Source organism: Streptomyces sp. NPDC052496 (assembly GCF_040679095.1).
Classification (GTDB): domain Bacteria; phylum Actinomycetota; class Actinomycetes; order Streptomycetales; family Streptomycetaceae; genus Streptomyces.
The window spans coordinates 240,061-297,731 of record NZ_JBFAUH010000001.1; the positions used below are offsets into that span (position 1 = coordinate 240,061).

Consider the following 57,671-nt stretch of genomic DNA (forward strand, 5'->3'; position numbering starts at 1 on the left):
ACACCTGGGACTGTGCCTGCTGGGCGGCGGCACCGCCGTCATCCCGGACCCGCCCCCGGCCTTCCCGGAGGTCTTCGCGCGGCACCGCGTCACCGCCTGCCTGCTGACCGTCCCCCGGCTGCACCACATCCTCGACACCCTGCGCGGCGACACCGGCACCACCATGGACCTCAGCAGCCTGCGGGCGCTCCTCGTGGCCGGATCTCCCCTGGCGCCCCACCGCCTCGCCGAAGCGGTGGAACGGCTCGGCCCGGTCGTGCACCAGGGATACGGGCAGACCGAGACCGGCATGCTGACCCTGCTCACCCCCGACGACCTGGCCCGGTGGCCGGACACGGCGTACGGCTCGGTGGGACGTCCCCTGGACGGGGTGGACATCAGCGTGCGGGATCCGGCCGACGGCCGGCCCCTCCCCGACGGGACCACCGGGGAGATCTGGGTCCGTACGCCCGGCGCGCTGGCCGGATACCGCCACGACGAGGCCGAGACCCGCGCCGTCCTGCGCGACGGCTGGGTCCGCACCCGCGACCTCGGCCGGCTCGGCGAGGACGGCTTCCTGCGGCTCACCGGGCGCATCCGCGACGTGATCATCGTCAACGCCGTCCTGCACTACGCCGGCGCGATCGAACAGGCCCTGGCCCGGCACCCGGACGTCGACCAGGCCTATGTCGTCGGCGCCCCCGACGAGCGGACCGGCGAGGCCGCCCACGCGTTCGTCGTACCGGCCGCGGGACGCCACCCGGACCGCGCGGCCCTGCGCGCCCACGTCGCCGCGGAACTGGGCCAGGCGAGCGTGCCCGCCACCCTCACCGCCATACGGGAGGTGCCGGTCGCGGCGAGCGGCAAACCGGACAAGAAGGCGCTGTTGGAGCGGGTGGGGACGGAACAGGCGGCGGAGTGAGGGCCCGCCGCCCGTACGGCGGCCCCTCAGCCCGCCTGGACCGTGGCCCGCAGCGTGCCGTCCGGACCGGCGACCAGCACCGGCGTCTCCGCGCCGCCCAGGTCCCGTACGGCCGCGCGGTCCTCGTCCGAGGCCGTCTCCGCCTCGGTCACCACGGCCGCCGCCTCCAGCGACTGCGCGCCGCTCGCGACGGCCATGGCGACCGCCGTACGCAACGCGCTGAGCCGCAACGACTCCAGGGCGACGGTTCCGGCGACGTAGGTGCGCCCGGTCTCGTCACGGACGGCGGCGCCTTCCGGCACCCCGTTGCGGGCCCGCGCGGAACGGGCCAGCGTAATGATCTTGCGGTCTTCCGGGTCCAGCGGTGCGGCTTCGCTCATACGGGCGAGCATATGCGGCCGACGGCCCGGCGGACGCGAGGGGGCGTACGGGTGACCGGTCTCGCAGCCGCGCGGGGGCGTACGGCGGTGACCGGCCCGGCCCGCACGACGGATCAGCCCACCACCGAGTACATCCCGCCCCGGCGGCCCTCCGGCGAGGTCAGCCACTCCAGCTTCGCCCCGGTGTCCGCCTCCGCCGTACGGCGCGGGTTGTGCAGCACGATCGTCAGGTCCGGGCGGGCCGGCACCCGCAGCTGGGTGGACTCGAACAGCAGCGTGCCCACGAGCGGGTGCTCCAGCTCCTTGTGCACCTGCCCGCCGTCCTGCACGTCACCGCGCGCCCACAGCTCCGCGAACTCCTCACTGGCCGCGGACACCTCCCGTACGACGTCCTGGTACCCCTCGTCGCCGGGCCGCTCCGACCACGCCGCCCGGTACTGCGCCACGACCGTCGGCGCGTTCCGCGCCCAGCTGGAGGCGCGGGCCCGGTAGACCGGATCGGTGAAGTACGAGAGCAGGCAGTTGGAACTGGCGCCCTCCTGGCCGTGGTTGAGGACGATCCGCGCCGCCTCGTTGAAGGCGACGGTGTTCCAGTACGGGTCCATGATGTGCGCCGGGAACGGCATCCACGCGTCGATCAGCCGCTGCAGCCCCTCGCACATGTCCGCCACACCGGGGTCCGGGTCCTGCCGCAGCGGCGGGTTGAGCCCGGCCAGCACGTACAGGTGCCGCCGCTCGGCGTCGCTCAGCCGCAGCACCCGCGCCACGGAGTCCAGCACCTGCGGCGAGACGGTGATGTCACGCCCCTGCTCCAGCCACTGGTACCAGGAGGCGCCGACCCCGGCGAGCACCGCGACCTCCTCCCGGCGCAGCCCCGGCGTACGGCGCCGGCCGCCGTCGGGCAGGCCCGCGTCGGCCGGGCTGACCCGGGCCCGGCGGCTCATCAGGAAGTCCCGCAGCTCCTGCCGGCGCCGCGGCTTGGCGCCGCCGGACTCCCCTGTCGTCGGTAGTGCTGCCGCCCGTGCGGATCCGCCCACGCCGTTCCCCCGTCGACCGTTGCTCTCCGGCCGCCGTCGCGGCCGCTGTGTCCGGACCGTGCCTGGTGGTCCGGACACCACGATAAGTTCCCGCTCCCCACGCCGTATTCCTGGGCCGCAGGCTCCTCGTATGCCAACCGAAACGTCCCCGCTTCCCAGCACGGCCCCCGCACCGCCGGCCGGCCCGTCCCCGGCCGTCCCCGCTCCCGCGTCCGGCTCCGCCGCCGTCCCCGCTCCCGCTCCCGCTCCCGCTCCCGAGCGGATGTCCGCTCGTGCCAAGCTGATCCTGCTCCTCCTGTGTGCCGCGCAGTTCATCGTCGCGCTCGACTTCTCGATCCTGAACGTGGCCCTGCCGGTGCTCGGCCGGGACCTGGGCATGGGCCAGGCCGACCTCCAGTGGGCGGTCACCGCGTTCGCGCTGCCGTCCGGTGGGTTCCTGCTGCTGTTCGGGCGGATCGCCGACCTGTACGGGCGGCGCCGGCTCTTCCTCACCGGGCTGGCCCTCTTCGCGGCGGCCTCGCTGCTGGCCGCGCTCGCCTGGAGTCCGGCGGTGTTCCTGGCCGGGCGGGCGCTGCAAGGGCTGGGCGCCGCGGTCATCGTGCCCACCGGCATGTCCCTGCTGACCACCACCTTCGCCGAAGGCCCGCAGCGCGAACGCGCCCTCGGGATCAGCGGGACGCTGCTCTCCATGGGCTTCACCATCGGCATGGTGCTCGGCGGCGTGCTGACCGACGCGCTGGGCTGGCGTTCGACGATGGGCGTGCTGGCGGTGGCCGGGGTGGCCGTACTGGCGGTGGCCCCCTCGCTGCTCACCGAGTCCACCCACCCCGACCGGCCCCGGATCGACGTACCGGGCGCGGTGACCGTCACCGGCGGTCTGCTCGCGCTGATCTACGCGCTCTCCACCGCCGCCGAGGCGGGCTTCGGCCGCCCCGACGTGCCGGTCGCGCTGGTCCTCGGCCTGCTCCTGCTCGTCGCGTTCGTCATCGTGGAGTCCCGGGCCGGGCAACCGCTGGTGTCGCTGCCGATGCTGCGCCGCCCGACGGTGGCGTGGGGCAACCTGGCGGGCCTGGTCACGTTCTCCATGATGAGCGCGGTGATCTTCCTGCTGACGCTCTACCTCCAGGAAGTGCTGCACCTCTCCGCCTTCGTCAGCGGCCTCGTCTTCGGCGTGCAGGGGGCCTTCGCGGTGCTCTCCGGCATGGTCGCCCCGAAGGTCATCGGGCGTATCGGCGCCCGCCGCAGCCTGCTCACCGGGCTGGCGGTGCAGGCCGTCTGCACCGCGGCGCTGCTGGGCGTCGGCACCTCGCCGTCCGGGGTCTGGCTCGCCACGGTCGCCATGACGCTCGCCTGCTTCGGGCACCTGTGGGCGGTCGTCTCGTACGGAGTGATCGTGACCTCCGGTGTGCCGGACACCGAACAGGGCCTGGCCACCGGCCTGGTGACCAGCTCCCAGCAGATCGGCATCACGATCGGCATCCCGCTGCTGAGCGCCCTGGCGTCGGCCCGGGCCGGGGCGCTGCGCGAGGGCGGCTCGGACTTCGCGGCGGCCACGCTCGGCGGTGTGCGGCTGGGGCTCGGCGCGGACGCGCTCGTCGTCGCGGTGGTCGCGGTACTGGCCGCCGTCGGCCTCTCCCGGGCCGCCCGCCGGTCCCGTACGGACTACGTGCCCTCGAAGTAGGCCGACGGCGTGGTCCCCAGCGCCCGGCGGAACATCGCCGTGAAGGCGCTGGGGGTCGCGTAGCCGAGGCCGGTGGCGACGGAGGTGACCGGTGTCCCCCTGGCCAGCAGGGTGACCGCGTGCACGAGCCTGGCCTGCTGCACCCAGCGGGCCAGGCTCATCCCCGTCGCGGCCCCGAACCTGCGGTGCAGACTGCGCGGGCTCAGGTGGGCGTGGGCGGCGGCGGACGCGGCGTCCCAGCGCGCGCCGGGGTCGGCCCGGACCGCCGCGCAGAGGTCCGCCAGCCGGGGGTCGGCCGGTGCGGGCAGGTGCAGTGCCGGTACGGGGCGCGGCGCGAGTTCGAGGAGCAGCAGCTCCATCACCCGGCCGTCCCGGCCCTGCGGGTCGTACGCGACCGGCAGCCGGGTGGCCTCGTCGATCAGCTCCCGCAGCAGCGGGGAGACCGAGACGACGGTGGGGCCGGCGGGCAGCCGCCAGGCGGACTGCGGCTCGATGTAGAGGGTGCGCATGGCGACCGCGCCCGCGCAGGTCATCGCGTGGGTGAGCCCGGCGGGCAGCCACACGCCACGGGTGGCCGGGACCGCCCACACACCGTGCCCGGTGGTGACCGTGATCGCGCCGGTGGTGCCGTAGATCAGCTGGGCGCGGGGGTGGTGGTGACCGGGGATGTGGTGGCCGTCGGGCAGGTCGCGGGCCATCGCGGCGACCGGCCGGGGCACGTTCTGGTAGTCCTCGCGGTTCTCGCTCTTGCCGTACACCGCGTTCGCCTCCGCCCTCGCCCGCACCTGGCACGTTCTCGACATATGTTGGCGCTACAGCGCAAGCCTGCCAGTACGGGGCCGCCCTAGCGTCGTCCCCTGTGACCGAACCAGCTTCCGCGCCCCCGCGCACCGGCCTGACCCGCCCGACCGCCCTGCTCCTCGCCGCGACCAGCGCCGTCACCGCCGCCAACGTCTACCTCAACCAACCGCTGCTGGGCGCCGCCGCCCACGCGCTCGGGGTGGCCCCGGACGTCCTCGGCGCGGTGCCCACCGCCACCCAGCTCGGCTACGCGGCGGGCATCCTGCTGCTCGTGCCGGCCGGCGACAGCCACGACCGGCGGCGGCTGATCCTGGGGCTCGGTACGGCATCCGCGCTCGCGCTCGCCGCCTGTGCCGTCGCGCCCAGCGTGACCTGGCTGGTGGTGGCCGGCTTCGCGGTCGGCCTGCTCTCCCCCGTACCGCAGCTCGTCACACCGCTCGCCGTGGCCCTGGCCGCGGGCGGCGGCGACACGGACCGGGGCCGGGTCGTCGGCACCGTACAGGCCGGTCTGCTGGTCGGGGTGCTGGCCTCGCGCGCGTACTCGGGAGCGCTGGCGGAGCAGGTCGGCTGGCGCGCGGTCTTCGGCTGTTCCTGCGTCCTGACGCTGCTGACCGTGCTCGTGCTGCGCCGCGCCCTCCCCCGCGTCCCGGCCGCCGTCGCCACCCCGTACCGCACCACGCTCGCCTCGCTGCCCCGGCTGTTCGCCGCGCATCCGCCGGTCCGCCGGATCACCGTGTCCGGCGCGCTGGTGGGCATCGCCTTCGGCGCGTTCTGGACGACCCTGACGTTCCTGCTGGAGCGGGACTACGGGTACGGGTCGACCGGGATCGGCCTGTTCGGGCTGGTGGCCGCGGCGAGCGCGCTGGCCTCGCCGTACGCGGGACGGCTGGCCGACCGGCTCGGCGGGCGCGGTGCCCTGGCGGCGCTCATCGGCCTGGTGATCGTGGGCTGGCTGCTCCTGCTGCCGGGCGGCAGCGCCCTGGCCTGGCTGCCGGCCGGGGTGGTCGTGCTGGACGTCGGGGTCTGGGGCAGCCAGGCCGCCTCACAGACCGCGCTGTTCAGCCTCGACCCCGCCGTGCACAGCCGCCTCAACACCCTCTACTTCACCCTGCGTTTCCTCGGCATCGCCGTCGGATCGCTGGCCGGCACGCTGGCCTGGTCGGGCGGCGGCTGGCCCGCCGTGGTGGCCACCGGGGCCGCCACGGCGGGGGCCGGGCTGCTCGTCGCGGTCAGTCCTGACCGGACGCCGCTGCGTCGTCGCCGTCCCTGACCGGCTCGCAGAGCACCGTGACGATCTTGTTGCGGCGGCCGGCCGGGGCCTCCGCGGTCAGCCGCAGCGCCTTCGGCGAGAGCGCGGACGCGTTCTCGCTCAGGTCGATCTCGGCCGTGGCGCCCGCGATCGGCACCCGGCCCAGGTGCTTGGCGAGCAGCCCGCCGACCGTCTCCACGTCCTCGTCGTCCAGCTCCGCGAAGCCGTACAGCTCACCGAGATCGCCGATGTCCAGCCGTGCGGTGACCCGGTAGCGCCCGTCGCCCAGGTCCTCCACGGGCGGCAGCTCCCGGTCGTACTCGTCGGTGATCTCGCCGACGATCTCCTCCAGGATGTCCTCGATCGTCACGATGCCGGCCGTGCCGCCGTACTCGTCGATGACGACCGCGACGTGGTTGCGGTCCTGCTGCATCTCGCGCAGCAGGTCACCGGCGTTCTTCGTGTCGGGCACGAAGACGGCGGGCCGCATCGCCGTGGAGACCAGCTCGGTCTCCGCGTCCCGGCTGATGTGCACCTTCCGGGCCAGGTCCTTGACGTACACGATGCCGACCACGTCGTCCTCGTTCTCCCCGGTCACCGGGATACGGGAGAAACCGGAGCGCAGCGCGAGGGTCAGCGCCTGGCGGATGGTCTTGAACCGCTCGACCGAGATCAGGTCCGTACGCGGCACCATCACCTCCCGTACGAGGGTGTCGCCGAGCTGGAAGACGGAGTGCACCATCCGGCGCTCCTCGTCCTCGATCAGCGACTCCTTCTCCGCGAGGTCCACCAGCGAACGCAGCTCGGCCTCGGAGGCGAAGGGGCCCTGCCGGAAGCCCTTACCAGGGGTGAGCGCGTTGCCGAGCAGGATCAGCAGCCGCGGGACCGGCCCCATGACCCGGGCCAGCGGCAGCAGGACGTACGCCGCGGCGGTGGCGGTGTTCAGCGGGTGCTGGCGGCCGATCGTCCGGGGCGAGACGCCGACGGCGACGTACGAGACCAGCACCATCACCGCGATGGCCACGGTCAGCGCCTGCCACGTCCTGTCGAAAGAGCGCAGGCAGGCGTACGTCACCAGTACCCCGGCCGCCATCTCGCAGCCGACGCGCACCAGCAGCGCCACGTTCAGGTAGCGCACGGGGTCCGCGGCGACGGCGGCCAGCTTGGCGCTGCCCCGCCGCCCGGACCGGACGGCTTCCTCGGCGCGGAAGCTGGTCGTACGGGCGAGCCCCGCCTCGGCACAGGCCGCGAGCCACGCGACGACGACGAGCAGGACCGCGACCGCGATCAGCTGGGTGGTCACCGGATCTCCCGCCGTCAGGTGACGGTGGGGGCCGGAGACGGACCCGTCAGCCCGCGCTCGGCACGCCAGCCGTCGATGATCGCCGCCTGGAGGCCGAACATCTCGGCCTTCTCCGAGGGCTCCTCGTGGTCGTACCCGAGGAGGTGGAGGACGCCGTGCACGGTCAGCAGCTGGAGCTCCTCGTCCATGCTGTGCCGCGTCGGCGCCTCCTCGCCCTGCTTCTTGGCGACCTCCGGGCACAGCACGATGTCCCCGAGGAGCCCCTGCGGGGGCTCCTCGTCGTCCTTGGCCGGCGGACGCAGCTCGTCCATCGGGAAGGACATGACATCGGTCGGCCCCGGCAGGTCCATCCACTGGAGGTGGAGCTGTTCCATGGCATCGGCGTCCACGACGATGACCGACAGCTCGGAGAGCGGGTGGATGCGCATCCGGGCCACGGCATAGCGGGCGACATCCAGGATCGCCTGCTCGTCGATGTCCGTTCCGGACTCGTTGTTGACGTCGATCGACATGAAGTGCTGCTTCTCGTTTCTCAGGTTCGCCGGCCGTTTTGGCTGTCGTACTTCTCGTACGCGTCGACAATACGGCCGACCAGCTTGTGCCGGACGACGTCCTGGCTGGTGAGACGCGAGAAATGCACGTCGTCCAACCCCTCCAGGATCTCCTGCACCTGCTTGAGCCCGCTCTTCGTGCCGCCCGGCAGGTCGATCTGCGTGATGTCACCCGTGATCACGATCTTCGAGTCGAAGCCGAGCCGGGTGAGGAACATCTTCATCTGCTCGGGGTTCGTGTTCTGGGCCTCGTCGAGGATGATGAAGGCGTCGTTGAGGGTGTTGTGCGTCAGCAGGTAGTCCTGTGTGACGTACAGCGAGTCCTCGGCCGCCACCTGGATGCACACCGCTTCCTCGCGGCCCGCCGGCTCGATGGAGTCGATGAACCGCATCGGGCGTCCGCCGCCCCCGGCCGCGTGGTACTTCTCGGCCTTGCGGGCGAGGCGGAAGGGCTCGATGCCTTCGGGGAGACGGATGTCGATGACGTGGGCGTCCCGGCGGTAGCCGACGTCGCGGCCGTTCGCCCGTCCCGGCTTCCGGCCCGCGGCCGCCCGGCGGCGGCTGTAGGCGACACCTCCCAGTGACTGGACCAGCGCGATGACGTCGTCCCGGAGCAGGATCGAGGTCGTCGTGTACTGGATACGGCAGGTCCGGTCGGCCTGCGTCACCGGACCGCCGTCGGAGTCGAGCAGTCCCTGGAGGACGGCGAGACGGACCTCCGCGGAGTTCTGGAGGTAGTCGTCCGGCACGAACTTCGAGTACGACCGGGTGCCGAGCAGGTCCAGGGCCCGGAGCGCTCCCGTGACCGGGTTCTCCAGCGTGACGACATCGCCCGGTGCCTTCACACGGTTCAGCACGTAATCGACGCTGCTCTTCCGCCGGAGGGTCACACCGGGAAGTGCCGCTTCGAGTGCAACGGCGAGTTCGGGGTCGTCGGTGGCGTACGAAGGCGTCGTGCTGCCCGTGAGGCAGCCGTCTCCGAGCAGCAGGCCCAGGGCGTACGGGTCCATGGGGACGGCACGCTCGGGGAAGCAGACCGGCGCCGTGAGCAGCGGCAGCTCGTAACGGCGAGCATGCGCCGCGCGGAGGTTGCCGATCATCTCCTTGGTTTCGAGGACCCGCCACGGCTTGTCACGGCGCTTGTCCGACGCGGTGCGGACCGTCCACAGGTGCTCGCCGCAGCACAGGGTCCAGGAACCGTCCTGCGCGGTGACGCGGTAGATGTCCTTCTCGCCCTGCGGATAGACGCCAAGGACCGGGGTGGGCTCGCCGTTCGACCCGATGACGAGATCGCCCACCTGGAGGTCGCCGATGGGACGCCAGCCGTCCGGGGTCAGGACGTTGGTGAAGGTCGGTTGCGCACGACCCCGCATGTAGGCCAGCGGCGCCACCTCGATCGTCCCCGCCGCCATCAGCCGCGGGATCGAGTCCGGGTCGAGCATGTCGTGGAGGGCGTCGTACAGCGGGCGCAGGTACGGGTCGATCTTCTCGTAGAGCGTGCCGGGCAGGAAGCCCAGGCGTTCGCCGGCCTCGACCGCGGGGCGGGTCAGGATGATGCGGTTGACCTGCTTGGACTGGAGGGCCTGCACCGCCTTGGCCATGGCGAGGTAGGTCTTGCCCGTACCGGCGGGGCCGATGCCGAAGACGACCGTGTGCTGGTCGATGGCGTCGACGTAGCGCTTCTGGTTCAGGGTCTTGGGGCGGATGGTGCGGCCGCGGTTGGACAGGATGTTCTGGGTGAGGACCTCGGCGGGGGTCTCGCTCGACGTCCCCTCGCCGTCCGCCGCGGTGCGCAGCATGGCGATGGAGCGCTCGACCGCGTCCTCCGTCATCGGCTGGCCGGTGCGCAGCACCAGCATCATCTCGTCGAAGAGGCGCTGGATGAGGGCGACTTCCGCGGCGTCGCCGACCGCCCGGATCTCGTTGCCCCGTACGTGGATGTCGGTGGCCGGGAAGGCGTTCTCGATGACCCGCAGCAGGGCGTCTCCGGACCCCAGGACCGTCACCATCGGGTGCTTGGCGGGGACGGTGAACTGGGCGTGCGCCTGCGGTCGTGTAGGTGTCTGAGTCATGGGCCGGCTCTCTGGCCTGCTCATCCCCCATTCGTTGCGCTGCGGGAGCGGTGCCCGGCAGCTCGGCTCCTTGGGATACCCAGGGTACGACGGTGCACTGACAAGCCCGAAGCCTTTTCCGGCGTTCCCCTGTTCCCGTGTTCCTCCGGTGACGGGACGCGCACGGCCGCGGGTCCGCGCGGGGCCGGACGGGTGCGCGTGGGGGGGCTTTCACTCGGGGGGTGTCACGCGGCAGCTGTCACGCGGGGCGGCGGAAACCGAGTGTGGGCAGGGCGCGGGCCAGGGGCCAGGCGCGGTCGGCGGCGGGCAGGAGCGCGTCCAGGAAGGCGTACCGGCGGCGCAGCGCGGCCGCGTCCCCGGCGCAGGCGGACGACCGTCCGTACGCCTCCGCCGCCGTGACCCGCCGCCACCAGGCCGCGATCTCCATCCAGCCCGGCGCGGACAGCGAGCCCCCGAATTCCTGGACGGACAGGGCGGCGGTCAGCCCGGCGAAGGCGAGCCGGTCGGCCAGTGGCCAGCCGGCCAGCGAGCCGGTGACGAAGCCCGCCACGAAGACGTCGCCGGCGCCGGTCGGGTCCATGGCCTCCACCGCGATGGCGGGCACCTCGGCGGTCTCGCCGGTCCGCCCGTCCACCGCGTACGCGCCCTCGGCCCCCAGGGTGACCACGGCGATCGGCACCCGGTCGGCCAGCTTGCGGGCGGCGGCGCGCGGGCAGTCCAGGCGGGTGTAGCGCATCGCCTCCTCCGCGTTGGGCAGGAAGGCCTCGCAGTGCTCCAGTTCGGCGAGGTCGGCCGGATCCCAGCGGCCGGAGTCGTCCCAGCCCACGTCGGCGAAGATCCGGCTGCCGCGGTGGGCGGCGCAGCCGAGCCAGCCCTCGGGGCGGCCCGGTTCCAGCGAGGCGACGCAGGCGCGTGACGGCGGCGGGCAGCCGGGCGCGTGCTTGCCGTCGAAGGCGGTGCGGGCGGGGCCGCTGGGCGCCTCGTGGCCGTGCGAGACCATCGTGCGTTCGCCTTCGTACGCCATGGAGACGGTGACCGGTGAGTGCCAGCCGGCGACGGTGCGGGACATCGACAGGTCGACGTGTTCGCCGCGCTCCAGCGCCTCCCAGCAGTACTCGCCGTACATGTCGTCACCGAAGGCCGCGGCGAGCGAGGTGCGCAGGCCGAGGCGGGCCAGCGCGGTCGCCATGTTGGCGACGCCGCCGGGGCTGGAGCCCATGCCACGCGCCCAGGACTCCGTACCGCGTACGGGGGCGGAGTCCAGGCCGGTGAAGATGATGTCCAGGAAGACCGTGCCGGTGAGGTAGACGTCGGTGGCGGGATCGTCCGCGGTCCGTACGGCGGCCAGCGGGTCGAGCGCGGGCGCGGGGCCCGGCGGGACGTGACCGACCGGACCGCTGCCGGTGTTCCGCTGGACCTCGTGTGCGCTCACCGTGCCTGCCCCTCTCGTCCGTGCGCGTGACGCCAGTCTGCCCGATGCTGCGGTACGTTCCGGCTCATGAGGCTCACGATTTTGGGCGGCGGGGGTTTCCGGGTACCGCTCGTGCACCGCGCGCTGCTGGACGATCCCGCGCAGGCCGTCACCGAAGTGACCCTGTACGACACCGATCCGCGGCGGGTGGCCGTGATCTCCGCCGTGCTGACCCGGCAGGCCGAGCGGCGGGCCGGTCCTGGCAAGCCGTCCCCCGTGCGCGTACGGATCGCCGATTCGCTCGACGACGCGCTGCGCGGCACCGACTTCGTCTTCTCCGCGATCCGGGTCGGCGGTACCGCGGGCCGGGTTTCGGACGAGCGGATTCCGCTGGCCGAGGGGGTGCTGGGCCAGGAGACGGTGGGCGCGGGCGGTGTGCTGTACGGGCTGCGCACGGTGCCGGTGGCGCTGCGGATCGCGGAGCGGGTGGCGGCGCTCGCGCCGGACGCCTGGGTCGTCAACTTCACCAATCCGGCCGGGATGGTGACCGAGGCGATGGCGCAGGTGCTGGGCGAGCGGGTGATCGGCATCTGTGACTCGCCGGTCGGGCTGGTGCGGCGCGCCGCGCGGGCCGCGGGCGCCGACCCGGACCGGGTGTCGTACGGCTATGTCGGCCTCAACCACCTCGGCTGGCTGCGCTCCTTGACCGCCGAGGACGGCACGGACCTGCTGCGGCCCCTGCTGGCCGACCCGGACGCGCTCACCTCCTTCGAGGAGGGCAGGCTCTTCGGCGCCGACTGGCTGCGCGCGCTGGGCTCGATCCCCAACGAGTACCTGCACTATTACTACTTCCGCCGCGAGACGCTCGCCTCCGTGCGGAACGCGTCCGAGACCCGCGGGGAGTTCCTGGAACAGCAGCAGGGCGGCTTCTTCGAGGCGGCGTCCGGCGTCTCTCCCGAGGAGGCGTACGCGCTGTGGGACCACACCCTGCGGGAGCGCGAGGAGACGTACATGGCCGACAGCCGGGAGGCGTCCGGCGGCTGGCAGCGCGACACCTGCGATCTGGAGGGCGGCGGTTACGACCAGGTGGCGCTGGCCGTCATGCGCGCCGTCGCGGGCGACGGGCACGCGCGCCTGATCCTGAACGTCCGCAACGGTACGGCCGTTCCGCAGCTCGCGCCCGAGGCGGTCATCGAAACGGTGTGCGAGGTGGACGCGCGGGGCGCGCGGCCGCTGCCGTGCGCGCCCCTGCGTGAGGACCAGCTCGGCCTGATGCTCCAGCTCAAGGCCGTCGAGCTGGCGACGATCGAGGCGGCGGAGTTCAAGGACCGGGACGCGGCGCTGCGCGCGATGGCGCTGCACCCGCTGGTGGACTCACCGGCGGTGGCCGCCCGCATCCTGGAGCGGGCGGCCACCCTCTGACGTCCCGGGGGCTCAGTGCCCCCGCTTCACCCATTCCTCCAGGTGCGGAGCCTCGGCGCCGATCGTGGTGCCGTCGCCGTGGCCGGTACGGACCTCGGTCGGCGGGGGCAGCGTCAGCAGCCGTTCCCGGATCGACGCGACGATGGTCGGGAAGTCGGAGAACGACCGGCCGGTGGCGCCGGGGCCGCCCTGGAAGAGGGTGTCGCCGGTGAAGACCGTGCCGTGCTCCCCCAGGTCCGGCGCGTACAGGCAGACCGCGCCCGGCGCGTGCCCCGGCGTGTGCAGCACGGTCAGGTCGACGCCGCCGATGGTGAGCACCTGACCGTCCGCCAGTGCCTCCTCCGGCGCCCGGTCGGGGTGGGTCTGCTTCCACAGCGGCAGGTCGTCCGGGTGCAGGTACACGGGGGCGCCGGTGCGGGCGGCGAGCGCCGGGGCGGCGTCGATGTGGTCGTTGTGCGCGTGGGTGCAGATGATCGCGCGCAGCGTACGGCCGTCGAGCGCCGCGAAGATCGCGTCGGCGTCGTGCGCGGCGTCGATGACGACGGCCTCGGTGGCGTCGCCGACGATCCACACGTTGTTGTCGACGTCCCAGGTACCGCCGTCGAGCGCGAAGGTGCCGGAGGTGACCAGGTGGTCGATGCGGGCCGTCATCAGAGCGTCACCACCGAACGCAGTACGTCGCCCTGATGCATCCGCTCGAACGCCTGCTCGACGCCGTCGATGCCGATGGTCTCCGTGACGAAGCCCGCCAGGTCGATCCGGCCCTGCTGGTGCAGGTCGATCAGCATCGGGAAGTCACGGGACGGCAGGCAGTCGCCGTACCAGGACGACTTCAGCGCGCCGCCGCGGCCGAACACGTCCAGCAGCGGCAGCTCCAGCTTCATCTCCGGCGTCGGGACGCCGACCAGGACCACCGTGCCGGCCAGGTCGCGGGCGTAGAACGCCTGCCGGTAGGTCTCCGGGCGGCCCACCGCGTCGATCACCACGTCGGCGCCGAAGCCGCCGGTCAGCTCGCGGATCGCCTCGACCGGGTCGGCGGCGCGCGAGTTCACCGTGTGGGTGGCGCCCATCGTCTTGGCCAGGGAGAGCTTGCGGTCCTCCACGTCCACCGCGATGATCCGCGCCGCGCCGGCCAGCCGGGCGCCGACGATCGCCGCGTCGCCCACGCCGCCGCAGCCGATCACCGCGACGGAGTCACCGCGGCCCACCGCGCCGGTGTTGACGGCGGCGCCGATGCCGGCCATCACACCGCAGCCCAGCAGCCCGGCCACGGCCGGCGACACCTCGGGGTCGACCTTGGTGCACTGCCCCGCGGCGACCAGCGTCTTGTCCGCGAACGCGCCGATGCCGAGGGCGGGCGTCAGCTCGGTGCCGTCCTTCAGTGTCATCTTCTGCCGCGCGTTGTGGGTGTCGAAGCAGTACTGCGGACGTCCGCGCTTGCAGGCCCGGCACGTGCCGCACACCGCGCGCCAGTTCAGGATCACGAAGTCCCCTGGCTCGATGTCGGTCACGCCCGCCCCGACGGCCTCCACGGTCCCCGACGCCTCGTGGCCCAGCAGGAACGGGAACTCGTCGTTGATCCCGCCCTGCTTGTAGTGCAGGTCCGTGTGGCACACTCCGCACGCCTGCACCTTCACCACGGCCTCCCCCGGCCCGGGATCCGGCACCAGGATCGTCTCCAGCCGCACCGGCTCGTTCTTCCCCGGCGCGATGACGCCACGCACTTCCTGTGCCATCGGGACAGCTCCCTCCAAAGATCACGTACGGGATCAATACGGTACGCGTCCCGGGCACCGGAAGCGCCGGTCCGTCGGCGGCCACAGGGCGCCGCTCACCACCGCGGCACCCGGGGCGTCACCCACTCCGGATCGGCGGCCCGCATCGCCGCCGCGTCGTCGCGGTCGCGGAACGTGCCGTCGTCGGCCAGCCAGCGCGCGTGCAGGGCCGCCAGCCGCTCCCGGTCGAGCGTGACGCCCAGGCCCGGGGCGTCGGGCACCGGCAGCGCGCCGTCCGTGAAGGCGAGGCGTTCGGTCAGGACGTCCTCCGTCTGCCAGGGGTAGTGGGTGTCGCAGGCGTACCGCAGGCCGGGGACGGTCGCGGCGACGTGGGTCATCGCGGCGAGACTGATGCCCAGGTGGGTGTTGGAGTGCATGGCCAGGCCGACGCCGAACGTCCGGCAGACCGCGGCGAGTTCACGGGTGCTGCGCAGGCCGCCCCAGTAGTGGTGGTCGGCGAGGACGACCTGGACGGCATCGCGGGTGAACGCCTCGCGGATCTCGTCGAAGGTGGTCACGCACATGTTCGTGGCGAGCGGGAGGTCCGTACCGGCGGCGACCTCGGCCATGTGGCCGGTGGTGCTGGTGGGGTCCTCCAGGTATTCGAGGACGTCCTGGAGCTCGCGAGCGGCCTTCAGGGAGGTCGGCACGCTCCACGCGCCGTTCGGGTCCAGGCGCAGCGGATGGCCGGGGAAGGCGGCGGCCAGTGCCCGTACGGCGGCGATCTCCCGCGCCGGCTCGAAGACGCCGCCCTTGAGCTTGAAGGAGCGGAAGCCGTACGTGTCGCGGAAGCGGCGGGCCTGGGCGACGATGCCGTCCGGGTCGAGGGCCGCGCCCCAGTCGTCGGGCTCGCCACGGCCGCCGGGGTGCGCGGCCCACCGGTAGAACAGGTACGCGCTGTAGTCGACCCGGTCGCGGACCTTGCCGCCGAGCAGGGCGTGGACCGGCAGGCCGGTGAGCTGCCCCCAGGCGTCCAGGCAGGCGACCTCGAAGCCGGAGAGGACGGACAGCCGCAGTTTGCCGGCGGTCTGCACGCCGCGCAGCCCGGCGGCGGTGACGTCCCCGGCTCCGGTGGCCGCCGGGGAGTCGCCGCACACCTCGGCCGCGATCCGCGGCAGCGCGTTCAGGTCCGTGACCGGGCGGCCGGCCAGGGCGTCGGCCAACGGGCGGGCGATGTCGAGGTACTTCGTGTCGCCGTACGTCTCGCCGAGGCCGGTCGCGCCGCCCGCCGTGGTGACCTCGACGATCAGGCGGGGGGTGTAGGGCTGGTGGACGCCCTGGGTGTTCAGCAGGGGCGGGTCGGCGACGAGGACGGGGGTGAGGCGGATGGCGGTGATGGTGGTGGGGGCCCGCTTCTGCGAGCCACACCCTGTCTGCGTACGGAGACACGGTCCGTCCATGGGAACGGAGCGTAGGGAGGCGGCGGAACGGGCGTCAATGGGCGGCCGTGGAAGACGTGAGCGGTGTGCGTGGGCCGGTCCGGGGCGTCTGCGTGCGGTACGAGTGCCCGAGTTCCGGCCCGAGCCCGAAGTAGTGGCGGAAGTTGTAGACGAGCGGGCTCCAGGCGGCCGGATCGATGTGGTCGGTGCCGGGGACGACGATGCGGGCATCGGCGTGCACCTTGCGCACGACGGTCTCGACGATGACGAACTCACCGGAGACGTCCGGCCGCATCCGCTTCGCGCGCGCCTCCAGCTGGAGCGGGCATTCGGCGACACGCGGCGGCCGTACCAGGTGGGACGGCACGGCGGTCAGCCCGGCCGCGCCGAACTTGTCCGGCTCGTAGCGGCAGCCCGCCGGCTTGCCCGGCGGCACCGGATCCCGGCCGGTCAGCGGCGCCAGCCGCTCCACCGCGGGCCACAGCCCGGGGCCCGGCAGGCTGAGCACCAGGCCGGGCCGGCTGCCGAGGTTGTGTGCGGTCTGCCCTTCGCGGCCCAGTCCGAGGACGACCGTCCGGCCGAGCGCCCAGGCGGAGGAGAGGGGGGCGAGGTTGGACGAGCCGTCCTCGTTCTCCGTCGACACGAGGAGGACCGGCGTCCCGAAGTACAGGACGCTCGGCGAGATCTCCAGGTGGGTGGCGGCCGGTCCGGCGGGCGCGGCGCCGGTGGTTGCTGTGTTCATGGCGGGGAGCCTAGGAGCCGGTCGTTTCGGTCCGGACCGAAGCGTCGGCCCGGTCCGGAGCGTCGGCCCGGTCCGGAGCGTCGGCCCGGTCCGGAACCCGGCCGCACCGGTCAGCCTTTACCAACCATTGAATCTTCGCGCGTAGATGACCGCATAAACGCTCTGTTAAACCTAGGTGGCCCCCACCGGTTCACCTAGGAGCAGCACATGCGCCACCCCCTCCTCTCCCGCCGCCGTGTCCGCCTCGGCGCCGCGGCCGCCACCGCGGTCGTCGCCGGCACCGCGGCGTTCGGCGTCGGCCAGGCCACCGCCGAGCACTCCGTACCGCGTACGGACAAGGAGATCCCGAACCTCACCCAGGTGCAGGACAAGATCAAGGCGTACTACGGCGACACGGTGACCGCGGACGGGCAGCACTACGCCTCGCCGCGCAGCAACTACGCCAAGCAGGTGCGCGGCATCACCGACTCGGCCCGGCGCTACCTGGCGAAGGAGGCGGGCAAGCACCACCACGGCAAGAAGCCCGCCATCGTCCTGGACATGGACGACACCACGCTGCTCACCTACAACTACGAACTCCAGGTCGGCTTCCACCACACCGAGGCGGCCCAGGACACGTACCTGGCGAGCACCGACATGGACCCGGTCTACGGCATGGACCGCCTGGTCAACTGGGCGCACGGCAAGGGGTACGAGGTCTTCTTCGTCACCGGCCGCAAGGAGGCGCAGCGCGAGTGGAGCGTGCGCAACCTGAAGAACGTGGGCTACGGCGTCCCGCTCGACCGCACGCACGTCTACCTCAAGGACAAGAACCCGCCGGCCTACCTGCCGTGCGGCGCCAACTGCTCGACGGTCGAGTTCAAGTCCGGCACCCGCAAGCACATCGAGGCGCAGGGCTACGACATCGTCGCCAACTTCGGCGACCAGTACAGCGACCTGAACGGCGGGTACGGCGACAAGACGTTCAAGCTGCCGAACCCGATGTACTTCCTGCCCTGACCGGCCGGAACGGGCGTGCGCGTCCTCAGGTGCGCTTGGGCACCGGGACGCGCATCAGGTCGCGGGCGATGGTCAGCTCACCCTCGAAGCCGGCCGCCCGCGCCTGCCGCTCGAACTCTGCGGGGTCCGAGTACCGCTGGGAGAAGTGGGTGAGGACCAGGTGGCGCACGCCCGCGTCGGCGGCGGCGCGCGCTGCCTGGCCCGCCGTCAGATGGCCGTGGTCCGCGGCCAGCCGCGCGTCCTCGTCCAGGAACGTCGACTCGATGACGAGCAGGTCACAGCCCTCCGCGAGCGCGTGCACCCCGTCGCACAGCCGGGTGTCCATGACGAACGCGAAGCGCTGGCCGCGCCGCACCTCGCTGACGTCGTCGAGGGTGACACCGTTCAGCTCCCCGTCGCGCTGGAGCCGGCCGACGTCCGGGCCCGCGATGCCGTGCGCGGCCAGCAGCTCCGGCAGCATCCGGCGCCCGTCCGGCTCGACCAGGCGGTAACCGTACGACTCGACCGGGTGCGAGAGCTTGCGCGCCTCCAGGACGTACGACGGGGTGCGGGCCAGCACCCCGTCGGCGGCCACCGGCTCCTCGGCCAGCCGCACCGTCTCGCGGTAGGCGGTGGCATACCGCAACCGGTCGAAGAAGCGCCTGCCACTGGCCGGATAGTGCGCGGTGACCGGATGCGGCACCTGGTCGAGGTTGATGCGCTGGATGACGCCGGCGAGCCCCAGCGAGTGGTCGCCGTGGAAGTGGGTGACACAGATCCGGTTCAGGTCGTGCGCGGCGACCCCGGCGCGCAGCATCTGCCGCTGCGTGCCCTCGCCGGGGTCGAACATGATGCCTTCACCGTCCCAGCGCAGCACGTAACCGTTGTGGTTGCGGTGCCGGGTGGGCACCTGGCTGGCGGTGCCGAGGACGACGAACTCGCGTACGGACATGGTGCGGATCTCCTGTCCCGGTCAAACCAGGCGCTGGAGGTCGCGGCCGCCCAGGACGTGCGCGTGGGCGTGGAAGACCGTCTGGCCCGCGCCCGGGCCGGTGTTGAAGATGATCCGGTAGCCGCTCTGGTCCACCTTCTCGTCGGCGGCCACGGCGGCGGCCTCGCCCAGCACCTCACCGGCGATCTTCGGCTCGGCGGCGGCCAGCTCCCCGGCGTTCGCGTAGTGCACCTTGGGAATGACCAGAACGTGCGTCGGCGCCTGCGGGCTGATGTCCCGGAAGGCGAGGGTCGTCTCGGTCTCCCGCACGATCGTCGCGGGCACCTCCCCTGCCACGATCTTGCAGAACAGGCAGTCGGCCTGCGGTTCTCCCGCCACCGGTGGGCTCCTCCCGGGTCGCCGGCCGGTACCCGGCGGCCCGTCCGTCCGGAGCCGGCCACCCGTATCGCGCCGTGTCACATCACCATCATGTCTACGGGACCGGATGTTACCGGGCCGCCCGCGCGGGGTGCTGCGGCGGCCGGGGCGGGAGTGGGTGCGGGGTCGTCAGTTGTGTGCTGCCCAGGTGTGCTGGTCGTCGTTCTGGTGGCCGTTCTGGTCGTCGTTCTGGTGACCGTCGCCCTGGCCGTCGTGGCCGTCCTGACCGCCCTGATCGCCCTGGCCGTCGTGGTCACCCTGACCGTCGTGGCCGTCGCCCTGACCGTCGCCCTGGCCGTCGTGATCGTGGGAGCCGTCCGAGCAGGTGTCACTCGGAGACGGGTCCGGGTCCGGATCCGGGTCCGGGTCCTGGGCGGTCGCCGTCACCGTGACCGTGACGGGCGGCGTGTCCGGCGGGTCGTCCGACGTGTCGCCGCTGCTGGGTGGCTGGACGGTACGGGTGACGGTCGGCCGTGCGGTGCCGGTCGGCCGGTCCGCGTCGCAGTTGCCGAGCACGCTCACCCGGAAGACGACCTGCCCGGCGACGCGCGCGGTCAGGCTGCCCCGTACGCAGCGCCCGTCGACCTCGGAGGAGACCCAGCCGGTGATGGTGATCTTGCTGCCGTGGACGGTCTGGCCCTGGCAGTCGACGGTGGCGACCGACTTCTGCCGCGCGGTGGCCGTCGGATTGACGGTGGCCCGCTGGTCGCCCCGGAGCGTCGCCGTACAGCTCAGCCAGCTGACGTTCACACCGATGCGCTCCAGCGCCCGCGTCCCCGCCTGGTCGGTGGTGACGGCCACCGACGAGGTGTTCAGCCCGCCGGCCGGCTCACAGGCGGACACCCCGATGATCGCGGCACCCACCGTCCCCACCACGGCCGGCAGTCTGCCGCGCCGGGCTCCGGCGAACCGGCTCCGGCCGGACCGCGCCGGCCGGCCCCGCCCGTGCCGTACGTCTCGTACGCGCCCTATGGCCCCCATGTCCGGCAGCGTGCCACCGCCACGGGCGGACCGACAGCCCCGGCTCGGCCACTGTGTGCGCCGCCCGTACGGGCCGTCGCACGGCGCCCGTCACTAAGCTGATCCAGCACAGACCGCCAGCACCCCACGACCAGGAGTCATCCACCATGGCAACCACCCGCACCGCGCAGACCCACTGGGAAGGCAACCTCATGGAGGGCAAGGGCAGCGTCGCCCTCGCGTCCTCCAACGTCGGTACGTTCGACGTGAACTGGCCGGCCCGCGCCGAGCAGCCGAACGGCGTCACCAGCCCCGAGGAGCTGATCGCGGCGGCCCACTCGTCCTGCTACTCGATGGCCTTCTCGCACGGCCTGGCGGGCAAGGGCTACACCGTCGCGGCGCTGGACACCAAGGCCGACGTGACCTTCCAGCCGGGCGAGGGCATCACCGGCATCGTGCTGACCGTCAAGGCCAGCGTGCCCGGCCTGTCCGAGGAGGACTTCCAGGCCGCGGCCGAGGACGCGAAGAAGAACTGCCCGGTGAGCCAGGCGCTGGCCGGCGTCAAGAACATCACCCTCAACGCCGAGCTGGTCTGATCCGGCCCGCCACGCGCAGGCGGCGGGGCCGCGGCGTCACGTACGCCGCGGCCCCGCCGTCGCTCCTGCTGCTGTCGATGTTGCTGTTGCTGCTGCTGCTCACTGTCGCTGTGTCAGCTCCAGCGCCCGGTTCGGCCCAGCAGCAGCGCCGTGGCCGCCGTACCCGCCGTCGACGTGCGCAGCACACTCCACCCGAGCCGGTACGCCTTGGCGCCCGCCTCCTCGAACGCCGCCAACTCCTCCGGCGCCACGCCCCCTTCGGGCCCCACCACGAGGACGATCCGCCCGCTCGACGGCAGTGCGACGGAGGCCAGCGGGGCGCTTCCCGCGTCGCGGTCCTCGTGCAGTACGGCGGCGAAGTCCGCCTCCGCGAGGAGCGCCGCGACCTGCTTCGTCGACATCAGGTCGGTGACCTCCGGAAAGCGCAGCCGGCGCGCCTGCTTGCCCGCCTCACGGGCGGTGTTGCGCCACTTGGCGAGGGACTTCGCGGCCCGCTCGCCCTTCCACTGCGTGATGCACCGGGACGCGGCCCACGGCACGATGGCGTCCACGCCGGTCTCCGTCATGGTCTCCACGGCCAGTTCGCCGCGGTCGCCCTTGGGAAGCGCCTGGACGACGGTGATGCGCGGCGCCGGTTCCGGCTCGGTCTGCGTACCGGTCACCTCGACGACGAGCCGGTCCTTGCCCTCGGCGGCCCGCACCACACCCACCGCGCCGCTGCCGCGCCCGTCCGTCAGCACCACGGGTTCGCCGGCGCGCAGCCGCCGTACGGAGACCGCGTGCCGGCCCTCGGGCCCGTCCAGCACGGTCTCCCCCGCGCCCGGGACACTCTCGACCAGAAACACCGGCGCCGTCACAGCGCACCTCCCAGCTCACCCGGGAGCTCCTGCCCGGTCGGAAAACCGCCCGGCAGGCCGGGCCCGTGTACGTCCCCCGGTGCCGTCCCGGCGCACGCCGCGTCCAGTTCGGCCATCAGCACCTCGACCAGCTGCGCGGCCGGGAGCTGCCTCGCCATGCGATGCCCCTGCCCCGCCCACAGGGCCATGCCCTGCGCGTCGCCGGTCCTGGCGGCGGCCTTGCGCAGGCCCGAGGTGAGGTGGTGCACGGCCGGGTAGGCGGCCGGGGCGTACGGGCCGTGCTCGCGCAGGAAACGGTTCACCAGGCCGCGGGCCGGACGCCCGGAGAAGGCCCGGGTCAGCTCGGTGCGCGTGAACAGCGGGTTGGTCATCGCCTGCTTGTGCAGCGGGTCGGCGCCCGATTCCGGGGTGACCAAGAACGCCGTACCGAGCTGCGCCATCGCCGCGCCCGCCGCCAGCACCGCGGCGATCTGCGAGCCGCGCATCAGGCCGCCCGCCGCGATGATCGGTATCTGCACGGCCTCGCGCACCTGCGCGATCAGCGAGAGCAGCCCGATCCCGGCGCCGGTGCCGTCGGCCTGCGGGTCGTCGCGGTGGGTGCCCTGGTGGCCGCCGGCCTCGATGCCCTGTACGCACACCGCGTCGGCGCCGGACCACTGCGCGGCCTGCGCCTCGGCCGCCGTGGTGGCGGTGACGATCGTGTACGTACCGACCTTGGCGAACCCGTCGAGCACGGCGCGGGACGGACACCCGAAGTGGAACGAGACGACCGGCACCGGGTCCTCGCGCAGGATGGCGAGCTTGGCCTCGTACCCGTCGTCGACGCCGCCGTACGGGTCGATGTCGTCCAGCGGGGTCTCGTACCAGGCCGACTCGCCCGCGAGCTGCTCGCGGTAGACCTCGACGGCCGCGTTGTCGGAGAGCGACGGCTGCGGCATGAAGAGATTGACGCCGAAGGGACGGTCGGTGAGCCCGCGCAGCTGCTTGATCTCCTGGTACATGCCGTCCGCGGTCTTGTACCCGGCGGCCAGGAAACCGAGCCCGCCGGCTCCGCAGACGGCAGCGGCCAGTTCCGGCCGGGCGACGCCGCCGGCCATGGGGGCCTGCGCGATCGGATAGCGGCAGAGATCGGTCAGCGCTGTGGGCATGACCACATCGTGTCACGCCGCACCCGGGGGCCCGAACCGGCCTCGGACCCACCAAGATCAACCACGTCCGGCGATCGGGGGCACTTCGGGCAGGCGCCCGGGTCACCAGGGGCAGACGAGGAACAGCGGCCGGGCAACCGCCCGACCGCCGTTCACCAGGTCCTCGTAAGAGTCAGCGCCCGTTGAACGCATCCTTCAACCGCGAGAACAGCCCCTGCTGCCCCAGCTGACCCCGCCCACCCGGGGGACAACCCCCGGACCCCCGGCAGGACCACACGCCTACCGGCCGTTGAACGCATCCTTCAACCGCGAGAACAGCCCCTGCTGCCCCGGCTGGAACTGCCCCTGCGGGCGTTCCTCGCCGCGCAGCTTCGCCAGGCGGCGCAGCAGCTCCTCCTGCTCCGCGTCCAGCTTCGAGGGCGTGATGACCTCGACGTGCACGATGAGGTCGCCGCGCCCGTTGCCGCGCAGGTGGGTGACGCCGCGGCCGTGCAGCGGGATCGACTGGCCGGACTGGGTGCCGGGCCGGATGTCGATCTCCTCCACGCCGTCCAGCGTCTCCAGCGGGCACTTGGTGCCCAGCGCCGCCGCCGTCATCGGGATCGTGACCGTGCAGTGCAGGTCGTCGCCGCGCCGCTGGAACGTCGGGTGCGACAGTTCGTGGATCTCGACGTACAGGTCGCCGGCCGGGCCGCCGCCGGGGCCGACCTCGCCCTCGCCCGCGAGCTGGATGCGCGTGCCGTTGTCCACACCGGCCGGGATCTTGACCGTGAGCGTACGGCGCGAGCGGATCCGGCCGTCACCGGCGCACTCCGGGCACGGGGTCGGCACGACCGTACCGAAACCCTGGCACTGCGGGCACGGCCGCGAGGTCATGACCTGGCCCAGGAAGGACCGGGTGACCTGCGAGACCTCACCGCGGCCGCGGCACATGTCACAGGTCTGCGCCGAGGTGCCCGGCGCCGCGCCCTCACCCGAACAGGTCGTGCAGACGACGGCGGTGTCCACCTGGATGTCCTTGGTGGTGCCGAAGGCCGCCTCGTCCAGCTCGACGTCCAGCCGGATCATCGCGTCCTGGCCGCGCCGCGTGCGGGACCGCGGTCCGCGCTGCGACGCCGTGCCGAAGAACGCGTCCATGATGTCGGAGAAGTTGCCGAAGCCCGCGCCGAAGCCGCCGGCCCCGCCGCCGCCACCCGCCTGCGAGAGGGGGTCGCCGCCGAGGTCGTAGACCTGCTTCTTCTGCGGGTCCGAGAGCACCTCGTAAGCGGCGTTGATCTCCTTGAACCGCTCCTGGGTCTTCGGATCCGGGTTCACATCCGGGTGCAGCTCGCGCGCCAGCCGCCGGAAAGCCTTCTTGATCTCGTCCTGCGAGGCGTCGCGCCGTACACCCAGGACCGCGTAATAGTCCGTGGCCACTTACGACTCCGCGAGGATCTGTCCGACGTAACGTGCCACTGCGCGTACCGCTCCCATCGTTCCGGGGTAGTCCATGCGGGTCGGTCCGACCACGCCGAGTTTGGCGACTGCCTCGTCGCCCGAACCGTAGCCGACCGCGACGACCGATGTGGACGTCAGGCCCTCATGGGCATTCTCATGCCCGATGCGTACGGTCATGCCGGAGTCCTTGGCCTCCCCGAGCAGTTTGAGGAGCACCACCTGCTCCTCCAGGGCCTCCAGCACCGGCCGGATGGTCAGTGGGAAATCGTGCCCGAAGCGCGTGAGATTGGCGGTACCGCCGATCATCAGCCGCTCCTCGGTCTCCTCCACCAGAGTCTCCAGCAACACCGACAGCACTGTCGAGACCGTGCCCCGGTCCTCCTGCTCGAAGGACTCCGGGAGATCCTGCACGAGCTGCGGCACGTCCGCGAACCGCCGCCCCACCACGCGGCTGTTCAGCCGCGCCCGCAGGTCCGCCAAGGAGGTCTCGCCGAACGGCGCCGGGCAGTCCACCATGCGCTGCTCGACCCGGCCGGTGTCGGTGATCAGGACCAGCATCAGCCGGGCCGGCGCCAGCGACAGCAGCTCCACGTGCCGCACCGTGGACCGGGTCAGCGACGGGTACTGCACGACGGCGACCTGCCGCGTCAGCTGCGCCAGCAGCCGTACCGTACGGCCCACGACGTCGTCCAGGTCGACGGCGCCGTCCAGGAAGTTCTGGATGGCGCGCCGCTCGGGGCTGGACAGCGGCTTGACGCCGGCCAGCTTGTCGACGAAGAGGCGGTAGCCCTTGTCCGTCGGGATGCGCCCGGCGCTCGTGTGCGGCTGGGCGATGAAGCCCTCGTCCTCCAGCGCTGCCATGTCGTTGCGGACCGTGGCGGGGGAGACACCGAGCTGGTGCCGCTGGGTCAGCGCCTTGGAGCCGACCGGCTCCTCGGTCCCGACATAGTCCTGGACGATGGCGCGCAGCACTTCGAGTCTGCGTTCACTGAGCATCGCGCACACCTCCAGTCCGGCCGTGTCACCGGCGCGCGGCCGGGTTCTTCCGGGTCGTCTTCCCTGGCACTCATCAGGTCCGAGTGCCAGACCCTGACCAAGTGTACGGCCGGGTCACCTGGGCAGGGCAAGGGCGGCGGTACCGGAGACGTGCGCCACGCTCCCGCGAAAGGCGTACCGCGGGCACGGCGGGCACCCGGAACGCGCCCGGCCCGGCGGGCAACGCTATCGCGACACGGCTAGCGTCTCGGTATGCGTACGACTTGGGAAGAGGCCGGGTGGGAAGAGCTCGGCGCGGGCGTCGGGCGCCGCCGGATGCCCGGCTGGGACGAGACGGCGGGCGCCGTCGTCGGCTCGGCCGGCGTGCTGGTCGTCGACACCGGCGCGACGATCCGGGACGGTGCCGAGCTGCGCCGGCAGCTGCGCGACATCACGGGACGCAACGTGACACACGTCGCGCTGACCCACCCCCACTTCGACCATGTGCTGGGCACCGCGGCCTTCGCCGGCGTCGAGGTGTTCGGCGCGGCCGGCCTGGACGAGTACCTGCCGCGCGCCCAGGACGACCTGCGGCGCGACGCGGTGGCGTACGGCGTGGACCCGGACGCCGCCGCGGAGGCCGCCGACCTCCTCGTCCGCCCGCACCACCTGGTCTCCGGCGAACGCACCGTCGACCTCGGCGACCGGCAGGTCCTGCTCGCCAACATCGGTCCCGGCCACACCGCGCACGACCTGGTGGTCCTGGCCCCCGGCGCGCACGGCTCCCCCGCGGTCGTCTTCTGCGGTGACCTGGTCGAGGAGTCCGGCGAGCCGCAGGCCGGTCCGGACGCGATCCCCGGGCAGTGGCCCGCCGCGCTGGACCGGCTGCTGGCCCTCGGCGGGGAGGACGCGGTGTACGTACCCGGGCACGGCGCTGTCGTGGATGCCCGATTCGTCCGTGAGCAACGCGACGCGCTGAGCCGTCGCTTCGGCGTGTCGCGGCACTGACCGGCCATCCCTTCCTATCGTCTGTCGGATGCGCAGCAGACAGTACGGCCCGGACCTCACCCCGCCGTGGAAGAAGCAGCAGCCGGCACCCGAGGTCGCGGCGGAGCCGGACCTGGTGGTCGAGGAGGCCGTGACCGGGTTCTGCGGCGCGGTCGTCCGCTGCGAGAAGACCGCCGAGGGCCCGACCGTCACCCTCGAAGACCGCTTCGGCAAGCACCGGGTCTTCCCGATGATTCCGCGCGGCTTCCTCCTGGACGGCAAGCCCGTCACCCTCGTACGGCCCGCCGCCCGCCCCGCCGCACGCGGCCCGGCCCGTACGGCGTCCGGCTCCCTGGCCGTCCCCGGCGCCCGCGCGCGGGTCGCCCGCGCCGGGCGCATCTACGTGGAGGGGCGCCACGACGCCGAGCTGGTCGAACGTGTCTGGGGCGACGACCTGCGCATCGAAGGCGTCGTCGTGGAATTCCTCGAAGGCATCGACGACCTCCCCGCCATCGTCCGCTCCTTCTCCCCCGGCCCCGACGCCCGCCTCGGCGTCCTGGTCGACCACCTCGTCCCCGGCTCGAAGGAGTCCCGCATCGCGGCCTCGGTCACGGACCCGGACGTCCTGATCGTCGGCCACCCGTACATCGACGTGTGGGAAGCCGTGAAACCGTCCTCGGTCGGCATCCCCGCCTGGCCGTCCGTCCCCCGCGGCCAGGACTGGAAGACGGGCGTGTGCCGGGCGCTGCGCTGGCCGGAGAACACGGGCGCCGCGTGGCAGCGGATCCTCGGCTCGGTCCACTCCTACAAGGACCTGGAACCGGCGCTGCTGGGGCGGGTGGAGGAGCTGATCGACTTCGTCACGGATGCCTGATCGGCTCGGTCACGGGCGGGAGTGGGGCCTGGGCCGCCGCCCGGTGTCGGGGAGGGGCTGGAATGCGGTGGTGCTCAACTGGACACCGAGGAGGTCCAGCGGCATGGGAGCGCCGAACTTGGTGGTGCGCTGCACCGCGTAATCGGCGTCGTCACCGGCGCCGGTGGGCTCCGTGAGCAGGACACACCGCGCCACGGTGGGATCGATGATCAGGTAGGCGGGGATCCCGCCAGCGGCGTAGATGTTGCGCTTGACGCGGTAGTCGCGGTCGATGCTGATCCGGGAGACGACCTCGACGAGCATCGCGACCGCCTCGGACGGCATGAGCCGCCCGGACGCGGGGCCGGCACCGCGCTCCAGGACCACCAGGTCCGGCTGAGGCTCGCTCACCTCTTCGGCCGTCCCGCCCGACAGCATGATCTCTCCCCGCAGAAGCTCCGCCTTGTATCCCTCGGGAACCTCAAGTCCCTCGAAGAAGGCGACAAGGGGGCGGGGGAGCGATGGCTGCGGCTCGCTCCCCACCCGCACGGACGGGACGCCCGGCGTCCGCTGCCGGCGCCGGCACGCGTACGGGATCTGATCCGCCACGGACGCGACGATGTCGTCATGGGCGCGGTCAGGCCCTGGCGAAATCAGGATCTCGCCCCAGAGGAGTTCCTTCCTGCACCCCTCCGGAACATCCAGCCGCCGGAAGACCCGACCACGTCGTTGGTCGCCCGACCGTCCACGCCGCCCATCGCGCGCCCCTCCGCATCCCCACGTACGTCGAGCGCAGCCTAGGGACGCACCAGAGGGCCGGCCGCAGCTACGCCCGCCCTTCACCCCACCGAGTGATCAGTCCACCAGATCCCGCACCACCGCGTCCGCCAGCAGCCGCCCCCGCAGGGTCAGGACGGCGCGGCCCTGCTCGTACGGGCCGGGTTGCAGGAGGCCGTCGGACAGGGCGCGGGCGGCGGCCTTCGCGCCGGCCGGGGCGAGGATGTCCAGGGGGCAGCCGGCGGCGAGGCGCAGTTCCAGGAGGATGCGTTCGACGCGGCGGTCCTCGTCGGAGAGGCGTTCGCGGCCCGCGCCCGGGGACCGGCCCTCGCCGAGGGCCTGCGCGTACGCGCCCGGGTGCTTCACGTTCCACCAGCGGACACCGCCGACGTGGCTGTGCGCGCCGGGGCCCGCGCCCCACCAGTCCGCGCCGGTCCAGTACAGCTCGTTGTGGCGGCAGCGGGCCGCGTCCGAGGTGGCCCAGTTGGAGACCTCGTACCACTGGAAGCCCGCCGCGGACATCGCCTCCTCCGTGATCAGGTAGCGGTCCGCGTGCACGTCGTCGTCGGTCATCGGCACCTCGCCGCGCCGGATCCGGCGGGCCAGCTGGGTGCCCTCCTCGACGATCAGCGCGTACGCGGAGACGTGGTCGGGCGCCGCGCCGAGCGCCGCGTCCAGCGTGGCGCGCCAGTCGTCGTCGGACTCGCCGGGCGTGCCGTAGATCAGATCGAGGTTGACGTGCTCGAAGCCCGCCGCGCGCGCTTCGGCGACGCACGCTTCGGAGCGGCCCGGCGTGTGCGTACGGTCCAGGATCTTCAGGACGTGCTGCCGGGCGCTCTGCATGCCGAAGGAGACCCGGTTGAACCCGGCCTCCCGGAGTGCGGCGAGGTAGCGCGGGTCGACGGACTCCGGGTTGGCCTCGGTGGTGACCTCCGCGCCCTCCGCCAGCCCGAACTCGTCCCGGATCGCGCCGAGCATCCGCCCGAGATCGGCGGCCGGGAGGAGCGTCGGCGTGCCGCCGCCGACGAAGACCGTATCGACCGGCCGGGGGTCGTCGCCGAGCACCTTGCGGGCGAGCCGGATCTCCTCGGCGACGGTGTCCGCGTAGTTCTCCCGCGAGGCGAGCGCGCCGCCGGAGCCGCGCAGCTCGGTGGCCGTGTACGTGTTGAAGTCGCAGTAGCCGCAGCGCGTCGCGCAGTACGGCACGTGCAGGTAGAACCCGAGCGGGCGGGCGCCCGCGCCGGCCAGGGCGTGACCGGGCAGCGCCCCGTCTTCGGGCATGGGCTCACCGTCGGGGAGTGCGGAAGGCATGTCTTCCATTGTCCGGCATCGGGCGGGGAGCCCGGGCGGGCCCCGTCCGCTACCGCTCCCCCGTCGCCTGGAGCACCAGCAGCGCCAGGTCGTCGTCCGGCGGCGTGTCCGCGAACTCGTGCACCGCGCGCCGGATGTGCTCGGCGACCGCGGTGGCTCCCAGGCCGGTGCAGGCGGCGAGGTGGTGGGCCAGGCCGTCATCGTCGTCGAACTGGTGGTGGCCCGAGCGCCGCTCCGTCACCCCGTCCGTGACGCACAGCAGTGTCTCGCCGGGGGCCAGCTCGAAGGACTCGGACTCGTACGACGTGTCCTCCACCACGCCCACCAGCATCTGCGGCACGGCGGCGATCCGTACCGCACCGTCCGTACCGAGGACCAGCGGCAGCGGGTGCCCGGCGCTGGCCAGGGTGCACCGGGCACCCGCCGTGCCGTCGGCGTGCGGCACGATCTCGCCGTACAGGAGGGAGAGGAAACGGGTCTGCTCGCCCTCGGCGCGCAGTTCGAGGGATGGGTCCAGACCGCTGCCGGCCGCCGCGACCGCCGCCGTCACGGCGGCCACCGAGTCGGCGGCCTCGCGCGCCATGGTCTTGTTGAGCCGGTCCAGCACCTCACCGACACCGAACCCGTCACGGGCCAGCAGCCGCAGTACGGGGCGGGCCAGGCCGGTGACCGCCGCGGCTTCCGGACCGCTGCCGCACACGTCCCCGAGGGCGAAGCACCAGCGCCCGTTCCCGGCGTCGAACAGGTCCCAGAAGTCGCCTCCGGCCCAGGCGCCCTCGCGCGGCTCGTACACCACGGAGGACTCCAGGCCCGGTACGGTGGGCCGCCCCCTGGGCAGCAGGCGGCGCTGCAGCACCTGGCTGATCCGCTCCTGGTTGCGGTACGCGCGGGCCGTGGCCAGGGCGCGGGCGACCCGGCGGGTCAGATCCTCTATGAGGCCCACCACCTCGTCGGGAAAGCGCATCAGCCCGGCCCGCCCGATCAGCAGCGTGCCGTGGTCGCGGCCGCCGGCCACCAGCCGGCAGGCCAGTGCCGCGCCGCCGGGCCCGTACCCGCTCGGCTCCTGCGGCCAGGGCCAGGGCACCGCCGACCCGGCTCCGTCCCGCTGCGGGCCGGGCACCGGGACCGCCGGCGGGTCCTTCTCCAGGGCCATGCGCAGGGCGTCGATCCGGCTCTCGTTGGAGTGCCAGACGCGGGCGAGCCGCGGAGCCTCGCCGCCGGCCCCCTCCCGGCCGTCGTCGTGCAGCCAGACCGCGCACCAGTCGGCGAGGCGCGGTACGACCAGCTGGGCGGCGAGCAGCGCCACCTGTTCCTCGTCGAGCTGTCCGGACAGCAGGTCGGACGCCTCCGCGAGGAAGGACAGGGCGCCGTGGTTGATCCAGTCCGCGTCGGTCCGCCGTGCCGGGGAGCGCCGGGCGGGCGCGGGGGCGAGCAGTTCGGCGGCGCGCAGGCCGCGCTGCAGCTCCAGGTCGTGGTGGGAGAACCGGGCCGGCGGCCCGTAGCCGCGGTGCTGTGCGCCGGCCAGGAGCCGGAACCACACGGTCTTCAGGTCGCGCCGGTACGTGATGCCCCAGGACTCGGCGACCGCGCCGACCAGTTGCAGGCCGTGGCCCCTGCTCTCGTTCGGGGTCGCCGACTGGCGGGCCCGTACGGCGCGTGCGGGGTGGTGGTCGGACACTTCGATGACGATGGCGGTGCGGGGGGTGTTCGTGGCGGGGGCTGCGTCGGCTCCGGCGTCGGGGGCGGCGTTGGCGACGAGGGCGGGGTCGGCGTTGGCGACGGGGGCGGGGTCGGCGTCGGCGGCGGGGGCCGCTTTCGTGTGCGCGGCCGCTTCCGTGCCGGTACCCGTACTCGTACCCGCGGCTGTGACCGTGGCGTCCGTCGCCCCGGGAGCCTCCGCCGTCTCCGTGGTTTCCGGCGCTTCCGTGGCCGCCGTCCCCTCCGTCTCCAGGCGGCACAGCAGTTCCACGGTCGTTCCCGCGTGTACCACGACGTTGGTGACCAGCTCGCTGACCAGCAGGACCGCCTCGTCGGCGAGGCGGTCGCCGATGGCGTCCGCGCCGGGCAGCGACCGGGTCAGCCAGTCGGCCAGGACCGCCCGTACGAACTGGCGCGCGGCCGCAGCGGCGCGTGGATTGCCGGGGAGGCTGGACCGGCGGACGCTGTCCTGCTCGCTGGGAATGGGGGCGGCGGGTGCCGGCCCGGCGGAGACGGGGACGGCAGGTGCGGGCCCGGCGGAGACGGAGGCGGCAGGTGCCGGCTCGGAGACGGTCGCAGCGGGTGCCGGCTCGGAGACGGTCGCAGCGGGTGCCGGCTCGGTAGCGCGACCGGGAACCTGTCTGGACGGCAGGTCGGCAGCTTCCACCGGTCCTACCGGTGCTACCGGTGCTACCGGTCCTACCGATCCTGCGCGTGTCACGGGTGCTGCCGGTTCCACGGCTGCTACGGGCGCGGAGACCGCGCCCTCGGCCCCACCCGCCCCAGTGGCCGATTTCTTCGCCTCCGCACCCTCCTCCCCCGCGGTCGCAGCCGTCACTCCGGCCGCGTCCGTGGCCGCCTCCGTACCGGAATCCACCGGCCTGCCCCCTTCGGAAAGTCCGCCGGAAGGCTCCTCGGGAGGCCCGTCGGGGCTGCCGCGGCCGGGGCGGGACGCCGCCCGGGCCACCGCGGCACCCCGGTCCGGGGTGTCCCTGTCTGACGAAGTTGTCGTCCTCATTGAGCAACTCCCGAGCAGTTCCGCAATAGCGCCGAATACGCCACTCCCAGAGTGACAGACTGAGCGCACCCATAAGCACCGAGTTACTGAAGTGGGGAGACATGGCGGTCGATTCGGCAGTGCCCCGAGTGTCCCTTGAGCCGGGCGGTGATGCCGTGCGCGCCGCCGATCTCAGACCGCTTCTGACCGCCTTGACGTCGATGGCGGCCGGAGACTTCCGTACGCGACTGCCGGTGGCGCAGGAAGGGCTGCTGGCCGAACTGTCCGCGGTCTTCAACCAGATAGCTTCCCGTAACCAGCACCTGGCCGACGAGCTGTTACGCCTGCGGTCGGAAGTCGTCCGCCAGGGCCGGCTGGACGAGCGGATGTCCGCCAGCCCGGGGCCCGGCACCTGGGCCACCTCCGTACAGGCCGCCAACGCCATCATCGACGCCCTGGTCATCCCCACCACCCAGGCCACCCAGGTGCTGGACGCCGTGGCGGGCGGGGATCTGACCCTCCGGGTGGACCTGCACGACGGCAACCGCCCGCTGCGTGGTGACCGCCGGCGCCTGGGCCGGGCGGTGAACCGCATGGTGGACCAGCTGTCGCTGTTCACCGGCGAGGTGACCCGGGTGGCCCGCGAATCCGGTACGGAAGGCCGGCTCGGCGGGCGCGCCAAGGTGGCGGGGCTGTCCGGGAGCTGGCGCGATGTGACCGAGGCGGTCAACACCATGGCGGCCCGGCTGACCGCCCAGGTCCGGGACATCGCGCTGGTGACGACGGCGGTGGCGCGCGGTGACCTGACCCGGCAGGTGACGGTCGAGGCGGCGGGCGAGCTGCTGGAGCTGAAGCTGACCGTCAACACGATGGTCGACCAGCTCTCCGCCTTCGCCGACGAGGTCACGCGGGTGGCCCGCGAGGTCGGCACCGAAGGGCAGCTGGGCGGCCGGGCCCAGGTGCGCGGTGTGTCGGGCGTCTGGAAGGACCTCACCGACAACGTCAACTTCATGGCGTCCAACCTGACCAGCCAGGTACGCAACATCGCCCAGGTCACGACGGCGGTGGCGAACGGCGACCTGAGCCAGAAGATCACGGTCGACGCGCGCGGCGAGATCCTCCAGCTGAAGCTGACCGTCAACACGATGGTCGACCAGCTCTCCGCCTTCGCCGACGAGGTCACCCGCGTCGCCCGCGAGGTCGGTACGGAGGGGCGGCTCGGCGGCCGGGCGCACGTACGCGGCGTGTCGGGCGTCTGGAAGGACCTCACCGACAACGTCAACTTCATGGCCGACAACCTCACCTCCCAGGTGCGCAACATCGCCCTGGTGGCGACGGCGGTCGCGGAGGGCGACCTGGGCCGGAAGATCACCGTCGAGGCGAAGGGCGAGATCCTGGAGGTGAAGTCGACGATCAACACGATGGTCGACCAGCTCTCCGCCTTCGCCGACGAGGTCACCCGCGTCGCCCGCGAGGTCGGCACCGAAGGCAATCTCGGCGGTCAGGCGCAGGTGCGCGGCGCCTCGGGCGTGTGGAAGGACCTCACCGACAACGTCAACTTCATGGCGTCCAATCTCACCTCCCAGGTACGCAACATCGCCCAGGTGACCACGGCGGTGGCGGACGGCGACCTGTCGAAGAAGATCACGGTCGACGCGCGCGGCGAAATCCTGGAGCTGAAGGACACCGTCAACTCGATGGTGGAGCAGCTGCGGGCGTTCGCCGACGAGGTCACGCGGGTGGCCCGCGAGGTCGGCACGGAAGGCAACCTCGGCGGCCGGGCGCAGGTCCGGGGCGCCTCCGGGGTGTGGAAGGACCTGACGGACAACGTCAACTTCATGGCGTCCAACCTGACCACGCAGGTGCGCAACATCGCGCTGGTGGCCACCGCGGTCGCGCAGGGCGACCTGTCGAAGAAGATCGACGTGGACGCGCGGGGCGAGATCCTGGAGCTGAAGACCACGCTCAACACGATGGTCGACACCCTGTCGTCGTTCGCGTCCGAGGTCACCCGTGTGGCCCGCGAGGTGGGCAGCGAGGGCCGGCTGGGCGGCCAGGCGCGGGTCGAGGGCGTGTACGGCACCTGGAAGCGGCTGACGACGAACGTCAACGAGCTGGCGTCGAACCTCACCACCCAGGTGCGGGCCATCGCCGAGGTGGCCTCCGCGGTGGCGGCCGGCGACATGACCCGTAACGTCACGGTTGAGACCCAGGGCGAGGTCGCCGAGCTGCGCGACAACATCAACCTGATGGTCTCCAACCTCCGCGAGACCACCCGCGCCAAGGACTGGCTGGAGTCGAACCTGGCCCGGCTGGCGGGTCTGATGCAGGGCCACCGGGACCTGATGGAGGTCGCCGATCTGATCCTGCGGGAGCTGACACCGCTGGTGAACGCCCAGTACGGGGCGTTCTTCCTGGCCGACAGCGACCGCGACGACATGCAGCTGGCCTTCATCGCCGGGTACGGCTCGTCCCTGGACACCACGATCGACACGCCCGGCTCCATGGACCACGGCCTGGTGCGCCAGGCCGCCCTGGAGAAGAAGCGCATCCTGGTGGAGGACGCGCCACCGGACTACATCAAGATCAATTCTGGGCTGGGCGAGGCCAACCCGGCGACCGTCGTCATCATCCCGGTGCTGTTCGAGGACCAGACGCTGGGCGTCATCGAGCTGGCGTCCTTCTCCCGCTTCTCCGACGTGCACCTGGCCTTCTTCGACCAGTTCGTGAACACCATCGGCGTGGCCATCAACACCATCGTCGCGAATTCCCGTACGGAGTCGCTGCTCGGCGAGTCGCAGCGGCTGGCCCGCCAGCTCCAGGAACGCACCGACGAGCTCCAGCGGCGCCAGGCGGAGCTGCAGCGTTCGAACGAGGAGCTGGAGGAGAAGGCCGCGCTGCTGGCCAGCTCGTCCCAGTACAAGTCCGAGTTCCTCGCGAACATGTCGCACGAGCTGCGCAATCCGCTGAACTCGCTGCTCATCCTCGCCCGGCTGCTCGCCGACAATCCGGACGGGCACCTGAACGAGCAGGAGGTGCAGTTCGCGATCACGATCCACCGGTCCGGGTCCGACCTGCTCCAGCTCATCAACGACATCCTCGACCTCTCCAAGATCGAAGCGGGCCGGATGGACGTACGGCCCAAGCGGCTGCCGCTGATCAAGCTGCTCAACTACGTCCACGACACGTTCCGGCCGATGACCCTGGACCGGGGACTGGCCTTCGAGGTGTCGGTGAGCGAGAACGTCCCCAAGGAGCTGTTCTCCGACGAGCAGCGCCTCCAGCAGGTGCTGCGCAACCTGCTGTCCAACGCGGTGAAGTTCACCGCCGCCGGCAAGATCGACCTGCGGGTGGACCGTACCGGCGACGGCTCGATCGCCTTCACCGTCACGGACACCGGCATCGGCATCGCGCCGGAGAAGCTGCCGGTGATCTTCGAGGCGTTCCAGCAGGCGGACGGCACCACCAACCGCAAGTACGGCGGTACGGGCCTGGGCCTGTCGATCAGCCGGGAGATCGCGGGGCTGCTCGGCGGCCGGATCACCGCGAGCAGCCGCCCCGGCGTCGGCAGCGTCTTCACCCTGCACGTCCCCATCGACTGCCCCGGGTACGCCCCCGAGCCGCTGGAGAGCGGCGAACAGCGCGCGGACGGCGCGCTGCAACTGGCGAAGACCCCGCGGCACCACCCGCGCTCGGGGCCGCCCGCCCCGCGCGACGAGGCGCCGTGGCCGACCACCACCCGGCTGGAGGACTGGGTGAGCGGGCCGTCGGGGCCGCTGCTGTCCGGCTGCCAGGTCCTGGTCGTCGACGACGACATCCGCAATGTCTTCGCGCTCACGAATGTGCTGAGCCGGGTCGGCATGCGGGTGCTCTATGCCGAACACGGCCGGGAGGGCATCGAGATGCTGGAGAAGAATCCCGGTGTCAACCTGGTGCTGATGGACATCATGATGCCGGAGATGGACGGTTACGAAACCATTCGCGCGATCCGGCGTACGCCGCGCTTCGCCGATCTTCCCGTCATCGTTCTCACCGCGAAAGCGATGCCCGGCGACCGTGAGAAATCCCTGGAGAGCGGAGCCAACGAATACGTTCCCAAACCCGTCGACGTGGACCGCCTGCTGGCCGTTGCCGTCGACCTCCTGTCCCGGCACGGCTCCGGCACCCCGGCCCCGGGCGGTGAATCAGGCAAGCAAGACCCCGACGCGACCTCTTCGAGGTCCCCAGGCACCGAAGGCCCATCATGACCCATGCACCCGATACCGGCGCCGGCGCCGGAACCGACGACCGGGCGGGCATCCTTCTCGTCGACGACATGGAGGACAACCTCGCCGCGCTCGAAGCGGTCCTGGGCTCGCTCGGCGAGCCGCTCGTCCGGGCCCGCTCCGGTGAGGAGGCGATGAAGGCGCTGCTGCGGCAGGAATTCGCGGTCGTCCTGCTGGACATTCTCATGCCCGGCATGGACGGCTTCGAGACCGCCTCCAACATCAAACGCCTCGACCAGACGAAGGACATCCCGATCATTTTCCTGACCGGGACGGACAGTGACTCCGGATTCGCCTTCCGCGGCTATTCCACCGGCGCCGCGGACTATCTCACCAAACCCTTCGACCCGTGGGTGCTCCGCGCCAAGGTCAACGTCTTTCTCGACCTGCACCGCAAGAACCGGCAGTTGCGCCGACTCATAAAGCAGGACCACGCCCGGATGGGCGAGTTGGCGGACCGTATCTCCGAGATCGAACGCCGCCTTTCCGGCAGCTCAGAACCCGGCGAACGCGAATTGAGCGAGAGCGTGGCCCGCATGGGCGAGTCGGTGCGGGCGCTGCGCCGGGAGCGGTAGGACCGGCGGAGCGGCAGGCAGGGACGGATCCGCCTAGGAAGTTTCCGGGGCGGGGACTGTGCGGCTGTGCGGCTGTGCGGCTGTGCGGGGGGTCGCTCCAGGCGGTGGGTGGGTTCCGTGAACGAGCCGACTCCGGGCGGTGCGGCCATCGGTGAGTGCCGGTGGCCGCACCGCTCGGAGCCGGGGCGCGGAACCGGGGCGCAGAGCCGGGGCGGGCTCGGTCCGAGCGGCCCCGCCGTGCCTCCGGGCGCCTCCGTCACGCGCCCCGGGCGTCCCCGTCACGCCCTCCCGGGCGCCCCCGTCACGCCTCCCGGGCGCCCTCGTACATCTCCTCCAGCAGGTCCTTGAAGGCCCGTTCCACCACCGGCCGCTTGACCTTGAGGCTGGGCGTCACCTCGCCGTGCTCGACGTCCAGATCCCGCGGCAGCAGCCGGAACTTGCGGATCTGCTGCCAGCGCTGGAGCCCCTCGTTGACCCGCTCCACGTACCCCTCGATCAGCTCGCGGGTCTGCGCCGCGCCCACGACCTCGGCGTACGTCGCGCCCTGGAGGCCGTGTTCGGCGGCCCAGCCCATGATCGTCGGCTCGTCGAGCGCGATCAGCGCCGTACAGAAGTTCCGGTTGGCGCCGTGCACCAGCACGTTGGAGACGAACGGGCAGACCGCCTTGAACTGCCCCTCGACCTCGGCCGGTGCGATGTACTTACCGCCGGAGGTCTTGATCAGGTCCTTCTTGCGGTCGGTGATGCGCAGATAGCCGTCCGGGGACAGCTCGCCGATGTCACCGGTGTGGAACCAGCCGTCCGACTCCAGCACCTCGGCCGTCTTCTCCGGCAGCCCGTGGTAGCCCTCCATGATGCCGGGACCGCGCAGCAGCACCTCGCCGTCCTCGGCGATCCGCACCTCCGTGCCGGGCAGCGGCTTGCCGACCGTGCCGGTGCGGTACGCCTCGCCGGGGTTGACGAAGCTGGCCGCGCTGGACTCGGTGAGGCCGTACCCCTCCAGGATGTGGATGCCGGCGCCGGCGAAGAAGAAGCCGATCTCGGGGGCGAGGGCGGCGGAGCCGGAGACCGCGGCGCGCAGCCGGCCGCCGAACGCCTCGCGCAGCTTGGCGTACACGAGCGTGTCGGCGATCTTGTGCTTGGCGCTGAGCGCGAAGGGGACGGAGGCGTTGCCGGTGCGGCGGAAGTTCTCCTGTGAGGTCTTGGCGTACTCCCGTGCCACGCCCGCCGCCCACTGGAAGATCTTGTACTTGGCGGCGCCGCCCTCCCGGGCCTTGGACACGACTCCGTTGTAGACCTTCTCGAAGATCCGCGGCACGGCCGCCATGTAGGTCGGCTGGACCACCGGCAGATTCTCAATGATCTTGTCGACCCGGCCGTCCACCGCGATGACGTGCCCGACGGAGATCTGCCCGGCGGTCAGTACCTTCCCGAAGACGTGCGCCAGCGGCAGCCAGAGGTACTGCACATCGTCCTCGGTGACCAGGCCGGTCGCCTGGATGGCCCGTGCCATGTACGACCAGCAGTCGTGCGGCAGCCGTACGCCCTTGGGGCGGCCGGTGGTGCCCGAGGTGTAGATCAGGGTCGCGAGCTGGTCCGCACGCAACGCCGCGACCTGCTCCTGCACGCAGTCCGGGTTCTTCTCCAGGTGGGCGGCGCCGCGCCGCTCCAGCTCGGCCAGGGAGAGCACCCAGTCCTCCGGGTCGCCCTCGGCGGACTGCGCGGCCGCCTCGTCGATCACCACGACATGGGCCAGTTCCGGCAGGCCGGCGCGCTTCTCCCGGGCCTTGGCGAGCTGGCCCGCGTCCTCGGCGATCAGCACCCGGCTGCCGGAGTCGGCGAGGATGAACGCCGTCTCGTCCGCGTTGGTGCTGGGGTAGACGGTCGTGGTGGCCGCGCCGGAACACAGCACCCCGAGGTCGGCGAGGATCCACTCGACGCGGGTACTGGCGGCGAGCGCCACCCGCTCCTCGGGCCGCACCCCCAGCGACATCAGCCCGGCGGCCACCGCGTACACCCGCCGGGCGGCGTCGGCCCAGCTCAGCACCTTCCAGTCGTCCGGCCCCCGGCCCTCGGCGGGCGGCACCGGGTAGCGGTACGCCTCGTGGTCGGGGGTGGCTGCGACGCGCTCCAGGAAGAGGGACGCCACGGAAGGTGGCCGGTTCTCGATCAGCGTCTGGGTGTCCGTCACGGCATCCTCCGGGGCCCGCTACGTTGCTGGTGACTCGCGAGTAACCTTCGAGCAGTGATCAGACTAGAGCGCGTTGCGCCATGGCGTAAGGGGCTGCGGCGGACTGGTTCAGGATGGGACCAGTCCGGTGGGTGTCAGGTGCATGTTTCGGCCGGAGCTGGTGGGGAGCAGGGCTGCCGCGGGTTGCCCGGGACGCCCCGGGAGCTCGTACGGCCCTGGTCGTGGACGTGGCGCGAGCCGATCGTGGGTACGCCCGTACGTGGCGTGAGCCGATCGCGACGTACGCCGATCGTGGGGTACGGGCGTAAGCCGATCGGGTGATACGGATGCGCGCCGCCGCCCGTGCGCCGGCCACTCCGGCCTGTCGACAGCGCGGCCGGAAGGCGCCGGCGGGGCGCGGGCGACGGACGGCGGATCAGCGGCGGAGGGAAGCGGACTGGATGCCGATGCCCTCGGCGTTGGGCGCGTTCGAGCTGGCCGAGTCGCCGATCATGTGGCCGACCCGCTCATCGCCCTTGATCGTGCCGTGCAGCTTCTTCAGGCCGTCCCCGACAGTGGTGACGGCCCGCTGCGCACCGTCGACCGTCCCGCTGACGCCGCTCTTGAACTTCTGCGCCCCCGACTCGTCGGCGACGGCGGGCGCGGCGACGCCCACGGACAGCGCGGCCCCGGCCAGCAGCGCGGCGGCCCTGGTGTACTTCATGCGTATCCCTTTCCGGCGCGGCCTCCTCGGCGGCACGGCACTCATGCCGCCCGGACGCCCCCTCGGCCGCCCGGAACACCGCTGCCACCCACGACAACGGCGCCCGCCGCATCCCGGAAACCACCTGACCACCGTTTTCCCGGCCGACCGCCCGGATGCCGTACGCCACCGGACGTCCGAGCGGATGCGTACGGGGCCGGACGTCCGAGCGGATGCGTACGCGACCGGACGTCCGAGCGGATGCGTACGCGGCCGGACGTCCGAGCGGATGCGTACGCGACCGGACGTCCGAGCGGATGCGTACGCGACCGGACGTCGGAGCGGATGCGTACGGGGCCGGCCGAGGTGAGCCGCCGGGAAGCGCTCAGCCCCCGGCCGGGGTCGGCCAGGGGCTGAGCGGAGGTGCGGGGTCGGGGCGGGCCCGGAGCCGGGGGCCCGGAACCCGGGGGCCCGGAACCCGGGGGCCCGGAACCCGGGGGCCCGGAACCCGGGGGCCCGGAACCCGGGGGCCAGGAGCCGGTGGGCCCGGAACCCGGGTTGCCCGGCCCGCCCGCTCACGCGGCTGATTCCCGCCCGGCTACTTCTTGCTCTTGGAATCGCCGTCGGAGTCGGAGGACAGCACGGCGATGAAGGCCTCCTGCGGGACCTCCACGCTGCCGACCATCTTCATCCGCTTCTTGCCTTCCTTCTGCTTCTCCAGCAGCTTCCGCTTTCGGGAGATGTCACCGCCGTAGCACTTGGCGAGCACGTCCTTGCGGATGGCGCGGATCGTCTCGCGGGCGATCACCCGGCTGCCGATGGCGGCCTGGACCGGCACCTCGAAGCTCTGCCGCGGGATCAGCTCGCGCAGCTTGGAGACCAGCCGGACACCGTACGCGTACGCCTTGTCCTTGTGGCAGATCGCGGAGAACGCGTCGACCTGGTCGCCGTGCAGCAGGATGTCGACCTTGACCAGGTCGGCGATCTGCTCGCCGGTGGGCTCGTAGTCCAGCGAGGCGTAACCGCGGGTCTTGGACTTCAGCTGGTCGAAGAAGTCGAAGACGACCTCGGCGAGCGGGAGGGTGTAGCGGATCTCGACGCGGTCCTCGGAGAGGTAGTCCATGCCGAGCAGGTTGCCGCGGCGGTTCTGGCACAGCTCCATGATCGCGCCGATGAACTCGCTGGGCGCCAGGATCGTGGCCCGTACGACCGGCTCGTGCACCTCGGCGATCTTGCCGGTCGGGAACTCGCTCGGGTTGGTGACCTCGTGCTCCGTACCGTCCTCCATGTTCACGCGATAGATCACGTTGGGGGCGGTGGCGATCAGGTCGAGGCCGAACTCGCGCTCCAGGCGCTCGCGGATGACCTCCAGGTGCAGCAGGCCCAGGAAGCCCACGCGGAAGCCGAAGCCGAGGGCCGCGGAGGTCTCCGGCTCGTAGACCAGCGCGGCGTCGTTGAGCTGGAGCTTGTCCAGCGCGTCGCGCAGCTCCGGGTAGTCGGAGCCGTCGAGCGGGTACAGGCCGGAGAAGACCATCGGCTTGGGGTCCTTGTAGCCGCCCAGCGGCTCCTCGGCACCCTTGTTGAGCTGGGTGATGGTGTCGCCGACCTTGGACTGGCGGACGTCCTTCACGCCGGTGATCAGGTAGCCGACCTCGCCCACGGACAGGCCGTCGGCGGCCGTCATCTCGGGCGAGTTCGTGCCGATCTCCAGCAGCTCGTGGGCGGCGCCGGTGGACATCATCTTGATCCGCTCGCGCCTGCTGAGCGTGCCGTCGACGACCTTCACGTACGTCACGACACCGCGGTACGCGTCGTACACCGAGTCGAAGATCATCGCGCGCGCCGGCGCGTCCTTGACGCCGACCGGGGCCGGCACGTCACGGACCACCTTGTCGAGCAGCTCGGCGACGCCCTCACCGGTCTTCGCGGAGACCTTCAGCACGTCCTCGGGCTCGCAGCCGACGAGGTTGGCCAGCTCCTTCGCGAACTTCTCGGGCTGCGCGGCCGGCAGGTCGATCTTGTTCAGCACCGGGATGATCTGGAGGTCGTGCTCCATCGCCAGGTACAGGTTGGCGAGGGTCTGCGCCTCGATGCCCTGGGCGGCGTCCACGAGGAGGATGCACCCCTCGCACGCGGCGAGGGAGCGCGAGACCTCGTACGTGAAGTCCACGTGGCCCGGGGTGTCGATCATGTTGAGGATGCGGGTCGCGCCGCCGTCCTCGTCGGTCGGGGCCCAGGGCAGCCGGACGGCCTGGGATTTGATCGTGATGCCGCGCTCGCGCTCGATGTCCATGCGGTCGAGGTACTGCGCGCGCATCTGCCGCTGGTCGACGACGCCGGTGAGCTGGAGCATCCGGTCGGCGAGCGTGGACTTGCCGTGGTCGATGTGCGCGATGATGCAAAAGTTACGGATGAGAGCCGGGTCGGTACGGCTCGGCTCCGGCACGTTCGTAGGGGTCGCGGGCACGCAGGGTCCATTCAGAGAACGCGGGTAGGCGGGACTCGGTTGTTTTTCGTCCCCCCATGGTCCCATGCGCGGCGGTCCTGGTCCGGTTTGGGAGGCCGAGGAGGCTGCTGGTAGCCTGGTCCACTGCGCTTTGTGCCCTCTCTCGTACGAGGCGCAACTCGAAATTCCAACGAACCTGAAAAGGCTCTTTCGTGGCGAACATCAAGTCCCAGATGAAGCGGATCAAGACCAACGAGAAGGCTCGGCAGCGCAACAAGGCTGTGAAGTCCTCGCTGCGTACCGCCATCCGTCGCACCCGTGAGGCCGTGGAGGCCGGTGACCTGCAGAAGGCCGCCACCGCCCAGGCCGAGGCCGCCAAGAAGCTGGACAAGGCCGTCAGCAAGGGTGTCATCCACAAGAACGCCGCCGCCAACAAGAAGTCGGCGCTGGCCAAGAAGGTCGCGGCCCTCAAGGCCTGAACCTGTTCTTGACGTACCACCTCTGCCGGTAAGGACTCAGCGGCCCCTCTCTCCGCTCCTTCCGTTGCACCACCGCGCCGCACACGGCCAGCGTTCGCCACGCGGGTACGGCGCACACACAGCTTGAGACGACGGACCTCGCGGTCACTCTTCCCCAGGGTGCTGCGGGGTCCGTCGTCGTGTGGGGGGGGGCGCCGGGGCGGGCCGTCGGGACGGGTATGGCCCCGGTCACCGTTACGGCCATGGGGACCGTTCCGTTCCGCTACGCTGCCGCGCATGTCGATTCCGGGGGACCAGCACAATCCCTATGCGCAGCCACACCCGCCCACTCCCTCCCCGCCACCCTCTCCCCTGCCGTCCCAGCCGGGACCGGGACCGGGGCTGGGGGCAGGGCCGGGTCCGGGGCTGGGGGCAGGACCGGGTCCGGGTCTGGGTCCGTACGGGCCCGGGGCGCCGCAGCACAATCCGTACGCTCCTGGGCCCGTCCCAGGTGGTGGCCCTGGGCACGGCCCCGGTGATGGCGCTGCCGGCGGCTCCGGGGGTTCGGGGGGCGCCGGCGGTGCGGGCACGCAGCACTGGTTGTGGGCGCTCGGCGGCGCGGTCGCCGCGTCGGCGATGGGCGGCGCGATCCTCTTCGCCGCCGGTGCCTTCGGGGACGCGCAGCCCGATCCCGACCTGGCGGGCTACTCGTACACGTCCGATCTGTGCAACGTGACCTCGTTCACGCCGTTCGAGAGCGCGAACTACAAGATCAAACCGGCCGGGAGCTCGTCGTCGGGCTCCTCCGGCAGCAACACGCAGAACCCGCAGTACAGCGGCGTCCAGCAGGGCGCGCTGGACTCGATGTGGTGCAACGCCGAGATGAAGGCGTCCGACGCGGGCAGCAACGACTACTCGTCGATCTGGGTCTACAGCAGCGCCACCCTGCACAAGAAGACTGACCCGACGGCCGAGTTCGCGGACAGCTACCGCGCGTACGGGAGCCAGCGCAGCTCGATCGCGTACAAGGTCACTTCGGTGCCGGGCATCGGTGACGAGGCGTACCTGGTCAGCCGCTCCGACGACACCAACGGCTCGTACGTGATCCTCGGGGTCCGCGACGGCTGGGCGACGTACCAGATCACCTGGTCGAGCTTCACCTCCCGCAGCGGCTCGGCCAAGCCGCCGACGACCGAGCAGGTCACGGGGATGCTGAAGACGAGCGCCACGGAGACGCTGCGGAAATGGGGCAACTGAGCGGAGGGTGACCGGGCCGGGGTTTCGGCCCGGCTCGCACCGGTCGGACGGGCGGGATTGGGGGGACTGGCCGGGCGGGACTGGCTGGGATTGGGCAGGGCTGGGAGGGCCGGAGGGCTGGCCGGGCGGGACTGGCTGGGAGCGGGCGGGGCTGGCCGGACCGGGCGGGCTGGTCAAGACTGATCGGGGCTGGCCGGACCGGGCGGGACTGGCCGGGACCGGGCGGGACTGGCCGGGACCGGGCGGAACGGGATGGAACCGGCCGGGATCGGCAGGGGCCGGACGGAACCGGCCGGGATCGGCAGGGATCGGTCGGAGCAGGCTGGGATCGGCCGGAATCGGCAGGGGCCGGACGGAACCGGCTGGAATCGGCAGGGGTCGGTCGGAGCAGGCAGGGACCGGCCGGAACCGGTCCAGGATCCTACTTCCCCCGCGATCAGCGGGAGCGAGCCGCGCGGGCGATGGTCACGACGGCCTTCTCCAGCGCGTACTCGGGGTCGTCGCCGCCGCCCTTGACGCCGGCGTCGGCGTCGGCCACCGCACGCAGCGCCGTCGCGACGCCGTCCGCCGACCAGCCGCGCATCTGCTGCCGGACCCGGTCGATCTTCCAGGGCGGCATGCCCAGCTCGCGGGCGAGGTCGCCGGGGCGGGCGCCCCGCGGGGCGGAGGCGAGCTTGCCGATGGCGCGAACGCCCTGGGCGAGCGCGCTGGTGATCATGACGGGTGCGACGCCCGTCGACATGGCCCAGCGCAGCGCCTCCAGGGCCTCGGCGGCCCGGCCCTCCACGGCACGGTCCGCGACGGTGAAGCTGGACGCCTCGGCACGGCCGCGGTAATAGCGGGCCACGATCGCGTCGTCGATGGTGCCCTCGATGTCGGCGACGAGCTGCGAACAGGCCGAGGCCAGCTCGCGCAGGTCACTGCCGATCGCGTCCACCAGCGCCTGGCACGCCTCCGGGGTGGCGGACCGGCCCGCCGTACGGAACTCGCCGCGCACGAACGCCAGGCGGTCGGCGGGCTTGGTCATCTTGGCGCAGGCGACCTCCCGCGCACCGGCCTTGCGGGCGGCGTCCAGCAGCCCCTTGCCCTTGGCGCCACCGGCGTGCAGCAGCACGAGAGTGATTTCCTCGGCCGGGGCGCCGAGGTACTTCTTGACGTCCTTGACCGAGTCGGCGGACAGGTCCTGGGAATTGCGGACCACCACGACCTTGCGTTCGGCGAACAGCGAGGGGCTGGTCAGCTCGGCGAGCGTGCCGGGCTGGAGCTGGTCGGGCGTGAGGTCACGCACATCGGTGTCCGCGTCGGCGGCGCGGGCCGCCGCCACCACCTGCTGCACGGCGCGGTCCAGGAGCAGGTCCTCCTGGCCCACGGCGAGCGTGAGGGGGGTGAGCGGGTCGTCGTTTGCTGCTTTCCTGGCCATCGCGCTCCAGCATCCCACGCCCCACTGACAGCGGCGTTCGGTCCCCGCCCCGCCGCTGCCGGACAATGACCGGGTGAGCGATGTACGACATGTTCTGGTGCTGCCCGACCGCGACTCCGCCGAGGAGGTCGCCGAAGCGCTGGCCGAGCGCTTCGGCATCACGGAGGAACCCCAGCTCGTCCGGGACGCCCTGGCGGGCGAGGACGACGCCGAGGACGCCCAGTGGCTGGTGGTCGTCGAAGACCCCGAGAAAATCCACGACCCGGCGAAGCTGGACGCCCTGGCGGACGAGTACGAGGGCTGGCTGGAGGCCGAGTAACGGCACCGCCGCACCATCAGCGGCCGGGCCGGGCCGGGCCGTACCGGACCGCGGCCCGGTACGCGCCGCCGACCGCCGAGCCGGGCGGGCGCGCGACGCCGGCCGCCGACCGGACCGGCACCCGCTGTCAGCCGCGCAGCTCCGGTATCCGGTCCAGCGTGATGCCGAAGTGGGTGCGGTAGGCGGGCAGCACCTCGGCCTCGGTCAGCTCGCGTTCCTCCCGGCTGTCGTCGGCGCCCGTGATCACGAGCGTACGGCCGGAGAGCGTGACGCGGCCGGTCTCCGTCAGCCGGGAGCACACCAGCGACCGCGTGAACGGCGAATCCGGCGAGGTGCGGTGGTACCAGGAGCCCGCCACGAAGTCGGCCAAGGCACGCGGCCGCTGTTCCAGCCGGTACTGGGGCACGCCGTCCCGCAGGACGTCGAGGTCGCCGTCGGCGGTCTCCTCGATGCGGAACACCCCGGCGGGGTCGGGCTGTTCGTCGCGGCTGTCCAGGCGCAGCGGATACTGGCTGTTCCTGCCGAAGCCGATGTCGGCCAGCCACGGCCCGCCCTGCCCGTCGCCGGTGTGGGCGCGCAGAGCGAGATGGTCGTACGGGATGCCGAGGCCGTCCGGGCCGTGGACGCGGGCGGCGAGGAGGTCGACGCGGTAGCCGAGCGCGCGGAGCAGGGCGGCGAAGGCACCGTTGAGCTCGTAGCAGAAGCCGCCGCGCGAGGCACCGACGACCTTGTTCACCAGCGACTTGTACTCCAGGACCACGTCCTCGGCGAGGTGCACGGAAAGGTTCTCGAAGGGCACGGCGCGCAGATGCCGCAGGTGCAGCTCGCGCAGCGCCTCGGCGTCGGGCGCGGCCGGCCGGGTGGCACCGATGCGCCGCAGGTAGGCGTCGGTACGCGCCCGGTCGAGCGGCTCGACGCGCAGCCGCTCGCCCTCCGAGGGGCGGGTGGCGGACGCTTCGCCGTTCGCCTGCGGCGCCTGCGGAGCTGCCGGGGTCGGCGGTGCTTGCGGGCCCGGCCGGGAGGCGGACCGGTGCTGCTGGGAGTCCATCAGGTACTCGTCCTCTCGGTCGCGAACCAGCGGCGGGTGCGCTCCGCCGACGGTCCCGGGACGCCGGCCACGAGGTCGGCGACGGTCTGTTTGGCCAGCTCGCGGCGCCAGGCCAGCTCCGCCCTGCGCATCGCGGTGGAGATCCCGCAGGGACGGCGGAAGTCCCGGTCGGGCGCTTCCGAGCCGGAGCCCTGGCGGCGGATCTCGGTGCACCGGAAGGCGTCGTCGGTGCCCTCGATGGCGGCGACGACGTCCATCAGGGAGATCCGCTCGGGCGGCCGGGCCAGCCGGAAACCACCGCGGGCGCCCGGGGTCGAGGTCAGGATGCCTGCCCGGGTGAGGGCCTGAAGGCGCTTGTTCAGATAGGCCGGGGGCAGTGCGAACGAGGCGGCCAGCCGGGCCGTCGACACGGGCCGCTCGTCCCCGAGCGAGGCCAGGGCCACACAGCAGTGCAGGGCCCATTCGACGCCCTCGCTCATCCTCATATTTCTGGAGTTTACAGGTCCTGATTTCAGGCCCGGCCGGGTACGCGGTACGCCGGGACCGCTGCCGCCACGGGTGACCGGCCTCCGGCTGAACGGGCGTGAGCCCGACATCGAGCGGGGTGGACGACATGACTGTCCCTTCTGGACGGTGGAGTACCTCTCCACGTACGGGCAGCCCGACGACGGTTCGCTCGCCGCCGAGTTCCGGGCCTTCATGGGCTCCGACACGGCGAAGAACATCCTGCGCACGTACCAGCACGTGCCCTGCGCCGACCAGGCGAACGTGCCCGGCTCCGCCTGCCGCCCCTGACGGTCGTGGTCAGCCGGTCCCGGCCGCCCAGCACCGCGATGGCGCCGTCGGTGTCCGTACGCAGCACCCGGGCGCCCTGGGCCCGCAGCGCCTGGACGGTGCGCGGCGCCGGATGGCCGTACGGATTGCCGGCGCCGCAGCTGATCAGGGCGACGCGCGGCGCCAGGCGGCGTATCAACCGCGGGTCCTGGTAAGCGGAACCGTGGTGCGCGACCTTCAGCACATCCACGGCGGGCAGGTCGGGGCGCGCGGACAACAGGGCCTGCTGGGAGACCGGTTCGAGGTCGCCAAGCAGGAGGAACGTCAGGTCGGCGGTGCGCAGCAGCAGTGTGATACTGGCGTCGTTGGGGCCCTCCACCGCACGCGAGGAGGCCGCGGCGAAGGGGTGCCCCGGGCCGACGGCCGGCGGCCACAGGACCTGCCAGCTCAACGGGCCGAAGCTGCGCTGCTCCCCCGGCGTCGAACCGGTCACCGGCACGCCCGCGGCCGCTGCCGTGCGGTGCACGAAGGCGGCCTGGCCGGGCGGTTCGGGCAGGGTGGTGGTCTCGATGGCGCCGACCGATCGCCTGCGCAGGGCGCCGGGCAGCCCGCTGACGTGATCGGCGTGAAAATGGGTGAGGACGAGCAACGGAATCCGGCGCACGCCCAGGTCGGTCAGACAGCGGTCGATGGCGTCCGGGTCCGGGCCGGTGTCCACCACCAGGGCAGTGCCCTCCCCCGCGGCCAGCACCAGGCCGTCGCCCTGCCCCACGTCGCACGCCACCGCACGCCAGCCCGGGGGTGGCCAGCCGGTGATGACGCGGATGACCGGGACCGGGCGCAGGATCGCCACGAGCAGTGCCAGGACGCCGAGGACACACAGCCAGGGACGGCGCAGCAACCGCCGTCCGAGAAGGACGGACACCACCGTCACCGCGGCCAGCAGCGCCGCCCCGGCCCACCCGCCCGGCCAGTCCAGCTCCGCGCCCGGCAGCCCCGCTCCCGTACGGGCGACGCCGGCGACCCACTCGGTCGGCCAGCTCGCGCACCAGGCCAGCGCGTGGGCCAGGGGCGGGGCGAACGGCGCGGTGGCGAGCGCCGCGAAGCCCAGGACGGTGGCCGGGGCGACCGCTAGCTCGGCCAGCAGATTGCAAGGGACGGCGACGAGGCCGACGCGGGAGGCGAGCACCACGATGACGGGCGCGCAGACCGCCTGCGCAGCGGCTGCGGCGGCCAGCACCTCGGCGAGGCGGGGCGGCACCCGGCGGCGTTGCAGGGCCGCGCTCCAGCGGGGCGCGAGGGTGAGCAGGGCGCCGGTGGCCAGTACGGACAACAGGAAGCCGTAACTACGGGCCAGCCAGGGGTCGTGGAGCACGAGTACCAGGACGGCGGCGGCGAGCGCGGGGACGAGGGAACGACGGCGCCCAGTCCCGATGGCGAGCAGGGTGATCAGACCGCAGGCGGCGGCGCGCAGCACGCTGGGGTCGGGGCGGCAGACGATCACGAAGGCGAGGGCGATGGAGCCGCCGACGAGCGCGGTGGTGCGCAGCGAGAGGCCCAGCAGCGGTGCCAGGCCCCGCCGTTCGGCCCGTACGGCGAGGTGGGGCGGGCCGATGAGCAGCACGAGCAGGATGGTGAGGTTGCTGCCGGAGACGGCGAGCAGGTGGGTCAGGTCGGTGGCGCGGAAGGCGTCGTCGAGGTCGGGTGGCACGCGCGCGGTGTCACCGACCACCAGGCCCGGCAGGAGGGCGCGGGCGTCGGGACTCAGTCCGTCACTGGCTTCCCGGAGCCCGGCCCGCAGCTCGCCGGCGAGACGTTGCAAGGCGTCGGGGTCGCGGACGACTTGGGGGGCGGTGGCCGTGGTGACCCGTAGGGCGGCCGCGGCCCGGTCGGACGGCTGGAGGGGCGGTGCCGCGCGGGCCGTGATGCGGACGCGGGTCGAGGGCAGGAGGCGCTGCCACTCGGCGAGGCGCTTCGTGCGGTGCACGACGACCAGTACGGGGGTGCGGGTGGCGGTGACCGTACCGTCCGGCGCGGTGACGCGGAGCGCGTCCGCGGTGAACACGAGGGCCGGAGGCGCTTGCCGGGCACCGCGTACCCGTGGGCGGGTCAGCCGTGGGTCGCCGGTCAGCTCCACCTCGGCCGTGACCGTGGCGTGCCGGCCTGCCAGCCCCGGGAGCGGGCCACGTCGTACGTCCGCCACGTGCAGGGCGGCGGACGCGGCTCCGGCGACCGCGCCCAGCAGCACGGCGGCGAGCGCGATCAAGGCCCCGGCGGACCGCCGTTCAGGGCGGCGGACCGCGACGACCACCGCGATCGCCGCCAGGACCACGGCCGCGGCACAGGCCCCCGCCACCGAACCGCCGGACCACCCCAGGGCCAACGCCGCCGCTCCCCACGCGGCCAACGCCGGGCCGGCCAGGCGTAGATCGATGATCGGGTCCGGTTGGCGGGGATCGGCGGCCCCGTAAGGGGACGCCGCGGTCGCGTGGATGGCGGAACGGTCGGTGGCGGTGCAAGTGCCGGCGTCCGGGACTGGGTGGGCCGGTGGGGGCGGAGGACTGGGGTTGGTGGGGCGAGATGGAGTGGGCGGTGTGGGTGGGGTTGGTGGTGTGGACGGAGTGGTGGGAGGCGGGGTCATGGCTGGACCAAGGGGCGCAGGTCGGCGAAGCGGCGGTTGCCGATCCCGTTGACTTCGCGGAGCTGTTCCACGGAGCTGAAGCCGCCGTGCGCGGTGCGGTATTCGATGATGTGCCGGGCCAGGACCGGGCCGACGCCGGGCAGACTGTCGAGCTGTTCCGCGGTGGCGGAGTTCAGACTGACGGGCGCCGCGCCGGCGCCCGTACCGCCGGGAGACCCGGCGCTCCCGGAGGAACCGCCACCACCGGTTCCCGCCCCGGACGCCGCGCCTGCCCCGGCCCCCGGGGCCGCCGCTCCGGCCCCCGCGCCCGCCTGCTGCCCTGCCGCGCCCGGCGCCGGCCCCGGCGCGTCCACGGCGATCTGTTCACCGTCGACCAGCAGCCGGGCTCGGTTCAGCCCCCGGGTGTCGGCGCCGTCCAGCACCCCGCCCGCCGTTCGCAGTGCGTCGGCGACCCGGGAACCCTGCGGCAGCCGGTGGACGCCGGGCCGGTGCACCTTTCCGACCACATCGACCACGAGCACCCGTCCCGCGGCAGTCGGCGCCACCCCTGCGGGTGTGGGCGCCGCCGCCTGTGGCGCCGGGGCCGGGACCGGCAGCGCCGGAGCCCTCACGGCGACCGGTGCGCGTACGGGCTCGGGCTGGGACACCAAGAAGTGATGGACCGCGAAAGCCACCGCCACCAGGAACACCAGGGCCAGAGCCGCCAACGCCCTCGGATCGATCGCGCATCTCGACTGCACCCACAACGGCAGCCGCTCCCGCACGGCGAGGCGTAAACGGCCGGCTGGGCCGGGAGAGGCAGGAGAAGGGGCCGGACGGAGGGCGTGGTCGGCATCGACGGCAGGATCGGCACCAGTGGCTGGGCCGGCACCGACGGCAGGGTCGGCATCGGTGGCAGGGCCGGCATCGGTGGCTGGGCCGGCACCAGTGGCAGCGTCGGAATGGGCAGCAGGGCCGACACGAGCGTTCTCGGTGACCGGTGCCGGTGGGCTGCCACCGCCCGGTTCCGCCGAGCCTGCTCGCCGGTCCGGCTCGGGCGGGCCCCGGAACAGGCTCTCGGCCCGTGTACGGACCGCGGCGGCCACCTCTGCCTGCCGGACGGCCCGCCCGCGCACCGCGCCACGTACGGCATTCCGGCGGGACGGCGGGTCAGGGACGGGAGATGAGGAGGGAGGGCCGGAAGTCCGATCCACACCGGAAATGGTTACGGAGAGTGATTGCTGGGTCATGTCGAACGACGTTAGACGCCTCGCGCCGATTCCGCCGCGAGTCGTCAAATGCCGTGGATAACCCTCTAGTTGTGGATAACGAGGTCACCTGAAGGAGGTATCTGCGTCAACGCGGCGAGACCACAGCGCCCAGCAGCCCCGGCCCCGTGTGCGCCCCGATCACCGCGCCCACCTCGCTCACGTGCAGCTCGGCCAGTCCCGGCACCCGCTCGCGCAGCCGTTCCGCCAGCGCCTCCGCCCGTTCGGCCGCCGCGAGGTGGTGCACGGCGATGTCCACCTGCGCCTCCCCGGCCCGCTCCACGGCGATCTCCTCCAGCCGGGCGATCGCCTTCGAAGCTGTGCGGACCTTCTCCAGCAGGTCGATGCGCCCCTCGGCGAGCTGGAGCAGCGGCTTGACCGCGAGGGCCGAGCCGAGCAGCGCCTGCGCCGCCCCGATCCGGCCGCCCCGCCGCAGGTAGTCGAGGGTGTCGACGTAGAAGTAGGCGGATGTCTGCTCGGCACGCTTCTCGGCCGCGGCCACCGCCTCGTCCAGGCTGCCGCCGGACTCCGCCGCCTCGGCCGCCGCCAGGGCGCAGAAGCCGAGCGCCATGGCGACCATGCCGGTGTCCACGACCCGCACCGGTACGGGAGCCTCGCCGGCCGCCAGCACCGCCGCGTCGTACGTGCCGGAGAACTCCGAGGACAGGTGCAGCGAAACGATGCTCTGGGCGCCTGCCTTGGCGATGTCCCGGTAGGTGGCCGCGAAGGCCTCGGGGCTCGGCCGCGAAGTCGTCACGTACTTGCGCTTCTGCAGGGCTTGGGCGACCGATCTCGCCGAGATCTCCGTGCCCTCTTCCAGAGCCTCGTCACCGAGGACGACGGTGAGCGGCACCGCCGTGATCCGGTGGCGCCGCAGTGCCGCCCGCGGCAGGTAGGCCGTTGAATCGGTGACGATCGCGACATGGCGGGACATGACTGGGAGGTTATCCGGGGATCCCGGAGGCCGACAGTGCGGGCCCTTTCATGATCCGTCAGGTTTGGCCAAGGGTTTGCCAAGAGCAGCCGAGCCGCCGGTCGCGAGACGACGGCCACCGGCCCGACAGCGCCGGGATGCCCCCGGAATCAGGTCGTCCGCTCCGTACGCGGCGCCTTCTGCCACGCGTACGAAGGCTGCGTACGCGGATCCCGGGCCGTGATGGCGGGCTTCTCGTCCTCGACGGGCCCCCACGACGTCCGCGCAGCCGGGCCCGTGGCGGGAGTCCCGGCCGCTCCGGTCCCCGACACGCCTGCTCCGGGCACCCCGGCCTCCGACGCCTCTATGCGCTCCTCCAGCGGCTCCTTCGACCAGTGCCGCAGCGCCCCCGCCTCCATGTCGATCTGCTCACCGAGCGTGGCCAGGTCGTCGTCGGCGAACTGCCGGGCGCGGTCCCGGGCGGCCCACCGCAGCGACTCGGCGGAGTGCGTGATGCGCTGCAGCCGCTCCCGCAGCTCCGGCAGCCGGGCCGTGACGCTGGCCTTGTCGGGCTCCCGCTCCAGCCGCTTGAGCTCGTCGTCCAGCTCGTGGCCGTGGGCGCTGAGCCGCTCGAAGAGGCCCAGGGCCTCCTTGAGCGAGGCGTCCTCGGCGGCGCCGGTGTGCAGCGCCTCCTGGGTGGCCCGCATGGACGTACGCAGCGACAGCCGCAGCTGGGCCAGCTCGCCCGCCACGCCGGGCTGGGTGAACTGCCGGGCCCGCAGGGTGGTGTCCTCGACCGTCCGGCGCGCCTGCGCCACACCCCGGTCCACCCCGCGCTTGGCCGCCTTGACGGCCTTGACCGTGACGAAGACGCCGGCCACGACGAACAGCAGGAAGAGGAGCCCGAAGATCGCGGCGACGGCTTCCATGGTTTCTCCTCGTCATGACAGCGGTGCGGTGGGCGACGGCGTGCGGCGCCGGGGTTCCGGCTCTTCCACCGTAAACGCCACGGGCAGGTCGAGGGTTCCCTTCGAACCCCCAACCTGCCCGTAATGGTCATCCCTTAGCCGCGCCCCGCGGCGGGCCCGGCCGGCTGGAACCGGCCACGTCCCGTGGGGCCCGGCGCCCGGAATCAGCGCCTCACGCGGGAACGATGTTCACCAGCTTCGGCGCCCGCACGATCACCTTGCGGATGCCCGCGCCGCCCAGCGCCGCCACGACCGCCGGGTCCGCCAGCGCCGCCGCCTCCAGGTCCGCGTCCGAGACGGACGGCGCGACCTCCAGGCGGGCCTTGACCTTGCCCTTGATCTGCACGACGCAGGTCACGGTCTCGTCGACCACGTAGGCCGGGTCGGCGACCGGGAAGTCCTGGTGGACCACCGAGTCGGTGTGGCCCAGCTTGCGCCACAGCTCCTCGGCGATGTGCGGCGCCAGCGGCGCGACCAGCAGCACCAGGCGCTCGGCCACCGAGCGCGCGACCGGGCCGCCCGCCTTGGTCAGGTGGTTGTTCAGCTCCGTCACCTTGGCGATGGCGGTGTTGAAGCGCAGGTTGGCCAGGTCCTGGCCGACGCCGTCGATCGCCTTGTGCAGCGCGCGCAGCGTGTCCTCGTCCGGCTCGGCGTCGACGACGGTGGCCTCGCCGGTCGCCTCGTCCACGACGTTGCGCCACAGCCGCTGCAGCAGGCGGTACTGACCGACCACGGCGCGGGTGTCCCACGGCCGCGAGACGTCCAGCGGGCCCATCGCCATCTCGTACAGGCGCAGCGTGTCCGCGCCGTACTCCGCGCAGATCTCGTCCGGCGTGACGGCGTTCTTCAGGGACTTGCCCATCTTGCCCAGGACGCGGCTGACCTTCTCGCCCTGGTAGTAGTACGCGCCGTCCCGCTCCTCGACCTCGGCGGCCGGTACGGCGATCCCGCGGCTGTCCCGGTAGACGAACGCCTGGATCATGCCCTGGTTGTACAGCTTGTGGAACGGCTCCGAGGAGGCGATGTGCCCCAGGTCGTGCAGCACCTTGGACCAGAACCGCGCGTACAGCAGGTGCAGTACGGCGTGCTCCTGGCCACCCACGTACAGGTCGACGCCACCGGTGGGCTGCCCCTCACGGGGGCCCATCCAGTACTGCTCGACCTCCGGGTCGACCAGCGCGGTGTCGTTGCCCGGGTCGGTGTAGCGCAGCTCGTACCAGCAGGAACCCGCCCAGTTGGGCATGGTGTTGGTCTCGCGGCGGTACTTCTTCGGGCCGTCGCCCAGGTCCAGCTCGACGTTGACCCAGTCCTCGTTACGGGACAGCGGGGTCTCGGGCTGGGTGTCGGCGTCGTCCGGGTCGAAGGTGCGCGGCGAGTAGTCGTCCACCTCCGGCAGCTCCAGCGGCAGCATCGACTCGGGCAGCGCGTGCGCGACGCCGTCCTCGTCGTACACGATCGGGAAGGGCTCGCCCCAGTAGCGCTGACGGCTGAACAACCAGTCGCGCAGCCGGAAGTTGACGGTGCCCTCGCCGATGCCGTTGGCCTCCAGCCATTCGGTGATCTTCACCTTGGCATCCGGGACGGTCAGGCCGTCCAGCGAGATGTCCGCGCCCGAGATGTCCGCTCCGGACGAGTTAACGATCTTCGCCTCGTACGAGTCGAAGGCGTTCTCCCAGGTGGCGGGGTCCTGGTCACGGTCGTCCGACGGCTCGACCACGCAGCGCATGGGCAGCTCGAAGGCGCGCGCGAAGGCGAAGTCACGGCTGTCGTGCGCCGGGACCGCCATGATCGCGCCGGTGCCGTAGCCCATCAGCACGTAATCGGCGATGAAGACCGGGACGCGCTCGCCGCTGACCGGGTTGGTCGCGTACGCGCCGGTGAAGACGCCGGTCTTGTCCTTGGCCTCGGCCTGCCGCTCGACGTCCGACTTGGCCGCGGCCTGCTTGCGGTACGCGGCGACGGCCTCGGCCGGGGTGCCGTACCCGCCGGTCCAGACCTCGTGGGTGCCCTCCGGCCAGGCGTCCGGGACGATCGAGCGCTCGCCGGAGACCAGCTCGTGCTCGGGCGCCAGCACCATGTAGGTGGCGCCGAACAGGGTGTCCTGGCGGGTGGTGAAGACGGTGATCTTCTCGTCGCCTACGGGGAAGTCGACGCGCGCGCCCTCGGAGCGGCCGATCCAGTTGCGCTGCTGCAGCTTGATGGCGTCCGGCCAGTCCAGCCCGTCCAGGTCCTCCAGCAGGCGGTCCGCGTAGGCGGTGATGCGCATGTTCCACTGGCGCAGCTTGGCCTTGAAGACCGGGTAGTTCCCGCGCTCGGACCGGCCCTCGGCGGTGACCTCCTCGTTGGCCAGCACGGTGCCCAGGCCGGGGCACCAGTTGACCGGCGCGTCCGAGGCGTACGCCAGGCGGTACTCGCCCAGGACCTCGGCGCGCTCGGCGGCGCTCAGCTCGCTCCAGGGGCGCCCGTCCGGCGTCGCGCGCTCTCCGGCCTCGAACTGCGCCACCAGGTCAGCGATGGGGCGCGCCTTCTTCGCGTCGGCGTCGTACCAGGAGTTGAAGACCTGGATGAAGATCCACTGGGTCCACTTGTAGTAGGCCGGGTCGATCGTCTCGATCGACCGGCGCTGGTCGTGGCCCAGGCCCAGGCGGCGCAGCTGGCGCCGCATGTTGACGATGTTGGCCTCGGTGGAGACCCGCGGGTGCGTGCCGGTCTGCACGGCGTACTGCTCGGCGGGCAGGCCGAAGGCGTCGAAGCCGAGGGTGTGCAGGACGTTGTGGCCGGTCATCCGCAGGTGACGGGCGTAGACGTCGGTCGCGATGAAGCCCAGCGGGTGGCCCACGTGCAGCCCCGCACCCGAGGGGTACGGGAACATGTCCATGACGAACTTCTTGGGCTTGGCCACCAGCTCCGGGTCGCCGGCCAGGTCGCCCTTCGGGTTCGGGGCCTCGTACGTCCCCTGCGCCTCCCAGAAGTCCTGCCAGCGCGCCTCGATGTCGGCGGCCAGCGCTGCCGTGTAACGGTGCGGCGCTGCCACCTCGGCAGCCGAAGTCGTCTCGCTCATCGTCCTCAAAGCTCCATCGGTCGTCTCTGCCTGCGGCTACTGCGAAAAGTGCGATCTCTGCGGAAACAAAAAGACCCCTCGCACAGGAGGGGACGCCGCGCCGATGCCGACCGGAAGCTCACCGGTCGGTACTGATCAGCGCGGCCCGCTAAGCAGAAGGCGTACGGCACGCATGGCGCCAGGGTACCGCAGGGGGCACCGGGCCCGCTGCGAGCCGTCCGACTGCGCGGGGGCGGCGCCCCGGCGGACGAGGGCTTCCGGGGGCGGACAGCAGCGGGCGGGGGCGGACGGAGGTGGCTGGGGGCGGGCGGGCGCGGTCGGGGCGGGCGGAGGTGGGCGGAGGTGGGCAGGGCGGGCGGGGGGTGGTCCGCGCGTCTGCGGCAGCGCCTTACGGCCGGCGGCGCGGCACACTCCGCGGCGTTGAGCGGCGGCGGCCTCCCCGACGGGCCTGGGCAACCGACGGTGGCGGGTGCGTTCGCCGAGCCCAGGCGACCGACGGTGACGGGTACGTTCGCCGAGTCCAGGCGACCGACGGTGACGGGTACGTTCGCCGAGTCCAGGCGACCGACGGTGACGGGTACGTTCGCCGAGCCCGAGCGACCGACGGTGACGGATGCGTTCGCCGAGTCCAGGCGACCGACGGTGGCGGATGCGTTCGCCGAGTCCAGGCAACCGACGGTGACGGCTCCCGGCAGCACCGCTTGGGCAAGCCCGACCACCGGCGATCACGGCTCTCGAACACGCCCGACCACCAACGATCACAGCCCCTCGAACAAGCCCGACGGCCGACCGTAGCAGCGCGCCGCCCCGCTTCACGCCGCTTACGGAAAGCCCGCCGGCCCGTTGTCCCGCGCCCCTACTTTTCCCCCATGCGTCCCCACCGCAAGAGCCGCGCCGCTCCGGGCCCGCGGCCCCCTGGCTTACGCCGCCTCCCCGTCCGTCACTCTGTCCGCCTCCCGGGCCTGCCCCGCCCGGGAGGCGGCCGGCGCCGCCCCGGCCTACGGGACGGGCCGCGCCACACGGCACCTACAGGACCGGCGGCGTCCCTGCCCCCGCGCCGCCCCCGCCTGCGCCGCCGGCCCGCGCTCGCCGCCGGAGCCGTCGCCGCCCTCGCGCTCCTCCTGCTCTCCGGCACCGACCCCCTGCGCGGCTTCCTCGACTTCACGGGCGGTGTGCTGACGCTCGTCTCGCTCACCGCCGCCGTCGTCTGGGGGCTGGTCGCTTCGGGCCGTACGGTCCTGCTGCCCCGCAGCCGGCTGCTCGCCCAGGGCGTCCACCGGGCCCTGGGTACCGCCTCGCTCGGGTTCCTGGCCCTGCACATCGCGGTGAAGGTCGCCGAGGAACACGCCTACGTCCACAACGCGCTGCTGCCCTTCACCGACACGCCCGCCGACGCGTCCACGCTGATCGGCTTCGGAGCGGTGGCCGGCTACCTGATGGTGCTCGCGGCCGCGTCCGGCGCGCTCCGCAGCGCCTTCGCCGGCCGCGGCCGCGCCTCGGAACGCTGGCGCGCGCTGCACGCCTGCGCGTACCCGGCCTGGTCCCTGGCGCTCGTGCACGGCCTCAAGTCGGGGCGTGCCCCCTCGGGCTGGGTCACCACCGGGTACGCGCTGTGCCTGGCGGCCGTCGCCGCCGCTCTCCTGGCCCGTACCTTCCTCCCGCATGTCCTACGGGCCCGACTGCGCGCCCGTACGACCGACACCCCACCCGCCCCACCACCCCCTCCTCCCTACCCGGAAGCCTCACCCCCCTCCCCGTA

46 protein-coding genes (2 of these 46 only partly in view) are annotated in these 57,671 nt (G+C 72.5%); 14 read left to right on the forward strand and 32 right to left on the reverse strand.

Annotated features, from left to right (window positions below; all coding sequences use genetic code 11):
* A protein-coding gene (locus tag AB0L45_RS01200) for an AMP-binding protein (RefSeq protein WP_365834824.1) crosses the window boundary here: on the forward strand, window positions 1–901 show its 3' portion. It extends 647 nt beyond the left edge of the window; 901 of the gene's 1,548 nt are visible here — the last part of the coding sequence; the start codon falls outside the window, past its left edge; the stop codon is at window positions 899–901.
* A gap of 26 nt (window positions 902–927) precedes the next feature.
* Here the strand turns inward: AB0L45_RS01200 and AB0L45_RS01205 are convergent, their stop codons facing one another.
* Both AB0L45_RS01205 and AB0L45_RS01210 read right to left on the reverse strand, forming a co-directional pair.
* Window positions 928–1,281, reverse strand: coding sequence for a cytidine deaminase (locus tag AB0L45_RS01205; RefSeq protein ID WP_365834827.1), 354 nt, complete (start codon window positions 1,279–1,281; stop codon window positions 928–930).
* Between the two features lie 113 nt (window positions 1,282–1,394).
* Window positions 1,395–2,225: a helix-turn-helix transcriptional regulator gene (locus AB0L45_RS01210; protein ID WP_365835598.1), complete on the reverse strand. Its 831-nt coding sequence runs from the start codon at window positions 2,223–2,225 to the stop codon at window positions 1,395–1,397.
* 223 nt (window positions 2,226–2,448) lie between these two features.
* Between AB0L45_RS01210 and AB0L45_RS01215 the strand changes: the two genes are divergently transcribed.
* Entirely contained in the window at window positions 2,449–3,999 is a 1,551-nt protein-coding gene (locus AB0L45_RS01215) for an MFS transporter (protein ID WP_365834829.1), read from the forward strand.
* On the opposite strand, the gene AB0L45_RS01220 is transcribed toward AB0L45_RS01215, so the two are convergent.
* Window positions 3,981–4,802, reverse strand: a complete 822-nt coding sequence (locus tag AB0L45_RS01220; protein WP_365834831.1) for a helix-turn-helix transcriptional regulator — start codon at window positions 4,800–4,802, stop codon at window positions 3,981–3,983. The genes AB0L45_RS01215 and AB0L45_RS01220 overlap by 19 nt on opposite strands.
* 56 nt (window positions 4,803–4,858) lie before the next feature.
* On the opposite strand from AB0L45_RS01220, the gene AB0L45_RS01225 reads away from it, so the two are divergent.
* Window positions 4,859–6,070, forward strand: coding sequence for an MFS transporter (locus AB0L45_RS01225; protein ID WP_365834833.1), 1,212 nt, complete (start codon window positions 4,859–4,861; stop codon window positions 6,068–6,070).
* Here the strand turns inward: AB0L45_RS01225 and AB0L45_RS01230 are convergent.
* The 4 genes from AB0L45_RS01230 to AB0L45_RS01245 form a co-directional block, all read right to left on the reverse strand.
* Window positions 6,030–7,352 carry a hemolysin family protein gene (locus tag AB0L45_RS01230; RefSeq protein WP_365834835.1) on the reverse strand — a complete coding sequence of 441 codons (1,323 nt, stop codon included), beginning with the start codon at window positions 7,350–7,352 and terminating at the stop codon, window positions 6,030–6,032. The two genes, AB0L45_RS01225 and AB0L45_RS01230, sit on opposite strands and share 41 nt — an antisense overlap.
* A gap of 14 nt (window positions 7,353–7,366) precedes the next feature.
* A complete protein-coding gene (gene ybeY, locus AB0L45_RS01235; RefSeq protein ID WP_003984339.1) occupies window positions 7,367–7,864 on the reverse strand; it encodes an rRNA maturation RNase YbeY in 498 nt (165 codons plus the stop codon).
* 20 nt (window positions 7,865–7,884) lie between these two features.
* Window positions 7,885–9,975 (reverse strand): PhoH family protein, encoded by a 2,091-nt coding sequence (locus tag AB0L45_RS01240; protein WP_365834838.1) that lies wholly within the window; start codon window positions 9,973–9,975, stop codon window positions 7,885–7,887.
* 238 nt (window positions 9,976–10,213) lie between these two features.
* Window positions 10,214–11,323 (reverse strand): PfkB family carbohydrate kinase, encoded by a 1,110-nt coding sequence (locus tag AB0L45_RS01245; RefSeq protein ID WP_365835600.1) that lies wholly within the window; start codon window positions 11,321–11,323, stop codon window positions 10,214–10,216.
* A gap of 150 nt (window positions 11,324–11,473) precedes the next feature.
* Between AB0L45_RS01245 and AB0L45_RS01250 the strand changes: the two genes are divergently transcribed.
* Window positions 11,474–12,808, forward strand: coding sequence for a 6-phospho-beta-glucosidase (locus tag AB0L45_RS01250; protein WP_365834840.1), 1,335 nt, complete (start codon window positions 11,474–11,476; stop codon window positions 12,806–12,808).
* A gap of 12 nt (window positions 12,809–12,820) precedes the next feature.
* Here AB0L45_RS01250 and AB0L45_RS01255 read toward each other — a convergent pair whose 3' ends face one another.
* The 4 genes from AB0L45_RS01255 to AB0L45_RS01270 form a co-directional block, all read right to left on the reverse strand.
* The gene (locus AB0L45_RS01255) at window positions 12,821–13,459 is read right to left on the reverse strand and encodes an MBL fold metallo-hydrolase (protein WP_365834842.1); all 639 of its coding nucleotides are present in this window, start codon (window positions 13,457–13,459) and stop codon (window positions 12,821–12,823) included.
* The gene (locus tag AB0L45_RS01260; RefSeq protein WP_365834844.1) at window positions 13,459–14,544 is read right to left on the reverse strand and encodes an S-(hydroxymethyl)mycothiol dehydrogenase; all 1,086 of its coding nucleotides are present in this window, start codon (window positions 14,542–14,544) and stop codon (window positions 13,459–13,461) included. The genes AB0L45_RS01255 and AB0L45_RS01260 overlap by 1 nt, the downstream gene beginning before the upstream one ends.
* A gap of 95 nt (window positions 14,545–14,639) precedes the next feature.
* Window positions 14,640–15,983, reverse strand: a complete 1,344-nt coding sequence (locus tag AB0L45_RS01265; RefSeq protein ID WP_365834846.1) for a glucarate dehydratase family protein — start codon at window positions 15,981–15,983, stop codon at window positions 14,640–14,642.
* 34 nt (window positions 15,984–16,017) lie between these two features.
* Complete coding sequence (locus AB0L45_RS01270; protein ID WP_365834848.1) at window positions 16,018–16,704, reverse strand: flavin reductase family protein; 687 nt, start codon at window positions 16,702–16,704, stop codon at window positions 16,018–16,020.
* A gap of 207 nt (window positions 16,705–16,911) precedes the next feature.
* Between AB0L45_RS01270 and AB0L45_RS01275 the strand changes: the two genes are divergently transcribed.
* Window positions 16,912–17,703 carry an HAD family acid phosphatase gene (locus tag AB0L45_RS01275; RefSeq protein WP_365834850.1) on the forward strand — a complete coding sequence of 264 codons (792 nt, stop codon included), beginning with the start codon at window positions 16,912–16,914 and terminating at the stop codon, window positions 17,701–17,703.
* A gap of 25 nt (window positions 17,704–17,728) precedes the next feature.
* Here the strand turns inward: AB0L45_RS01275 and AB0L45_RS01280 are convergent, their stop codons facing one another.
* The 3 genes from AB0L45_RS01280 to AB0L45_RS01290 all read right to left on the reverse strand — a co-directional run bounded on the left by AB0L45_RS01280 (window position 17,729) and on the right by AB0L45_RS01290 (window position 19,927).
* The gene (locus AB0L45_RS01280) at window positions 17,729–18,634 is read right to left on the reverse strand and encodes a ribonuclease Z (RefSeq protein ID WP_365834852.1); all 906 of its coding nucleotides are present in this window, start codon (window positions 18,632–18,634) and stop codon (window positions 17,729–17,731) included.
* 21 nt (window positions 18,635–18,655) lie between these two features.
* Window positions 18,656–19,012 (reverse strand): histidine triad nucleotide-binding protein, encoded by a 357-nt coding sequence (locus AB0L45_RS01285; RefSeq protein WP_365834853.1) that lies wholly within the window; start codon window positions 19,010–19,012, stop codon window positions 18,656–18,658.
* 168 nt (window positions 19,013–19,180) lie between these two features.
* Window positions 19,181–19,927 (reverse strand): hypothetical protein, encoded by a 747-nt coding sequence (locus tag AB0L45_RS01290; RefSeq protein WP_365834854.1) that lies wholly within the window; start codon window positions 19,925–19,927, stop codon window positions 19,181–19,183.
* Between the two features lie 251 nt (window positions 19,928–20,178).
* On the opposite strand from AB0L45_RS01290, the gene AB0L45_RS01295 reads away from it, so the two are divergent.
* Window positions 20,179–20,607: an OsmC family protein gene (locus AB0L45_RS01295; RefSeq protein WP_365834856.1), complete on the forward strand. Its 429-nt coding sequence runs from the start codon at window positions 20,179–20,181 to the stop codon at window positions 20,605–20,607.
* A 113-nt stretch (window positions 20,608–20,720) separates the two neighbouring features.
* Here the strand turns inward: AB0L45_RS01295 and AB0L45_RS01300 are convergent, their stop codons facing one another.
* From AB0L45_RS01300 to hrcA, 4 genes are all read right to left on the reverse strand, one after another.
* On the reverse strand, window positions 20,721–21,464 hold the full coding sequence (locus AB0L45_RS01300) for a 16S rRNA (uracil(1498)-N(3))-methyltransferase (protein ID WP_365834858.1): 744 nt from the start codon (window positions 21,462–21,464) through the stop codon (window positions 20,721–20,723).
* On the reverse strand, window positions 21,461–22,612 hold the full coding sequence (locus AB0L45_RS01305; protein WP_365834860.1) for a nitronate monooxygenase: 1,152 nt from the start codon (window positions 22,610–22,612) through the stop codon (window positions 21,461–21,463). Before AB0L45_RS01305 ends, AB0L45_RS01300 begins: the two co-directional genes overlap by 4 nt.
* Before the next feature lie 279 nt (window positions 22,613–22,891).
* On the reverse strand, window positions 22,892–24,028 hold the full coding sequence (gene dnaJ, locus AB0L45_RS01310; protein ID WP_365834862.1) for a molecular chaperone DnaJ: 1,137 nt from the start codon (window positions 24,026–24,028) through the stop codon (window positions 22,892–22,894).
* Complete coding sequence (gene hrcA, locus AB0L45_RS01315) at window positions 24,029–25,045, reverse strand: heat-inducible transcriptional repressor HrcA (protein WP_365834864.1); 1,017 nt, start codon at window positions 25,043–25,045, stop codon at window positions 24,029–24,031.
* A 252-nt stretch (window positions 25,046–25,297) separates the two neighbouring features.
* Between hrcA and AB0L45_RS01320 the strand changes: the two genes are divergently transcribed.
* Both AB0L45_RS01320 and AB0L45_RS01325 read left to right on the forward strand, forming a co-directional pair.
* Window positions 25,298–26,032: an MBL fold metallo-hydrolase gene (locus AB0L45_RS01320; protein ID WP_365834866.1), complete on the forward strand. Its 735-nt coding sequence runs from the start codon at window positions 25,298–25,300 to the stop codon at window positions 26,030–26,032.
* Window positions 26,033–26,060: 28 nt separating this feature from the next.
* Complete coding sequence (locus tag AB0L45_RS01325; RefSeq protein WP_365834868.1) at window positions 26,061–26,885, forward strand: DUF3097 domain-containing protein; 825 nt, start codon at window positions 26,061–26,063, stop codon at window positions 26,883–26,885.
* Between the two features lie 9 nt (window positions 26,886–26,894).
* On the opposite strand, the gene AB0L45_RS01330 is transcribed toward AB0L45_RS01325, so the two are convergent.
* The 3 genes from AB0L45_RS01330 to AB0L45_RS01340 form a co-directional block, all read right to left on the reverse strand.
* Window positions 26,895–27,407 carry a Uma2 family endonuclease gene (locus AB0L45_RS01330; protein WP_365835603.1) on the reverse strand — a complete coding sequence of 171 codons (513 nt, stop codon included), beginning with the start codon at window positions 27,405–27,407 and terminating at the stop codon, window positions 26,895–26,897.
* Between the two features lie 312 nt (window positions 27,408–27,719).
* Window positions 27,720–28,952, reverse strand: a complete 1,233-nt coding sequence (hemW, locus tag AB0L45_RS01335) for a radical SAM family heme chaperone HemW (RefSeq protein ID WP_365834870.1) — start codon at window positions 28,950–28,952, stop codon at window positions 27,720–27,722.
* A 49-nt stretch (window positions 28,953–29,001) separates the two neighbouring features.
* The gene (locus AB0L45_RS01340; RefSeq protein ID WP_365835605.1) at window positions 29,002–31,134 is read right to left on the reverse strand and encodes a SpoIIE family protein phosphatase; all 2,133 of its coding nucleotides are present in this window, start codon (window positions 31,132–31,134) and stop codon (window positions 29,002–29,004) included.
* Between the two features lie 734 nt (window positions 31,135–31,868).
* Here AB0L45_RS01340 and AB0L45_RS01345 point away from each other — a divergent pair.
* Window positions 31,869–35,894 carry a HAMP domain-containing protein gene (locus AB0L45_RS01345; protein WP_365834872.1) on the forward strand — a complete coding sequence of 1,342 codons (4,026 nt, stop codon included), beginning with the start codon at window positions 31,869–31,871 and terminating at the stop codon, window positions 35,892–35,894.
* Window positions 35,891–36,487 (forward strand): response regulator, encoded by a 597-nt coding sequence (locus AB0L45_RS01350; protein ID WP_365834874.1) that lies wholly within the window; start codon window positions 35,891–35,893, stop codon window positions 36,485–36,487. The genes AB0L45_RS01345 and AB0L45_RS01350 overlap by 4 nt, the downstream gene beginning before the upstream one ends.
* Window positions 36,488–36,788: 301 nt before the next feature.
* On the opposite strand, the gene AB0L45_RS01355 is transcribed toward AB0L45_RS01350, so the two are convergent.
* The 3 genes from AB0L45_RS01355 to lepA form a co-directional block, all read right to left on the reverse strand.
* The gene (locus AB0L45_RS01355; protein WP_365834876.1) at window positions 36,789–38,678 is read right to left on the reverse strand and encodes an AMP-binding protein; all 1,890 of its coding nucleotides are present in this window, start codon (window positions 38,676–38,678) and stop codon (window positions 36,789–36,791) included.
* Between the two features lie 415 nt (window positions 38,679–39,093).
* On the reverse strand, window positions 39,094–39,381 hold the full coding sequence (locus AB0L45_RS01360) for a hypothetical protein (protein ID WP_365834878.1): 288 nt from the start codon (window positions 39,379–39,381) through the stop codon (window positions 39,094–39,096).
* Window positions 39,382–39,958: 577 nt separating this feature from the next.
* On the reverse strand, window positions 39,959–41,827 hold the full coding sequence (lepA, locus tag AB0L45_RS01365) for a translation elongation factor 4 (RefSeq protein WP_365834880.1): 1,869 nt from the start codon (window positions 41,825–41,827) through the stop codon (window positions 39,959–39,961).
* Window positions 41,828–42,018: 191 nt separating this feature from the next.
* On the opposite strand from lepA, the gene rpsT reads away from it, so the two are divergent.
* Both rpsT and AB0L45_RS01375 read left to right on the forward strand, forming a co-directional pair.
* Window positions 42,019–42,285, forward strand: a complete 267-nt coding sequence (rpsT, locus tag AB0L45_RS01370; RefSeq protein WP_030023016.1) for a 30S ribosomal protein S20 — start codon at window positions 42,019–42,021, stop codon at window positions 42,283–42,285.
* A gap of 579 nt (window positions 42,286–42,864) precedes the next feature.
* Entirely contained in the window at window positions 42,865–43,521 is a 657-nt protein-coding gene (locus AB0L45_RS01375; RefSeq protein WP_365834883.1) for a hypothetical protein, read from the forward strand.
* A gap of 436 nt (window positions 43,522–43,957) precedes the next feature.
* Here AB0L45_RS01375 and holA read toward each other — a convergent pair whose 3' ends face one another.
* Entirely contained in the window at window positions 43,958–44,941 is a 984-nt protein-coding gene (gene holA / locus AB0L45_RS01380; RefSeq protein ID WP_365834885.1) for a DNA polymerase III subunit delta, read from the reverse strand.
* Between the two features lie 73 nt (window positions 44,942–45,014).
* Between holA and AB0L45_RS01385 the strand changes: the two genes are divergently transcribed.
* Window positions 45,015–45,260 (forward strand): hypothetical protein, encoded by a 246-nt coding sequence (locus tag AB0L45_RS01385; protein ID WP_365834887.1) that lies wholly within the window; start codon window positions 45,015–45,017, stop codon window positions 45,258–45,260.
* Between the two features lie 127 nt (window positions 45,261–45,387).
* On the opposite strand, the gene AB0L45_RS01390 is transcribed toward AB0L45_RS01385, so the two are convergent.
* The 7 genes from AB0L45_RS01390 to leuS form a co-directional block, all read right to left on the reverse strand.
* A complete protein-coding gene (locus AB0L45_RS01390; protein WP_365834889.1) occupies window positions 45,388–46,308 on the reverse strand; it encodes an arylamine N-acetyltransferase in 921 nt (306 codons plus the stop codon).
* On the reverse strand, window positions 46,308–46,793 hold the full coding sequence (locus AB0L45_RS01395) for an Rrf2 family transcriptional regulator (protein ID WP_365834891.1): 486 nt from the start codon (window positions 46,791–46,793) through the stop codon (window positions 46,308–46,310). The genes AB0L45_RS01390 and AB0L45_RS01395 overlap by 1 nt, the downstream gene beginning before the upstream one ends.
* A 212-nt stretch (window positions 46,794–47,005) precedes the next feature.
* On the reverse strand, window positions 47,006–49,723 hold the full coding sequence (locus AB0L45_RS01400; protein ID WP_365834893.1) for a ComEC/Rec2 family competence protein: 2,718 nt from the start codon (window positions 49,721–49,723) through the stop codon (window positions 47,006–47,008).
* On the reverse strand, window positions 49,720–50,268 hold the full coding sequence (locus AB0L45_RS01405) for a ComEA family DNA-binding protein (protein WP_365834895.1): 549 nt from the start codon (window positions 50,266–50,268) through the stop codon (window positions 49,720–49,722). The genes AB0L45_RS01400 and AB0L45_RS01405 overlap by 4 nt, the downstream gene beginning before the upstream one ends.
* A 790-nt stretch (window positions 50,269–51,058) precedes the next feature.
* On the reverse strand, window positions 51,059–51,904 hold the full coding sequence (locus AB0L45_RS01410; protein ID WP_365834897.1) for a DegV family protein: 846 nt from the start codon (window positions 51,902–51,904) through the stop codon (window positions 51,059–51,061).
* Window positions 51,905–52,053: 149 nt separating this feature from the next.
* Entirely contained in the window at window positions 52,054–52,812 is a 759-nt protein-coding gene (locus AB0L45_RS01415; protein ID WP_365834899.1) for a hypothetical protein, read from the reverse strand.
* 211 nt (window positions 52,813–53,023) lie between these two features.
* The gene (gene leuS, locus AB0L45_RS01420; RefSeq protein ID WP_365834901.1) at window positions 53,024–55,912 is read right to left on the reverse strand and encodes a leucine--tRNA ligase; all 2,889 of its coding nucleotides are present in this window, start codon (window positions 55,910–55,912) and stop codon (window positions 53,024–53,026) included.
* An 869-nt stretch (window positions 55,913–56,781) separates the two neighbouring features.
* Between leuS and AB0L45_RS01425 the strand changes: the two genes are divergently transcribed.
* Window positions 56,782–57,671, forward strand: the 5' portion of a protein-coding gene (locus tag AB0L45_RS01425) for a hypothetical protein (RefSeq protein WP_365834903.1). Its footprint extends 178 nt past the window's final position; the window shows 890 of its 1,068 coding nt (coding positions 1–890); the start codon lies at window positions 56,782–56,784; the stop codon falls past the right edge of the window.

Excerpts from the sequence above, each read along its gene's own strand:
- AB0L45_RS01205 (WP_365834827.1), bottom strand. The coding sequence starts at position 1,281 with ATGAGCGAAGCCGCACCGCTGGACCCGGAAGACCGCAAGATCATTACG.
- AB0L45_RS01210 (WP_365835598.1), bottom strand. The coding sequence starts at position 2,225 with ATGAGCCGCCGGGCCCGGGTCAGCCCGGCCGACGCGGGCCTGCCCGAC.
- AB0L45_RS01215 (WP_365834829.1), top strand. The coding sequence starts at position 2,449 with ATGCCAACCGAAACGTCCCCGCTTCCCAGCACGGCCCCCGCACCGCCG.
- AB0L45_RS01220 (WP_365834831.1), bottom strand. The coding sequence starts at position 4,802 with ATGTCGAGAACGTGCCAGGTGCGGGCGAGGGCGGAGGCGAACGCGGTG.
- ybeY (WP_003984339.1), bottom strand. The coding sequence starts at position 7,864 with ATGTCGATCGACGTCAACAACGAGTCCGGAACGGACATCGACGAGCAG.
- AB0L45_RS01240 (WP_365834838.1), bottom strand. The coding sequence starts at position 9,975 with ATGACTCAGACACCTACACGACCGCAGGCGCACGCCCAGTTCACCGTC.
- AB0L45_RS01250 (WP_365834840.1), top strand. The coding sequence starts at position 11,474 with ATGAGGCTCACGATTTTGGGCGGCGGGGGTTTCCGGGTACCGCTCGTG.
- AB0L45_RS01255 (WP_365834842.1), bottom strand. The coding sequence starts at position 13,459 with ATGACGGCCCGCATCGACCACCTGGTCACCTCCGGCACCTTCGCGCTC.
- AB0L45_RS01260 (WP_365834844.1), bottom strand. The coding sequence starts at position 14,544 with ATGGCACAGGAAGTGCGTGGCGTCATCGCGCCGGGGAAGAACGAGCCG.
- AB0L45_RS01265 (WP_365834846.1), bottom strand. The coding sequence starts at position 15,983 with ATGGACGGACCGTGTCTCCGTACGCAGACAGGGTGTGGCTCGCAGAAG.
- AB0L45_RS01270 (WP_365834848.1), bottom strand. The coding sequence starts at position 16,704 with ATGAACACAGCAACCACCGGCGCCGCGCCCGCCGGACCGGCCGCCACC.
- AB0L45_RS01275 (WP_365834850.1), top strand. The coding sequence starts at position 16,912 with ATGCGCCACCCCCTCCTCTCCCGCCGCCGTGTCCGCCTCGGCGCCGCG.
- AB0L45_RS01280 (WP_365834852.1), bottom strand. The coding sequence starts at position 18,634 with ATGTCCGTACGCGAGTTCGTCGTCCTCGGCACCGCCAGCCAGGTGCCC.
- AB0L45_RS01295 (WP_365834856.1), top strand. The coding sequence starts at position 20,179 with ATGGCAACCACCCGCACCGCGCAGACCCACTGGGAAGGCAACCTCATG.
- AB0L45_RS01305 (WP_365834860.1), bottom strand. The coding sequence starts at position 22,612 with ATGCCCACAGCGCTGACCGATCTCTGCCGCTATCCGATCGCGCAGGCC.
- hrcA (WP_365834864.1), bottom strand. The coding sequence starts at position 25,045 with ATGCTCAGTGAACGCAGACTCGAAGTGCTGCGCGCCATCGTCCAGGAC.
- AB0L45_RS01320 (WP_365834866.1), top strand. The coding sequence starts at position 25,298 with ATGCGTACGACTTGGGAAGAGGCCGGGTGGGAAGAGCTCGGCGCGGGC.
- AB0L45_RS01325 (WP_365834868.1), top strand. The coding sequence starts at position 26,061 with ATGCGCAGCAGACAGTACGGCCCGGACCTCACCCCGCCGTGGAAGAAG.
- hemW (WP_365834870.1), bottom strand. The coding sequence starts at position 28,952 with ATGCCTTCCGCACTCCCCGACGGTGAGCCCATGCCCGAAGACGGGGCG.
- AB0L45_RS01345 (WP_365834872.1), top strand. The coding sequence starts at position 31,869 with ATGGCGGCCGGAGACTTCCGTACGCGACTGCCGGTGGCGCAGGAAGGG.
- AB0L45_RS01350 (WP_365834874.1), top strand. The coding sequence starts at position 35,891 with ATGACCCATGCACCCGATACCGGCGCCGGCGCCGGAACCGACGACCGG.
- AB0L45_RS01360 (WP_365834878.1), bottom strand. The coding sequence starts at position 39,381 with ATGAAGTACACCAGGGCCGCCGCGCTGCTGGCCGGGGCCGCGCTGTCC.
- holA (WP_365834885.1), bottom strand. The coding sequence starts at position 44,941 with ATGGCCAGGAAAGCAGCAAACGACGACCCGCTCACCCCCCTCACGCTC.
- AB0L45_RS01390 (WP_365834889.1), bottom strand. The coding sequence starts at position 46,308 with ATGGACTCCCAGCAGCACCGGTCCGCCTCCCGGCCGGGCCCGCAAGCA.
- AB0L45_RS01395 (WP_365834891.1), bottom strand. The coding sequence starts at position 46,793 with ATGAGGATGAGCGAGGGCGTCGAATGGGCCCTGCACTGCTGTGTGGCC.
- AB0L45_RS01400 (WP_365834893.1), bottom strand. The coding sequence starts at position 49,723 with ATGACCCCGCCTCCCACCACTCCGTCCACACCACCAACCCCACCCACA.
- AB0L45_RS01410 (WP_365834897.1), bottom strand. The coding sequence starts at position 51,904 with ATGTCCCGCCATGTCGCGATCGTCACCGATTCAACGGCCTACCTGCCG.
- AB0L45_RS01415 (WP_365834899.1), bottom strand. The coding sequence starts at position 52,812 with ATGGAAGCCGTCGCCGCGATCTTCGGGCTCCTCTTCCTGCTGTTCGTC.
- leuS (WP_365834901.1), bottom strand. The coding sequence starts at position 55,912 with ATGAGCGAGACGACTTCGGCTGCCGAGGTGGCAGCGCCGCACCGTTAC.